The sequence below is a fragment of the Streptomyces sp. NPDC048197 genome (assembly GCF_043202395.1).
GTDB lineage: Bacteria > Actinomycetota > Actinomycetes > Streptomycetales > Streptomycetaceae > Streptomyces > Streptomyces siderophoricus.
In genome coordinates this window covers 55499-111018 of sequence record NZ_JBIDAJ010000011.1, presented here as the reverse complement: position 1 = coordinate 111018, position 55520 = coordinate 55499, and the positions used below count along the sequence as shown (strand labels likewise).

Here is a 55520-nt window from a genome sequence, read left to right as displayed (position 1 = left end):
CTCCATGGTGGTGCCGCTGCGGGCGGGTGGCGCCCCGATGGGGCTGGTCACCTTCACGCGGGGCGCGCACCCGTCGGTGTTCGACAAGGGCGAGATCGAGCTCGCCGACGAGCTGGCCACCCGGACGGCGGTGTGCCTGGACAACGCCCGCCGCTTCACCCGGGAGCACACCGCCGCGCTGGCCCTGCAGCGCAACCTGCTGCCGCAGCACGTGCCGGAGCAGTCCGCGGTCGACGTGGCGTACCGCTATCTGCCCAGTGACGACCGGGCCGGGGTGGGCGGCGACTGGTTCGATGTGATCGGGCTGTCCGGGACCCGGGTCGGGCTGGTGGTGGGGGACGTGGTGGGCCACGGCCTGGAGGCGGCGGCGACCATGGGGCGGCTGCGGACGACGGTCCGCGCGCTGGCCCAGCTGGACCTGTCGCCCGACGAGCTGCTGAGCCGGCTGGACGACCTGGTGGGGCAGCCCGCGGAGGAGGGCGCGGGCCAGGTCGGCACCACCACCGGCCCGGACGACGTGGCCACCGGCGTGACCTGCCTCTACGCGGTCTACGACCCGGTGTCGCGGCGCTGCACCATGGCCCGGGCCGGTCATCTGCCGCCGGCCGTGGTCGACCCGTCGGGCACGATGTTCTTCCCCGAACTGCCGGCCGGTCCGCCGTTGGGCCTGGGCGGGCTGCCGTTCGAGTCGCTGGATCTCGAACTGCCGCCGGGCAGTCTGGTCGCGCTGTTCACCGATGGGCTGGTGGAGTCGCCGCACCGGGACGTCGACGAGGGGCTGGCGGTCCTGAGCCGGGTGCTGGGCGAGCACCACCGGCCGCTGGAGGAGCTGTGCGACCGGGCGATGGCCGAGCTGCTGCCGGACGGGCCGGCCGCCGACGACTCGGCGCTGCTGCTGGTGCGCACCCGGGAGCTGGACGCGCGGCAGGTGGCGGCCTGGGAGCTGCCGGCCGAGCCGGCCGCGGTGGGCGCGGCCCGGGAGCTGGCGACCGCGCAGCTGCGGGAGTGGGGCCTGGAGGAGCTGTCGTACGCGACCGAGCTGGCGGTCAGCGAGCTGGTCACCAATGCGGTGCGGCACGCCTCGGGGCCGCTGCACCTGCGGCTGCTGCGCGATCTGACGCTGCTGACCGAGGTGTCCGACACCGGGCACACCTCGCCGCACCTGCGCCACGCGGCCAGTGAGGACGAGGGCGGGCGGGGGCTGTTCATCGTCGCGCAGCTGGTGCAGCGCTGGGGCACCCGGTACACGCCGTACGGCAAGACCATCTGGACCGAGCAGGCCTTCCCGGCGCGGTATCCCGGGGCGCCGCGGCCGGTGGCCTGAGCGGGTGCGGGGGCCGCGGCCCGGCGTCGTCGTGCGGGTGTTCGGTACCCGCCCCATCATGGAACCAAGCGAGGTCCCGGCGACCCGGCGGGCGCGGACGAAGGAGGACCTGTGACGACCAACGGCAAGGAGCAGCCGGCCGAGCACCGGCCGGCCGAGCTGTACACCGGCAGCGAGCGGCCCTACGACCCGGAGGACCTGGTACGGGCGTCCGGGCGCGAGCCGACCCCGTCGAGCCTGGCCTGGGCCAGGCGGCTGATGGACGAGGAGGGGCCGGGCGTCATCGAGCGGTATCTGCCGTGACGGCCGCGCGCTCCGGGGGACGCTCCTGAGGGTCTTCTTCCGGATCTCCCCGACGGCCCCGCGCCGGCTGCTGCTGCGGCGCGGGATTGCGGAGGCGCAGGGATGGACATCGAGATCCTGGCGGCCGGTGCGCTCGGCGGTGTCCGGGTCGAGCGCTGGGCGCGGGCGCTGTCCGCGCCCGGCCGGCCGGCCCATCCGGTGCTGTCCCCGGACTTCGCGCGGGCGGTCGGCGGGGTCCGGCCGGCCGCCCGGGTGGCGGTGCTGGAGAGCGACGGGCGGTGCGGCTGGCTGGGCTTCGAGGAGCGCGGGCACGGCGTCGGCGAGGTCATCGGCAAGGGCTTCACGGACGTGGGCGGGCTGGTCTGCGAGCCCGGGCTGCCGCGGCCCGACTACCGTGCCGTGCTGGCCGCCTGCGGGCTGGCGGTGTGGCGGTTCGTGCAGGCCGAGCCGGCCGGTCCGCCGCTCGGCGGGGCGGGTACCGCGGTGCCGCCCGGGGTCCGGCTGCTGGGACGGGTGCCCAGTCCGCTGGCCGATCTGACCGAGGGCTACGAGGCCCACCGCACGGCCGTCCGGCGCCGTTCGCCCGCCTCGGCGAAGTCCCTGCGCAAGCACGAGAACCGGCTGGCGCGCGGTGAGGTGCCGGTGCGGTACGTCTTCGACGAGCGCGATCCGCGGCTGCTGGCGACGATGCTGCGCTGGAAGTCGGCGCAGTACCGGGCGAGCGGCTGGTCCGATCCGCTGGCCGCGGAGCGCGGTACGGAGCTGGCGCGGGTCCTGGCGGGGCTGCGCACGCCGACGTGCACGGGCGCGCTGTCCGTGCTGTACCTCGGCGACGAGCCGGCGGCGATGCAGCTCACGCTGCGTTCGGCGACCGTGCTGACCTGTTGCGTCACCGCCTTCGACCACCGGTACGCGGCGCATTCGCCGGGGACGGTGCTGCTCGGCCGGGTGATCGCGACCGCGGCGGAACGGGGGGTGACCACCGTCGACCTGGGCACCGGCGACTCGGAGTACAAGCAGGCGTTCACCACCGAGGAACGCACCCTGCCGCAGGGCCTGTTGTGGCGGCCGACGCTGGTGGCGGGCGGCGCCCTGCTGCACGACGCGGCCGAGCGCACGGCACGGGACTTCATCACCGCCCGGCCGTGGCTGCGGTCCCGGGTGCGGGGCGCGCTGCGGCGCTACGGGTCACTGCGCGGCTGAACGGGCAAGCGGCCAGGGCGGGTTGGCCGGGCGCGGGGCGGGTCATGCGGCGACGGCGGCGTCCTCGGACAGCAGGAACGCCGTGTTCACCAGCGCGACATGGGTGAACGCCTGCGGGGTGTTGCCCAGTTGGCGGCGTTGCGCGGGGTCCCATTCCTCGGAGAGCAGTCCGACGTCGTTGGCCGCCGACAGCACCCGGGTGAAGAGTTCCCGGGCGGCGTCCCGGCGGCCGGTCGCGGCCAGCGCGTCGGCGAGCCACAACGAGCAGGCCAGAAAGGCGCCTTCGGTGCCGGGCAGTCCGTCGACCGCGGTCCGTCCCACGTAGCGGCGGAGGAAGCCGGCGTCGTCGAGGCCGTCGCGCACCGCGTCGACGGTGCGCACGACCCGGGGGTCGTCGGGCGGCAGGAAGCCGGTCTTGACGATGAACAGGGTGGCCGCGTCCAGCTCCCGGCTGCCGTAGTGCTGGACGAACACCCCGCGTTCCCGGTCGTAACCGTGCGCGCAGACGTCGGCGTGCACCGCGTCGCGCATCGCCTGCCAGCGGTCGACGGGGGCCGGGAGGCCGGTCAGCCGCGCCATCCGGACCGCCCGGTCCGCGGCGACCCAGGACATGACCTTGGAGTGCACCCAGTGCCGGCGGCCGCCGCGGCCCTCCCACAGGCCCTCGTCCGGGTCCTGCCAGTGCGCCTCGATGAAGGACATCAAGGTCCGCAGCAGGCCCCAGACATGGCGTTCCATCGGGATGCCGGCCCCCAGCGCGAGGTAGAGGGTGTCGACGACCTCGCCGTAGATGTCGAGCTGGAGCTGGTCGACGGCGGCGTTGCCGAAGCGGACCGGGGCGGAGTGCTCGTAGCCGGGCAGCCACTCGGCGGCGGTCTCGGGCAGCCGCCGTTCACCGGCGACGCCGTAGACGCTCTGCAGGTCCCGCGGGTCGCCGGCGATGGCCCGTACCAGCCACTGCCGCCAGGCGGCCGCCTCCTCGCGGAAGCCGCCGCGCAGCAGGGCGGACAGCGTCATGCTGGAGTCGCGCAGCCAGCAGAAGCGGTAGTCCCAGTTGCGGACGCCGCCGAGGTGTTCGGGCAGGGAGGCGGTGGCGGCGGCGACGATCCCGCCGGTCGGCCGGTAGGCGAGGGCCTTGAGGGTGATCAGGGAGCGCAGGACGGCCTCGCGCCAGGCGCCGTCGTAGCGGCAGCCGGCCGTCCAGCGCCGCCAGGCGTCGGTGGTCTCCCGCAGCGCCCGGTCCGGGTCGATCCGGTGCGCGTTGGGCAGGTGGGAGGGCTGCCAGGTCAGGACGAACGGCACCCGCTCGCCGGCCCGTACGGTGAACTCCGAGCGGGTGCTGGTGTCATGGCCGTAGGTGTGCACGCCGGGGGCGAGCCGCAGCCAGGCGGAGTCCGGGCCGGCGACCGCGATGCGGTGGTGCTCGGTGCGCCGCACCCAGGGCGCGATCCGGCCGTAGTTGAAGCGGAGTCGCAGGTCGCCACGCATGTCGACGCTGCCGCGCAGGCCCTCGACGAGGCGGACCAGTCTCGGTGACTGGTCGCGCTGCGGCATGAAGTCGACGACCCGGACGGCGCCGTCCGGGGTCTGCCAGGTGCTCTCCAGGACCAGGGTGTCGCCGCGGTAGGCGCGGCCGTCGCACGGCCCGCCGGACACCGGGGCGATCCGCCAGTGGCCCTGCCGCTCGTCGCCGAGGAGGGCGGCGAAGCAGCTGGGCGAGTCGAAGCGGGGCAGGCACATCCAGTCGATCGAGCCGTCCCGTCCGACCAGGGCGGCGGTCTGCAGGTCGCCCAGCAGGGCGTAGTCCTCGATGCGTCCGGGCATGGCGTCCCCTCGGAGGTTTCCATTCTGCGCGCGACGGCGGCGGGGCGCGCGGTCCGCCCGTGCGGCGTACACTCCACGGCGCCCGACTGGCCCGCTTGCGGTGGATATGAGATCGTAGGAGGCTTTTTTCTGCAGCGTGGGATCCCCCTCACACGGGGAGGAGGGACGCTCCATGACGCGGCGGCGGTGGGTGCCCGAGGGCACCGACCAGGACGTTCCGAACGTCGCCCGGGTCTACGACTGCTACCTGGGCGGTTCGCACAACTTCGCGGCGGACCGGGAGCTGGCCCGGGAGGCCGTCGAGATGTGGCCGGACCTGCCGCTGATCATGCGCGCGAACCGGGCCTTCATGCGGCGGGCCGTGCAGTTCCTCGCCGGGGAGGGCATCACCCGCTTCCTGGACATCGGCTCCGGACTCCCCACGTTCGGCCCGGTCCACGAGGTGGCGCGGGTGGTGCAGCCGAAGGCACGGGTGGTGTACGTGGACATCGACCCGGTGGCCGTGCAGCACAGCAGACTGCTGGTGGCCGGTGACCCGCTGTGTGCGGTGGTCGAGGCCGACATGCGGGATCCCGCGGGGCTGCTGGGGCGGCCCGCGGTGGCGGAACTACTGCGTCCGCGCGAGCCGGTGGCGGCGCTGCTGCTGGCCGTGCTCCACTTCGTGACGGACGAGGAGGACCCGGCGCGGATCGTCCGGGAGCTGACCGCCGCGCTGCCGCCGGGCAGTGCCCTGGCGCTGTCGCACGGGTCGCGGGAGGGCCGGCCCGATCTGGTGGAGAAGCACGAGGACCTCTACGCACGGGCGTCGGCGCCGCTGACCATGCGTACGCGGGAGCAGATCGTGGCGCTGTTCGACGGATTCCGGCTGCTGGAGCCCGGGGTGGTCTACCTGCCCGAGTGGCGTCCGCAGGATCCCGCGTCGGTGGGCTCGCATCCGGAGCTGATCAGCGGCCTGGCGGGAGTGGGGCTGAAACCGTGAGTTCCCTGGCCGGGGGGCGCGTGGACGCCGCCGCGGTCCGCTTCCGCGACTCCTGGTCCCGGCTGTTGCGGCAGGGCCACGGCGCCGCGGTGAGCCCGGGGGTCCTGGGCCCGCTGGTGTACCGCACGGCCGAGCTGCTCAGCCGGGCCCACGGGGAGGAGCCGTTCGATCCGGGGCCGGCCGAGCGGGCCGGGGCGCTGCTGGTGGAGGCCCAGTTCACCGATCCCGTGGTGCTCGCCCACGCCGTCGAGCTGCTCCAGGAGTGGCCGGCGCCGGACGGCCGGGGGCCCGCGCTGACCGGGGCGTTCGCGGCGGGCTGGTCGGCCGCGCTGCGCGACCGGATGCTGCGGGAGCAGGAGGCGATCCGGCGCGCGGTGGACCTGGCGCGGCGGGACGCGGAGCGGGCGCTGTACGCGTCGGAGACCCGGTTCCGGGCGATGTTCGAGCGCGCGGCGATCGGCATCGGCTTCGCGGACCTGGACGGGACGCTCATCGCGGTGAACGGCGCGCTGCAGGAGATGTTCGCGGCCACCGCCGAGGACATGCGCGGGCTCAACGTCGAATCGCTGGTCCACCCCGACGACTCGGCCGGTGTCTGGGAGACCTACCACGCGCTGGTCAGGGGCGAGCGGGAGAACTTCCAGTGCGACAAGCCGTACTTCCGGCGGGACGGCGAGGTGCTCTGGACGCATCTGACGGTCTCACTGATCCGCGACGAACAGGGCACGCCCCGTTACCAGGTGGCGATGCTGGAGGACATCACCGACCAGCACCGGCTGCAGGAACGGCTGCGCCATCAGGCCACGCACGATCCGCTGACCGGGCTGCCGAACCGGACGGCGTTCTTCGAGCGGCTGGAGGCGCTGTTCGACGATCCGGGGCCGGGGGCGCGGTTCGGGCTGTGCTCGTTGGACCTGGACGGCTTCAAGAACATCAACGACAGCCTGGGCCATGACGCGGGCGACCAGCTGCTGGGGGCGGTCGCGGACCGGCTGCACTCCGGGGTGGCGCCGCTGGGTCACCTGGTGGCGCGGCTGGGCGGGGACGAGTTCGCGGTCCTGATGGAAGGGAGCCAGGGGCCCCAGGAGGGCATCGCGGTGGCCCAGCGGGTGCTGGGGTCGCTGGCGCCGCCCTTCCTGATCGGCGATCAGCAGCTGGTGGTCAGGGCCAGCATGGGAGTGGTGGAGCAGCCGGTCTCCGCGACGACGGCGAGCGCCGCGATGCGCAGCGTGGACCTGACGCTGTACCGGGCGAAGAAGGAGGGCCGCGGCCGCTGGACGCTGTTCGATCCGCAGCGCAACGCGGTGGCGGTGAGCCAGTACGCGATGTCGGTGCGGATTCCGATGGCGCTGGACCGCGGGGAGTTCTTCCTCGACTACCAGCCGCTGTGCGCACTGGACGACGGGGCGATGGTGGCGGTGGAGGCGTTGGTGCGCTGGCGCCATCCGGAGCTGGGGGTGCTGGGCCCGGACGAGTTCATCACCACGGCCGAGGACAGCGGGCTGATCATCCCGCTGGGCCGCTGGGTGCTGCTGCACGCCTGTGAGCAGGCGGCGCGCTGGGCGGCGCGGTTCGGTGACGCGGCGCCGCGGATGAACGTCAATCTGGCGGTGCGGCAGGCCCGTAACGCCGGGCTGATCGCGGACATCGACCGGATCCTGCGGTCGAGCGATCTTGATCCGGGCCGGCTGCAGCTGGAGATCACCGAGAGCGCGATGCTCGGCCCGCGGGACCCGGCGCTGCAGGCGCTGCACGAGCTGGTCGGCATGGGGGTCTCGCTGACCGTGGACGACTTCGGCACCGGCTGGTCGAACCTGGCGTACCTGCGGGACCTGCCGGTCTCCGGGCTGAAGATCGACGGGTCGTTCGTGTCCGAACTGCACGCGTCCGGAGAGGATCCGGTGGGCTGGCGGATCATCGGCGGCATGGTGTCGCTGGCGCATTCGCTGGGGCTGTCGGTGACGGCGGAGGGCGTGGAGACGGCCGCGGACGCACAGCGGTTGCGGTCGATCGGCTGTGACTGCGCACAGGGCTGGTACTACGGCCGTCCGGTGCGTCCCGGGGAGATCACCCGGCGGATCGTCGAGGCGGCGGGCGGCACCCGCGCCGACGGGGAGGGCTGAACGGCCCCACGAACCCCCGAAGATAATTTCTCCGGCATTTTGGACATATCCCCTTGACGCGGTGCCGAGGACCTGCCCATGATGGGGCCCTGGCACCCCCGTAGGCAGCGCGGGCAACGCCCCGCAAGCCCCAACGGACAGCACATTCGCCAGTTGTGGTGGTCGACGCTTCCAGCGTCCGAGAACGACCGGCGCCTCATCGCCCGGGCACAGCGACCGAGTTCCTCACCGAGGCACTCCTGCGTCGCGTCCCCGCAGCTCGTTCTCCTTCGGTTCGCGGGTGTACCGCGCCTTCTCGAACAGGCCCCGGCGGCAGCGCCGCCGGTGTACGCCCCTCATCTTCCGGTACGTCCTGCGGCTTTCCGGCCCGGGCGTCCGTTGCCGCTTCGTGAGGCACGCTCATGAGTACCACCCTGCCCTCGGGCATGATCCAGCGCACCGTCGACGGCGGGCGTCCGCTGCGCCGCTCCAGCGACCGCATCACCAGTCCGCTCCCGATGCGGCGCGACAGCGACCTCCCACCGATCTCACACACCGTCAGTTTGGTGATTCCGGCGCACAACGAGGCCCGCAACGTCCCGTGGGTGTTCAACCAGATCCCGCCCTCCGTCGACGAGGTGATCCTGGTCGACGGCGCGTCCGACGACGCGACCGTGCGGATGGCCGCGCACTGCCTGCCGTCCGTCCACGTGGTCCAGCAGACCGGCCACGGCAAGGGTGACGCACTGCGCACCGGCTTCCTGGCCGCGACCTGCGAATACATCGTCATGATGGACGCCGACGGCAGCATGTGGCCCGGCGAGATCCCGCACTTCGTGCACTTCCTCGACAACGGCTTCGACTTCGTCAAGGGCTCCCGCTTCATCGGCGGCGGCGGCTCGCTCGACCTGACCCCGGTGCGCTCGCTGGGCAACCGTGCGCTGCTCACCGTCGTCAACCGGATCTACCACGTCACCCTGACCGATCTGTGCTACGGCTTCTGCGCCTTCCGCCGCACCTTCCTCGACGACCTGCACCCGCAGGCGCCCGGGTTCGAGATCGAGGCGGAACTGATCGCCCACGCACTGCGGCTGGGACTCCGCATCGCCGAAGTGCCCAGCCTGGAACTTCCCCGCCGCAGCGGGCGCTCGCATCTGCATGCCGTCTCCGACGGCCGCCGGGTGCTGCGGACGCTGCTCGCCGAACGCCCCGGTGGCCGGCGCACAGCACCCCTGGGAGCGGGGAAGCGATGAACGGCCTCGGTCCGCGCACCGCAGCGGCCTGCCCCGGTCTCGCCGCCCGCGATTCGCTCTACACCCCCGCTCATGTCGTCGAGCTGGACCTGGCGGCGCCCGGTGAGCTGCGCTCACCCGGCGGCGCACCGGCCGCCGCCCCGGGTGGACGCGTGTTGGCGTTGGTGCGGCTGCAAGGACACCCGCTCGGCATGGTCAGCGCCCACGGTGTGCTCGGGGACACCACCGGCCTGTACCACGCGCTGGCCGAAGCCGCGCATCGCCAACTGACCACCACGGCCGCCCCGGAGGCACCCCGGACCGGTCCCGGTCGTCCGGCCCGGGGCCCGGGAGCGGCCGCACCGCCCGTGGTCACCGTCATCGTCGCCACCCACAACCGTCCCGGGATGCTGCGCCAGTGCCTGGACTCGCTGCTGCGGAGCCGGCATCCCTCGTACGAGATCGTGGTGGTCGACAACGCGCCGCGCGACGACGCCGCCGAGCGGCTGGTGCGTGACCGTTATCCGTCCCGGGTCAGGTATGTGAGGGAATCCATGGCGGGCCTGGCCCGGGCGCACAACCGCGGACTGCGGGCCGCCCGCGGCCGGATCTGCGCCTTCACCGACGACGACACCCTGGCCGACCCCGGCTGGCTGGACGCCCTGGAGCGCGCCTTCGACGACGGCGGGGCACGCGACGGCGGGGCAGCAGTCGGCTGTGTCACCGGGCTGATCGTGCCCGCCGAACTCGCGACCGCGGCACAGTCCGCGCTGGAGTTCCACGGCGGCTTCGGCAAGGGCTTCGCCCCGCGCAGCTGGTCACTGGCCGAGCCGCCCGCCGATCCGCTCTTCCCGTTCACCGCCGGGCAGTTCGGCTCCGGCGCCAACATGGCCTTCCGCACCGACGTGCTGCGGGAGCTGGGCGGCTTCGACCCGTCGACCGGCACCGGCACCCCGGCGCACGGCGGCGACGACCTGCTGGCCTTCTTCCTCGTCCTGGCCGCCGGGCACCGCATCGTCTACCGGCCGGACGCCGTCATCTGGCACCGGCACCGCCGCGAGGCGGACGCCCTGCCGGCCCAGGCGTTCGGCTACGGCGCCGGGTTCGGCGCCTTCCTGGCCGCCGCGCTGCGGCACCGCCCCGGGGCGCTGCCCGCCCTGCTGCGCCGGCTGCCGGGCGGCATCCGGCACGCCGTCGGCCGGGCCCAGGACCGCTCGGCGCCGGCCGGCGCCTGGCCGGCCCGGCTGTCCCTGCTGGAGCTGCGCGGCATGCTCTACGGACCGGTCGGCTATCTGCGCAGCGTCCGCGCCACCCACCGCGCCGCGACCGCCGGAACGGGACCGTCATGACCCCGCACACCGCTCCCCCGGGCGTCGCGGACCTGCCCGCCGCGCCCTACCTGGTCGTACTGCGCCGGCGGGTCGGCCAAGCGCTCCACTACGAGCCGCTGCTGCGCAACGGCCATGTGCTGGTGGCCAGTTCGCTGATGACGGCTGCGGTCGGCGCGTTCTACTGGGTGCTCGCCACGTCCTGGTACCGCCCGGAGACCGTCGGCCGCTCGTACGCCGTGATCTCCGCGGTGACCCTGCTCGCCGGCTTCGGGCAGCTCAACCTCTGCGACGTGCTGGTGCGGTTCGTCCCGTCGGCCGGCCGGCACACCCGGCGGCTGCTGCTGCGCAGCTACGCCGCGGCAGGACTGTGCGCCGGGCTGCTGGCCGGCGCCTTCCTCGTCCTGGTGCCGCTGGTCGCGCCCGGACTGGGCTTCCTGCGCGGCCCGTTGATCGCCCCGTTCTTCGTGGCGGGCACGATGGGCTATGCGCTGTTCATCGTGCAGGACGGGGCGCTGACCGGCGTCCGCCGGGCCCACTGGGTGCTCGGCGAGAACGCGGTGTTCGCGGTGGTCAAGGTCCTGGTGCTGACACTGGCCGCGGGCTGGGCGGTCAGCTCCGGCATCCTGCTGTCGTGGGCCGGGGCGCTGGCCGTCTCGCTCCTGGTCGCCAACTACGTGCTGCTGCGGCGGGCGGTGCCGGCCCACGAACGGGCGCACGCCGACGGGCGGATGCCGCCCCGGCTGCTCGGCTACGCCGCCACGGACTACGGCGGTGCCCTCTTCCGGCTGTCCGCCTACAACATCGTGCCGCTGATCGTGCTGGACACCCTGGGCGGCGCCCGCAACGCCTATTTCTCCCTGTCGTGGGTGATCGCGTACACCCTCTATCTGGCGACCTACAACATGGGCAGTTCGCTGCTGGTCGAGGCCGCGCACGACCCCGCCCGGATCAGCGAGCTGGGCCGCCGGGTGCTGCGGCACACCGGTCCGCCGCTGGCCGCCGCGGTCCTCGCCCTCGTCGTCATCGCCCCCTGGCTGCTGTCGGTGTTCGGCGCCGAGTACGCCGACCAGGCCACCGGCGTGCTGCGGCTGCTGGCCCTGTCCGCCCTGCCCAACCTGCTGCTCAACGTGGCCATCGACGTGGCGCGCGCCCGCCGCCGGCTGGCCTGGGCCGTCGCGCTCCAGGCGGCGCTGTGCGCCCTGGTGCTGGGCCTGACCGTCCGGCTGATCCCGCCCTTCGGCATCACCGGGGTCGGCGCCGCCTGGCTGCTGGCCGAATGCGCACTCGCCCTGCCGCTGCTGATCACGCTGCCGCGCTGGCTGCCGTCCCCCGCAAGGAGCCCGCGATGAACGCGATCGGATTCCGCCTCGTCGTCTCCGGTCTGCTCCAGGCGGTCCGCTTCGTGCTCGGCACGCTGTGCGGCAACGCGCCGGCGACCGCGCCCCCGGGCGGGGTGCGGACCGCGGAGGCGGCCCGCACCGGACCGAGCCTGACCGTCGTCATCTGCGCCTACACCCTGGCCCGCTGGGAGCAACTGCTGGACGCGGTCCACTCGGTGCAGCTCCAGCACCACCCGGCCGACGAGATCCTGCTGGTCGTCGACCACTGCCCCGAGCTGGCCCGGCGGGCCGAGCTCGCGCTGCCCGGCGTACGGGTGCTGCCCAACGCCGAGGCACAGGGGCTCTCCGGCGGCCGCAACACCGGGGTCCGGGCCGCGCACGGCGACATCGTGGCCTTCCTCGACGACGACGCGGCGGCCGACCCGGAGTGGACCGCCCGGCTGCTCGCCACCTACCACGACCCGCGGGTGCTCGGCGTCGGCGGGCTGGTCCGCCCCCTGTGGGAGACCGGCCGGCCCGCCTGGTTCCCCCACGAGTTCGACTGGGTGGTCGGCTGCTCCTATCAGGGGCTGCCCGAACACCGCGCGCCGGTACGGAACTTCATCGGCGCCAACATGTCCTTCCGGCGCGCAGAGATAGTGGCCGCCGGCGGCTTCCGCACCGACCTGGGCCGGATCGGCACCCGCCCGCTGGGCTGCGAGGAGACCGAACTGTGCCTGCGGGTCGCGGCCCGCAACCCCGACGGGAAGCTGCTGTACGAGCCGGCCGCCGCGGTCCGCCACCACGTGCCCGCCGCCCGCACCACCCGCGCGTACTTCCGGGCCCGGTGCTACGCGGAGGGGCTGTCGAAGGCGGCCGTCGCCCGGCACGCCGGTGCCGGCCCGGCGCTGGCCAGCGAACGCACCTACCTGCGCCACACCCTGCCGGCCGCGGTCGCCGACGGGCTGCGGCCGGGCGGCGAGGCACCGCCGCGCACCGTGCCGGCGCTGGCGACCGGGGTGACCGCCACGGTCCTCGGCTACGCCGTCGGCCGGCTGCGCCGCCCCATGGAACGCACCCGCGCCCAGGCCGCCCTGCGCGCCCTGGCGCTGCTCGCCCTGCCCGCCGCGCTGCTGCTGTGGCTGTTCTCCCTGCGCGGGGTGGACCTCGGCGCGATGAGCGACCTGGGCCTGGTGCAGGTCCTGCCGGTCACCTACTGGGCCGGGCTGGTGCTGATCGGCCTCGGCTTCTGCGCCGCGCTGTCCGACCGGCGCACCCGCGCCCTGCACCACGCCGGTTACGTGCTGGCGCTGATCACCTTCCTGCACGCCACCCCGCTGGTGCTCTACCCCGAACTGCGCTACTCCTGGGCCTGGAAGCACGTCGCGGTCACCGACGTCCTGCTGGACACCGGCACCCTGCCCACGGCGGCCGGCCGGCTGTCCATCTACGCCCGCTGGCCCGGCTTCTTCTGGGCCAACGACCTCTTCGTCAGCCACATCGGCCTCAAGTCGCCCGGTTCCTACGCCAGTTGGTTCCCGCTGCTGATCAACGTGGCGCTGGTGGTCCCGCTGCTGGCGCTGTACCGCTCCTTCACCCGCAGCCGGCGGCTGGTCTGGGGCGGCGCCTTCCTCTTCTTCAGCTGCTCGTGGGTGGGCCAGGACTACTTCTCGCCGCAGGCGTTCGCCTTCCTGCTGTACGTGTGCGTCATCGCGGCCGTCGTCCACCGCCTCCCGCGGCCGGGCCGACCGCGGGCGGGCCCGCCACCGCTGGGCTGGGCGGTGCTGGTGCTGCTCGCGATCGTCACCATCGTCGTGTCGCATCCGCTCACCCCGGCGATGCTGATCGGCTCGCTGCTCCTGCTGTCCCTGCCCCGCCGCAACCGCCGGGTGGCGCTGCCGGTGCTGCTGGTCGCGCTGGCGCTGACGCTGGCCTGGGACATGACCGCGGCGCGGCCGTACCTGGAGGAGAACCTCAACAACCTGATCAGCGGCCTGACCACGCCCGAGTCGAACGCCGGGTCCGGGCTGATCGGCCTGTCCGGGGCCACCAGCGGCCAGGTGATGGTCGCCTGGGCCGACCGGATCCTGTCCGCGGTGGTCTTCGTGTTCGCCGGGCTGGCGGTGCTGGTGCGGCCCTCGCTGCGGCGCACCGCCCTGCCGTGGCTCGCGGTGGCGCCGCTGCCCTGGGCCGTGGCCAACAGCTACGGCGGCGAGATGATCTTCCGGGTGTACCTGTTCGCGCTGCCCGCGACCGCGTTCGGCGCCGCGGCGCTGCTGCTGCCCCCGCTGCTGAGCCCGTCCCGCGGCCGCGGCCTGCGCCGCGCGCTGCGGCGGGTACGGGCCGCGGCGGTGCCGGTGGTACTGGTGGCGCTGTTCGGCGCGCTCTCCCTGGCGTACTTCGGCAAGGAGAACGTCAACTACTTCACCACCTCGGAGACCTCGGCCGCCAAGTGGCTCGCCACGCACGCCCCGGAGGGCTCGCTGATCATCGGCGCCTCGGACAACTTCCCGTACGCCTACCACGATTACGAGTACCACGACCGGATCTGGCTGTCCGAGGCGGCGCCCGGCGACCAGTGGCAGGTGCGCAGCGACCCCGCGGGCGAGCTGCACGTGCTGGCCGGCGCGGGACCGCCGCGCCCGGCCTACCTGATCCTCAACCGGGCCCAGGAGGCCCAGGTCACCGCCACAGGAGCGCTGCCGCCGAGCACCCTCGCCCATCTGCGGAGCGCACTGGCGCACCGCTCCGACTATCCCGTCATCCACCGCACCGCCGACGCGGTCATCTACCGCATCCTGCCGGAGCGCACTGCAGGAGGTTCCTGAGAGCACTTCCGGATCCACACGGGGGTCCCGAAAGGACACCGGTCATGAGTGCCGTGCCCGTCTTCCTCTACCACTCGGTGACCAGCGATCCGCCGCCCTGGATCGCGCCGTACACGGTCACCCCGCGGGCCTTCACCGAGCAGCTCGACCGCATCGCGGACGCCGGGCTCACCGTGGTCCCGCTGCGCCGGCTGGTCGCGGCCATCCGCGGCGGGCCCGCGCTGCCCGCCCGCTGCGCGGTGCTGACCTTCGACGACGGCTTCGCGGACTTCTACTGGTCGGTGGCACCGCTGCTCACCGAACGCGCCCTGCCCGCAACGGTGTTCATCACCACCGGTGCCGTGCATCCGCCCGGCGGCGCCCCGGAGGGCAGTCTGCTGCCGCCCGCCGCCATGCTGAGCTGGCGGCAGATCGCCACCCTGGACGCGCTCGGCATCGAGATCGGCGGCCACACCGTCACCCACCCCCAGCTGGACGCCGTGCCCGCGCAGCGCGTCTGGCACGAGGTCGTCGACTGCAAGCGGCGGCTGGAGGACGCGCTCAGCCACCCCGTCTACGCCTTCGCCTATCCGCACGGCTACTCCAGCGGTGCGGTCCGCCGCACGGTACGGGAGGCGGGCTGGACCTCGTCCTGCGCGGTCCGCAACGCCCACGCCACGGCCGACCGCGACCCGATGCGCATCCCCCGCCTGATGGTCCGGGCGGACACCCGGCCGGAGCAGTTCACCCAGTGGGTGCACGGCGGCGGCGCGCCGGTGAATCCCGCCGGGGAGTCCTTCCGTACGACGGGCTGGCGCCTGTACCGCCGTACCCGCGCCCTGCTCGGCCGGCCGGTCGGCGGGCCGTCGGAATCCGGCACGCTGCGACGGGAAACGGCATGACACACCCAGCAGGGTGACGCACCTCACATAGTCCAAAGTGGATGATTGCCTCCCCGCGGAGCGCGTTCAGCGGTTGGCTGGAGCCGACATCGTCGCCCGGCCCTCCAGGCCCCGCACGGGAAGTGTTTTCATGTCACGTCGCTTACGCGCGTTACGCGCCCTCGGCCTCGCCCTCCTCCTGGCCACCCTGTCCCTCGTCACCGCCCCGTCCGCGAGCGCGGACACCCGTACGGCCGTCGGGGGCGGCACCGGGATCATCTTCCGGCTGCAGCCGACCCCCGAGGAGCCCACCGGCTTCTACGTCTGCACGCTCACCGCGGTCGGCCGGGACGCGGCCGGCAATCTCGTGGCCCTGACCAACGCCCACTGCTTCATCGACGAGGCGGGCAACAAACTGGTCGGCGAGAAGGTCTACCGGGACCGCTCCCCCTCCGGGACGGCCTTCTCCCCCGCGCCGCTCGCCGACAGCCGCCCCGACCTGGACACCGGCGTCATCGGCACGGTGACCTACGTCAGCACCCCCAACAACCTGCTCAACTCCGGCCCCAAGGGCCTGGACTACGCGGTGATCAAGCTGGACGAGAGCCGGGTCGCGCCGACCAGCACGGTCGGCGGCGTCACCATCACCTCCCTCGGCGCCCCGCCCGCCAATGGCACCCGGATGTGCAAGGAAGGCCACCGCACCGGCCTGACCTGCGGTATCAAGCTGGGCACCCACGACATCTGGTTCACCCACCTCATCTGGACCGACGGCGGTGACTCCGGTTCCCCCGTGGTCGACGGCCACACGCTGGTCGGCAACGCCTGGGGCGCCCAGCACAGTTCGCCGATCCTGGGCATCCTCGACGAGATGAACGCCCACGGCGGCGTCGGCGCCGGTTTCCACCTCGCCACCTGAGCCCGCCCGGAGCGCACGGGCCCGCCCGGCGGGCGTCGTGGGTCCGGGCCCGTGCCGCCACCGGCTCAGTGCTGCCAGACCCGCACCCAGTCCACCGACATCCGGGCCAGGTGCACGTCCGGCGGCGGGAGCTCGGGAAACCCGACCGCGAGGGTGAAGAGCAGCTCCATCGGCACGTGCGGGATCTTCGCGGGGTCGGTCACCCGGAACCTGAGCTCACCGTCGATGTACCAGCTGAGCGCGTCACGTTCCCAGTTCAGCGCGAACACATGGTGACCGGCCGGGAAGTCCACCGGCCCGAAACTGCCCGCGGTCGCCCGTTCCCCGCCGTCCGGCCCCCGCCAGTGCACCGTCATGTCGATCCGCCGGGGCGTCTGCAGCACCTCGGCGATGTCGATCTCGGGGGGCGTGAACCGCGAGGCCGGCATCAGCCAGAAGGCCGGCAGCATCCCGCCCTGCGCGGGGATGCGCACCGAGGCCTCGAAATAGCCGTAGGTGAAGACGGCGCGCGGGCGGGCGTTCCAGGAGCTGCGGCCGGTGGAGACCATGCCGGAGGTCCAGGGGTAGTCGCGGCCGTCCGTCCCCCGGGTCGTCCGCCGCCGGGCGGTCAGGGTGAGCCGGCCGCCGCCGACCGAGACCTGCCCGGGCCGGTACCACTCCAGCTCGTCGTTGCCGCGGTTGGTGCACCCGCCCCGGTTCCAGTCGTAACACGTGGTCCACCTGGCCGGGTTGAGCCGGTCGCCGCTGAAGTCGTCGGCGAAGACCTGGTGCCAGGGCCCGGGGCCCTGCGGGCCCCGCGGCCGGGCGGACGTCCCGCCGTCATGGCCGCAGCCCGCGGCGGCGGCGAGCACCAGAAAAAGGCTTGCGGCGGCCCGCACCACTCGGGAAGATCCCATCGGCCGCCTCCCCGGCGCGCTACGGAGCACTCACGAAGATCGTCCCCCAGACCGGGACGGTCCGCTACTTTCCCGCTCCGCCGCCCGGAGGCCCCGGCCACCCCCCTCCTGACGCCTCCCGAAGGACCGGCATGACCACCGAACGCATCTCCCCGCCCCTACGCGCCGGCGAGCGGGAGACCCTGCGCGCCTTCCTCGACTTCCACCGCGCGACCCTCGCCATGAAGGCCGAGGGCCTGTCCGACGAGGACCTGCGCCGCCGCTCGATGCCGCCCTCCACGCTCACACTGCTCGGCCTGGTACGCCATATGGCCGAGGTGGAGCGCACCTGGTTCCGCCGGGTGATCAACGGCGAGGACCTCCCGCTCGTCTGGTCCGCCGAGGGCGACTACCAGGCGGCCTACGACCCGAACGGCTCCACCGGCGCCGAGGCGTTCGCCGCCTGGCAGGAGGAGGTGGCGCACGCCCGCCGCATCGAGCAGCAGGCCCCGTCCCTCGACGTCACGGGCTACCAGCCCCGCTGGGGCGAACATGTCTCGCTCCGCCTGGTCATGCTCCACCTCATCCACGAATACGCCCGCCACAACGGCCACGCGGACTTCCTCCGCGAGGGCATCGACGGCACCGTGGGCGCCTGAACCGTCCGGGCGCCCGGTGGCCGGTCAGCCCAGTTCCAGGCTCGTTACGCCGTACGTGCGGTGCTGGTCCGTCGGGGGGACCGGGCCGGTGTACATGCGGACGGTGTGGGAGCGGGGGGTCAGGCCGCGGCCGGTGGCCAGGGCGTGGGCACCGGCCCGGGGGCCGGGGATGTCGAGGAAGACCTCGTCGGTGGGGGCGAGGGTGGCCACCAGGGCGTCGAAGAGCGCCTCGGCGACCCGGTCGGTGTCGGCGAAGAGCGGGCCGATGCGGTGCCCGGTGCGGGCCGGGCGCAGCACCCCGTAGCCGGCGATCTCACCGTCGCGCAGATACGCCCGGGCGGTGTGGCCGGGGGCGGTCAGCCAGCGGGTGACGAAGCGGCGCCGGTCGGCGGGGAAGCAGCGCAGGTCGTAGCCGGCGAGCGCGTCGAGGTGGGAGCCGGTGACGGGGACGACCTCGGGCGGCGGCGGGGTGCCGTCACGGTCGGGCCGCCCGCCGTGGCGGACGGTCTCGTAGGCGGGGATGAATCCGGCGCGCCGGTAGGTGGCCTGCTGGGCCGGGACGGCATCGAGGCCGACGGTCCGGGTCCCGGCGTGCGGGACGGCGGCGCGCCAGGTCGAAAGGCCCAGGCCCTGTCCGCGGAGGTCGGGGTGGACGAGGTAGTGGCCGAGGAAGGCGTAGGACGCGGAGTAGTTGACGACGGAGACCGCGGAGACCGGCCGGTTGCCGCGGCGGCCCAGGAAGAAGCCGTCCGGGTCGGTGGGGTGGAAGCACGCGGTGTCCTCGCGGCCGGGGTTCCACTCCTCGTCGGCGGCCCACTGCACCACCTGCTGCCAGTCGTCCGGCGTGGCGGTGGTGACGGTGAGTTCATCGGTGGCGGGCATGACGGGTGATCGGGTCCCTTCCGGTGGGGGCAGCGGGAGTCGGGGCGGCAGGGGATCAGGTCCCTGGTGTCCTAGATCAGGTCCATCGCGGCGACCTCGTCCGGGCGGCCGTAGCTGACCGGGCCCTGGAAGCGCCGGCGGGCGGTGGCGAACCACCAGACGGTGGCGATGACGAGCACCACGGCCAGGGCGAGCGGCGCGTAGTTGAAGGAGTCGGGGGTGATCGGGGACGCCTGCGGCAGCATGAAGAGCACGTTGCTGATCAGGATCCAGATCACCGCGATCGCCGCGACCGGCTTGCCGTAACGGCCCAGGTGCCACGGCCCGGCCTGGAAGTCGTCCAGCCGCAGCCGCAGGAAGATCGGCACGGCGTAGGCGAGGAAGAGCCCGACGACGTTGACGCTCACCACCGCGGTGAAGGCGGTGTGCGACCACCAGCCGGGCACCACCAGCACGAGCGGGCAGGCCGCCGCGAGCCAGACCGCCTTGACGGGCGTCCGGGTGCGGGTGGAGACCGAATGCCACCAGCGGGAGCCGGGCATCGCCCCGTCCCGGGAGAACGCGAAGATCTGCCGGGTATTGCTGGTCATGTTGGCGAGCCCGCAGAACAGCATCGCGCCGATGACGATCAACAGCAGGAACTTGGCGGTGCTTTGGCCGAGCGCGTCGATGAGAATCTGCACCGGCGGCGCCTCGGCGCCCGCCGCGTGGCCGTAGTCGCGAATCGCATAGACCAGGGCGAGCATGAGGATCAGCCCGGTGATCGCGGAGTAGGTGATGGACCGCATGATGCCGCGGGGTGCGTTGACCGTCGCCTTCACGGTTTCTTCGGACATGTGGAAACTGCCGTCGAAACCGGTGAAGGTCCAGCTGGTGACGAGCAGACCCAGCATTCCGCCGTACATCGCGTTGGTGAAGCCGGTGTTGTTGACGAAGTGGGTGGCGAACGCGGGCGATTGGTGCTGGTCCGGAACAAAGGTGAGCGCCCCGACGATCACCACCATGCCGATCAGCAGCCACCAGACGGAAATCCGGTTCACCAGTGCAACGAGCCGGACGGTATACGTGTTCGCGAGCGCCTGGACGAGCAGGATGGCGGCGGTGATGAGCACGGTCTGCTGCGGCGTCGGCGTGTAGGACGGCCACTGCATCGCGAGGAACGCCTGGATGAAGGTGGCGGCCGCGAAGTTGGTGGCGGCGGTGCCGCCGACCTGGCCGACGAAGTTCAGCCAGCCGGTGTACCAGGACCAGGCGCCCTGGTGCCGCTTGGCCAGCTTGCCGGCCGAAAAGTAGAGCGCGCCGCTGGTCGGGTAGGCGGAGGCGATTTCGGCCATCGCGGCGCCGACGAACAGCACCATGACCGACACACCGATCCAGCCGAGGACGAGGATCCGCGGCCCGCCCGCGTTCATGCCGAATCCGAAGGACGAGAAGATCCCGGAGATGATGTTGATGATGGTGAACGAGATGGCGAAATTGTCGAACGCGCGGAATCTCCGGGTGAGTTTCCGCGGATAGCCCATGGCGTGCAGTGTGGCGTCATCGTCGAGAGTGGCCGGGTCGGCCGGGCGGGGGGATTTCGAGCGGGTTATTGAGGTGCGCTCGGACACAACCGCAACCTTTCTGGGGGGAATTTCCTGCGTCAGGTGTCGTGCGGTACCGGAAGACCGCAGGAACGTCTGGCTTTCGACAATTGCTCCGCCGGATCGCCGAATGCACTCCAGGGCATACGGGAGGCGTACGGCCCCATCGCCGTGAGGACCTCGCGCGCCTCGAATTCGTGTTTCGCCATGTACAACGCATGTGCCAGGTAGGCCAGATCGAGTACCGGAGTGAAGCGGTAGCCGGGCACCTCCGGCAGCCAATTGCGGTGGATGCTCAGCGCCGCGCTGATCCACTGGGGCTGTTCCCAGGTGTGGTCGGCGAGCGGCGCCGCGGGGTTGTAGTCCTCGACCAGGGCCACCAGGGGCAGCAGCCGGAGCGCCGAGGTGGCCGGCGCCCGCTGGCTGAGGAACGCGGCCACGTCCCAGCTCGCGCTGGACGAACCGCCGTAGCGGGGGAAGAAGAAGGACAGGAAGCGGTGGTGCGCCTCGCGGTGCCAGGGGTCGAGCCGGAGGATGTGGGCGAAGAGGTACCAGGGGCCGGCCGGCGCGGTCAGCAAACCTTGTGGCGCGGGGTCCAGGGGGCGGTCGAGGCGGGTCAGCGCCAGCTGGGCGACCCAGGGGGTGGGGTCCTCGGGCAGCAGTTTCGCGGCCCGGTCGCACGCCGTCCGGGCGATCCGCGCCAGCGCGCCCTGCCGCCGGTCGCCGGCGCCGGCGTCGGCCATCCGCAGCGCCCGCAGCATGGCCACCCGGGCCCAGAGCAGGGCGGCCTCCGGGCCGGGCTCCTCGGCCAGCCAGCGTTCGGCGAGGTCCGAGTCGGCGGCGACGGAGGCCAGGACGAGCGAGCGGTGGGCGCGGACCTCGAAATCGTCGCGGGTTTCCTTCAGGACGTCGTGGGCGCTCAGGTACCGCCCGGCGGTGACGTCCATGCATGCCCGGGCCAGCGCCCGGTCGTCGGCCGCCGGACTCCACACGTACTGCCCCTCGAAAGAGCCGGCCGCCATGGTCCCCTCCCGGTCACGAAGGCGTCATCCGCCACACCGCATTCCAGCCGCGCCGAATTCAGCTGGCCCTGCCACCGGTCGAGCAGCAGCGGGCCACACCCTACTCATCATCAACTCGCCAGGAAAACAGTCGCCTGGAATATCTGGTTCCGCACCCTTTTGCTCTGACCCCGGAGAAAGAGATTGAAGAGGAAACCACTTTCCGGCCAACTTACCGAAGACCGCTTCACTTTGACCGCCCTGCGGCCGCAGCGCATTTAATTGGCATATTCAGGCGTTCACCCACCCTCCACAAGTGGAGGCCGTCGACGCCCTACCCCTCCGTATCGCGCCCGACTCCCCTGTTCGACGCCCCGCGACGACCACCGATCCGCCGGGCCGGACCCACCCGCGCGCCGACGCCCCCCGCCTCTCGGCCAGTTCGCCCGCGATTTCCGGCCATGCCGGACCGGAACCCGCTCCGGGCCGAGAAGTCGGCGCGAGCACGGCACGGAGACCGCTCCGGGTGTCTTCGCGGCGTGCTTCCAGGCGCAAACGACTCCCACACTGATGACGACCCCTCAGATTGCGGCAATTTTTCGCACCTTCGTTGAACGAAACGACGTCCCGGGCCGGTCACAACCCACGCTTTCGCCAAGGGAGTTGGCGCACCCCAAGCATGGATTCGACCCAAGAGCAACCGAAATTAGCGGAAGCTACTTTCCGGAAGCGCGCGATCACATGTAGCGTTCGTTCCGACCGGAGGCCGTGGTCACGCACCACGCCATGGCCGAGTACGGGCATGGGCGCGAACGTTCTCGTGGCACGGACGGAGCGATTGCCCCCGTTGGGCGCAGCCGCCTCCCACGTGCCTGTTCGCCACCACGCCCCACCACCGGATCAACGTCGCGATGGCTGCACAGCACCTCAGCACCCTTCGAACGTCGAGCACCGCCATGTCTGTCCGTACACGCCTGCTTTGCAAGAGGAATGGGCCCAGATCATGTTTATGAACTCCTCGACGACCCCGCTTGCGTTGCGACCGGAAGCCGATTTCGGCCGCCCGGTGACGGCCGGGCCCGGCGAAGGGCCACCCCTGGCGGTCGACCGGCTCCCGGACGGCACCTGGCAACTGACCCTGCACTCCCTGGAGCCCGTCTCGGTGCACCGGCTGCCCTCGGACGAGGTTCACATCATCCTGGCCCCGCCGGGTGAGAACCCGCCCCGTCCCGAGGAGCCGGCGGCCGCGCCGGCCCCCCGCCCGGAGCCGATCCAGATCGACAACGCGGCCCGCACGGTCTTCATCAAGGGCCGCCAACTCGGCCTGCCCAAGCTCGAGTTCGATCTGCTCGCGCACCTCGTCCGGCATCCCCAGCGGGCCTTCACCCGGGAACAGCTGATGGCCGCGGTCTGGCCGAGCTGTCAGTCGAGCACCCGTACCGTCGACGTGCACATCGCCCGGTTGCGCCGCCGCCTCGGGCCGGGCCTGCGCGATTCGATCCGCACGGTCTTCGGCATCGGATACAAGTACCAGCCCGCTCCCACTCCCTGACGACGGCCGGCACCCCTGCGCCGTACCTCAACCACCGGCGGGAACAGCGGGGTTGAGATGCGCCGGGGTGCCGTCCGCCGGCTCCTTGCGGACGAACGCCCGGCGCAGGGCGTGGTACGGCTGGTCCGGGTCGAAGAAGATCCGGTGCATACGGGCGAGTTCGTGCTCCCGGTAGGCGGCGAGCGGCCGCTCGGCCTCGTCCCGTTCCCGGGCGTCCTTCTTGGCGGCGATCCGCGACTGGACCGCCGACGAGGCCGCCAGCCGCCGCGCCAGTTCGGTGGTCCGGGCCGTGAAGTCCTGCGCGGCGCAGTCGACGGTCCGGTCCACCAGACCGAGCCGCTGCCCGGTCGCGGCGGTGAGCGGCAGGGCGCGTGTGGTGAGCCGTTCGGCCGCCTCGCGCCCGGCCCGGCGGGGCAGGGTGTAGGTCCAGTACTCCGAGCCGTAGAGCCCCATCAGCCGGTAGTGCGGGTTGAGCACCGCGGCCGAGCGGCACCACACCTCGTCGGCGGCGAGCGCCAGCATCACCCCGCCGGCCGCGGCATTGCCGCCGACCGCGGCGACCACCAGCCGGTCGGTGGTGGTCAGCACGGCCTCCACGAGGTCGTCCATGGCGTGGATGTTGGCCCAGGACTCCTCGGCGGGGTCGGCCGCGGCCTCGATCACGCCCAGGTGGATGCCGTTGGAGAAGAAGTCCCGGCGGCCGCCGAGGACCAGCACGGACGTGGGCCGGGTGCAGGCGTGGCGGTAGGCCGCGAGCAGCCGCCGGCAGTGGTCGGTGCTCATCGCCCCGCCGGGGAAGGAGAAGGTGAGGAAACCGGCCGGGCCCTCCTCGCGGTAGCGGATGTCGCTCCAGGTACGGGGGGCGTCGCCCCGGTCGAGCGGGGCCGGGACCTCGGGGAGCGGTGGCAGGCGGTCGCCGAGGGCGAGGGTGGCGGGAAGCTTGACGGTGCCGGGCTCCCCCGGCCGGCGCGGCGCCCGGAGTTCGGGGATCCACACCGCGCCGTCGGCCGTCGCCCGGCAGATCGCGCCGGCCCGGGTGGCGAGAAGTTCACCCGGCCGCCCGCGCAGGGTGTCCTCGGGATGGCCGCCGTGCAACATCCAGGTGGAGCCGAGGAGTTCGTCCCGTACGCCGGGCCGGGAGTCGGCGGCGCGGAGCTTGCGTACCACGGTGGCGGTGGGGTCGGCGCGCCAGTCGATCCGGCGCAGATCCTGGCGGAACGGCGGCCGGGGGCGGCCGGTGCGTGCACTCGCGGGCAGGGTGGCCTGGGGCTGCGGGCGGTGGGTGCCGGAGGCGACGCGCTCCACGGCGGTGAGCACCGCCTCGACGGCCGCGTCGGCGATCTCGTTGCGGTACAGGTCGCTCTTGCCCACCTCGGGGACCGGGCAGCTCGCCGAGGCCCAGATGTCGCCGGCGTCCATCTCGTCGTTGGCCTGCAGGACGGTCACGCCCCAGGTGTCCGCACCCAGGTGCACCGCCCAGTCCAGGGAGGACGGGCCGCGGTCGCCGACCGGGCCGGGGTGCACGATCAGACAGGTGTGGGCCGACCACACCTCCCGGGGGACGGCCGTGGTGAGCATGGGCGCCACGATCAGGTCGGGGGCGTGGCGGCGTACGACATCGGGCAGCGGGGTCCGCGGAGTCACCAGTTCCACGCCCACCCGGTGGCCGCGGTCGCCGAGTTCGGCATGGACGCGCTGGGTCAGGCTGTTGAAGGCGCCGGCGATGAGCAGAATGTGCACAGCTTCACTCCCCTGGTGCGGCAACCGGTGTGCGGTGGGCCGGGGTGGCCGGTGGTGAGCGTTCCCCGGGCACGGCCGCGGACCGCGCGCCCGCCCGGCAGGTCCCCCGATCGGCGACGGCCGGATGGCGCAATGCGCCGGGCCTGGCCCCCTCCCCGTCCGCGCGGGCCGGGCCTGCCTGAGCGACCGGGACCGACCGAACGACCGGGATCGGCCGAACGACCGGAACTGACTGCCCGTCAGGTAGTTCCGGGCCGGCGGTCAGCTCGGCGGTATCCCGCCAAAGTTGGCGCGCCGCGGCCGCTTCGCACCGCCCCTCCATTGCCTTTCATTGACATTTGCTTGGCCAGCCTTTTACTTTCTGTGTGCGGCATCGGCGCAGGTCAGCGCCGTTGCCGGACCGTCTTCCGCACTCTCACGGAGGTTCCCATGGAGCAGCTCATCAAGAAGATGGCCCAGGACGACGTGTGGCGCAGCTGGCTCGCCGCCAACTCCGCCTCGCAGGCGGCGAAGGAGGGCTGCATCAGCGCCGCACCCAAGGCCGGCTGCATCAGTGCCGCCCCGAAGGCCGGCTGTATCTCCTGACCCGTCCCGGCACTCCCCGGCGCCCGGGAGCGGGCCACGGCAGCGGCACTTCCCCCGCCGCCGGCCCGCTCCCGGGCGCCGCACCCGTCCCGCCGGGGACACTCACCGTTCTTCGCCGTTTCTTCGCCGTTTCTTCGCCGTCTTTCTCCGTTCTTCTCCGAGCCATGACGAGGGTTCCATGGATGGTCAGCCGACCGCCGAGGTCATCGAGCAGATCCGCGACATCCCGCTCTACCGCGCATCGCTGGCGAAGGGCTATTTCCCGGTCCTCGACAAACCGGACCTCGCCCGCGGCTTCCCCGAGAACTGGATGACCCCCCGGCTGGCCGCGGCCCTGGAGGCCGGGGAGGCGGAATACGTGCTCTCCACGGGCACCAACCACGCCCGGATGCAGCTGATCCGGCCCCCGTACTTCCTGCTGCACTCCTACTACCGGCTGTGGAGCGAGCATCCGGACATCGCCGGGACCTGGGAGTCGGGCTGCCGGCGGGTCTCGCTCACCACCGTGCTGGCGACCGAGCACGTGGCCCGGGTCGGCGCGGCCCGGCGCGGCGTCCCGCCGGCGCAGGTGCCCTCCTTCGAGGAGCGGTGGCTGGACGACCGCACCTGCTACCTCAACCTGCGGCTCGACCCCGCGCGGTGGGAGCGCGACGAGGTGGTGCGGATGCTCCGGGAGATCGAGGCGGCCCGGCAGTCGCATCCGCAGGGCCAGTACCACCTCGACTGTTCCGGGTACCACCTGGCGCATCTGCTGCGGAAGGTCGGGGAGTGGGGGCTGTGGGACGACTTCCCGCCGCCCGCCAGCATCGTGCACGCCTACGAGTACACCCCGGTCAACGTCCGGCGCTTCCTGGCACAGCACTTCGACTGCCCGGTCATCGACCTCTTCGGCAGCACCGAGCTGGGCTACCTCTACTTCAGCGACCGGCGCGGCAGATACCGGCCGTACCTGGACGGGATGACCGTGGAACTCCATCCGGTCGCCCCGGGAAGCACGATCCACGAACTCGTCGTCTCCAGCGTGCGCAATCCCTTCATGCCGCTGATCCGCTACCGCTCGGGCGACTGCGTGCGCACCCTGGACGGCACGCCGGACCCGGACCGGATCGCCCAATTCTGCGGCCGCCGGAAGGAGTTGCTGCCGACGCGGAACGGGCCGGTCGCCCAGGGCGACCTCGACCGGTGCCTCGGTGAGCTGGCCCCGGACGTGTTCCTGCACCAACTGCAGCTGACCGGCCCCGGCGAGGCCCTGCTGGCGTACACCACCTTCCACGGCACACCCCTCGGGGCCGACGGGTCCGCCGCGCTGGCGGACGCCGTCGGCGAGCTCACCGGGCGGCGCTGCCGGCCGGTGCACCACGCCCACCTCCCCATCGGGAAATCCGGCAAGTACGCCTGGCTCGTCGACGCCGACTGAGGCGCACCCCCTCCCACCCGCCCGTCCGCACCGCACAGGAGACCCATGACCAGCCGCCCGCCGATATCCGCCGACGCCCTCCGGGAGCTGCTCGGGGAAGCACTGCACACGGAGGTCACCGACCATTTCGCCGCCCGCGGCGAGGCCCCGCGGGAGTTCGTGGCGCGGCAGGTCACCGAAGCCCTGCGCTACCTCTTCCTCGTCTCGCGGTACCGCGACCGGCTCGGCGGCCTCTTCCTCCCGGTCGAGCAGGACATCGACGAGATCTGGCACTACCTCATCCTGCAGACCCGGGAATACCGCGCCCTGTGCGAACAGCGGCTGCCCGGGCGGTACTTCATCGAGCACCGCAGCATCGCCTACGAGGACTATCAGCAGGAGCCGGGCCGCGAGCAGGTCCTCGAGGAGGCGCTGCGCTGGATCCCGTTGTACTGCGCGGAGTTCGGGCCGTTCGACGAGGGGGCGCTGCCGCACTGGACGATCGTGCGCTTCCTCCACGAGCAGCTGGGGATGACGCTCGCGGACATCTCGGCGCTGAAGCCGCCGGCACCGGTATAGGGGACCGCGGATCATGCGCGAAAGGCCGGAACAACGGCGCATCCTGGCCGTCCTGGTGGTGGCCCAGGTCCTCAGCGGGGCCGGGCTCGCCGCGGGCATCACCGTCGGGGCGCTCCTCGCCGAGGAGATGTTCGGCTCGACCGGGCTGGCGGGTGTGCCCAGTGCACTGTTCACCGCGGGAGCCGCGGGCGGCGCGGCCGGGATCGGCCGGCTGTGCCGCCGCTGGGGCCGGCGCCCCGGCCTCGCCCTCGGCTACGGCACCGGGGCGCTGGGCAGCCTCGGGGTGGTCGTGGCGGCCGCCGTCGGGAACCCCGTGCTGCTGTGCGGGTCCCTGCTGGTCTACGGGGCCGGTACCGCGACCAATCTGATGGCGCGTTACGCGGGCGCCGATCTGGCCTCCCCCGCGCGGCGCGGGCGGGCGGTGAGCACGGTGCTGTTCGCCACCACGCTCGGCGCGGTGGCCGGGCCCAACCTGGTGACCTGGACCGGTGACCTCGCGCGGTCCTGGGGCATCCCCCGGCTGGCCGGGCCGTTCATGCTGGCCTGCGTGGCGTTCGCCGCGGCGGCGCTGGTGCTGGCCGTGCTGCTGCGGCCCGACCCGCTCCGGCTGGCCGCGCGCCTGGCCGCCGCGCCGGAACGGGCGGATGCCGCACCGTCCGCTCCGGCGAGCGGCCGCCCGGGGAGCGATGCCCAACGGCGCGGCCTGGTGGCCGGCACCGCGGTCATGGTCCTCACCCAGCTGGTGATGATCGCGGTGATGACGATGACGCCGGTCCACATGCTGGCGCACGGGTCGGACCCTCAGTCCGCCGGGCTGGTCATCGCGCTGCACGTGGCGGCCATGTTCCTGCCCTCGCCGCTCACCGGGCTGCTCGTCGACCGGTACGGCCGGCGGTGGATCGCCGCCGCGTCCGGTCCGCTGCTGCTGGCGGCCGGTGTGCTCGCCGCGACGGCACCGCCGCACGCGGTGCCGCTGCTCGCCACGGCCCTGGTGCTGCTCGGCCTGGGCTGGAACGCCGGGCTGGTCAGCGGCACGGCCCTGGTCACCGACGCCCTGCCGCCCGAGCGGCGGGCCGCGGTCCAGGGCCTGGTCGACGTCGGTATCGCGGGCGCCGGTGCGGCCGGCGGACTGTCGTCGGGGCTGGTCGTGGCGGCGGGCGGGTACCCGGCCCTGGCGCTGGCCGGCGGGATTCTGGCGCTGGCCGTCGTGCCCGCCGTGGGCTGGTCGGCCCGGGTGCCGCGCACCGTCCGCGCGGCACCGGCGGCCGCCGGTACGGAAGCGGAGCGGTCGTGAACTCCCGTACGCGCGGCGGATGGTGCGCGGGTGCACCGGGGGAAATCTCGAAACATGGCGTCATTTCTCGTTTTCATTCCGGAAACCTGGATGCTGCACTGTGAGGGAAGGCTGTAGGCGTATGGACCTGCGACGGGGGGCGAGGATGCGGAAGGACCGCGGCACACCCGGCATACCGGTGCGCGGCCTGCTCCGGGTCCCGCTGCTCGCCGTCGCCGTGGTACTGGCGTTCCTGCTGGGTGCGGCGGCCGCCGGTGCCGGTGCGACCGCCACGTTCGCCGCCCCCGCCGCCAAGCCCGCGGGCGCCCCGCCCGCCGTCAAGCCCGGTTCCGACTCCGACGAGGAGAAGACCAAACGGGACGCCGAGCGCGGCGCCCCCCGGGGGACCACCCGTAGCTCCGTCGGCGTGCCGCGGCACGCCGGCCGTCCGCTGCCGCCGTCCGGCCCCGACGGCCCGGCGCTGCGGTCCGCCGGCGGGTCCGGCGGCCCGGCCGCGGGCACCTCCACCCGGGCCGCCTCAAGACCGGCCCCGTTCCCCGTCCTGCACTGCGTCTTCCGCTGCTGAGCGCGGCCGTGGTGGCTTGCTCCACCAGCCGCATCCCGTACGTTCCCGCCACCACCCCACAGTGGCACCACTCATCAGCAGGAGACCTCCTCGTGGAGACCTTCATCCAGCATGCCCGGGGCCTGACGGCCCGTATCGCCGAGCGGCGGGAGGAGCAGGAGACCTACGGCCGGCTGGCGGCCGGCCAGTCCCCCCTCGCCCTCTTCATCACCTGCTCCGACTCCCGGGTCGTACCGTCCCTGATCACCGGGGCCCGCCCGGGCGAACTCTTCGAACTGCGCACCGCCGGCAATGCCGTGCCCGTCTACCGCGAGGACATGGCGGCCTGCGCGGAGGCCGCCACCATCGAGTACGCGATGCGGGTCCTGCGCGTCGCCGACATCGTGGTCTGCGGTCATTCGCACTGCGGCGCGGTCGGCGCCAAGGCCCGCGGCGAGGACCTGACCGGCGCGCCGGCCGTACGCGACTGGCTGGCCCAGGCACTCTCCGACGAACTGCCCGAGGACCCCGAGCCGACGGTGGCCGCCGCCGTGCAGCAGCACGTGCGCCAGCAGCTCGACCGGCTGCGCGAGTACCCCTGCGTACAGGAGCGGCTGGCGGTCGGCGAGGTGAAGCTGCACGGCTGGTTCTACGAAGTGCACACCGGCCTGGTCGTGTCCCACCACCCGGCCTCCGACCTGTTCCTTCCGCTGTGAGCGCGGGGGTGACGACGATGAAACGACTGCTCTCCTCCCGCTCGGGGACCTTCCGGGCCGACTTCGCCGCCTCCCTGGTGGTCTTCCTGGTGGCCGTCCCGCTGTGCGTCGGGGTGGCCGTCGCCTCCGGCGTACCGGCCGAACTCGGCCTGGTCACCGGTGTCGTCGGCGGTCTGCTCACCGGGCTCCTCCCCGGCAGCAGCCTGCAGGTCAGCGGCCCGGCCGCGGGCCTGACGGTGCTGGTCTTCGAGGCCGTCAAGGAGTACGGCCTCGGGGCGCTGGGCGCCCTGGTGCTGGCGGCCGGCGTGCTCCAACTGACCATGGGCGCCCTGAAGTTGGGGCGCTGGTTCCGGGCGATCTCGGTCGCCGTCGTGCAGGGCATGCTGGCGGGCATCGGCCTGGTGCTGATCGCCGGTCAGCTCTACGCCCTCACGGACGCCAAGGCGCCGGGCAGCGGACTGGCCAACATCGGCGGGGTACCGGCACTGGTCGCCGCCACGGTCGGCTCGGGCACCGCGCTGTCCGCGCTCGCGGTCGGCGCCGGGACCGTCGCCGTGCTGGTCCTGTGGCCGCGCTGGCGGCGCGGTGCCCGGGTGCTCCCGGCGCCGCTGGTCGCGGTGGCGCTCGCCACCACCGCGGTCTGGGCGCTCGACCTGCCGGTCGCCCGGGTCCGGGTCAGCGGGCTGCTGGACGCGATCCAGCCACCGGGCATGTCGGACCTGGGCCGGCTCACCGACGTCGGTGTGCTGGGCACGGTCCTCGCCTTCGCGCTGATCGCCTCGGCCGAATCGCTGTTCAGCGCGGCGGCGGTGGACCGGCTGCACGACGGGCCGAAGACCGACTACGACAAGGAGCTGATGGCCCAGGGCGCCGGCAACACGGTGTGCGGCCTGCTCGGCGCGCTGCCGATGACCGCGGTCATCGTGCGCAGCGCGGCCAATGTGCAGGCCGGCGCGCGGACCAAGGCGTCGCGGGTGCTGCACGGGGTGTGGCTGCTGGTGTTCGCGGCGGCGTTCCCGGCCGCGCTGGGCATCGTCCCGGTGGCGGCCCTGGCGGGCGTACTGATCCACGCGGGCTGGAAGCTGCTGCCGTGGAAGTCGTGGCGGCCGCTGTGGCGCGAGCACCGCGGGGAGGCCGTGGTGCTGCTGGTCACCGCACTGGCCATCGTCACGGTCAACATGTTCGAGGGGGTGCTGATCGGTCTGCTGCTGGCGATCGCGAAGACGGCCTGGGAGACCTCGCACGTCCACCTGGACATCCACACCCCGGACGACGCCGAGCAGCCGGTGCTGGTACGGGCCGTCGGGAACGCCACGTTCCTGCGGCTGCCCAAGATCCTGGACGAGCTCGACGCGCTGCCCGACCACCGGGACGTCGAGCTGGACCTCGGCGGACTGCGCCATCTCGACCACGCCTGTGAGGCGGCGCTGACCAACTGGGCAGAGCAGCACCGCCGGAGCCTGCGGGCGGTGGAGCTGGTGTCCTGACGTCCTGCCGTACTGCCGTCCTTGTGGCCCGGCTTCGCGCACCGCACGGTGGGCGAGGCCGGGCCCCGGTCGTCAGGTCCCGCGGTGGGCGAGGCCGGGCCCCGGTCGTCAGGTCCCGCGGTGGTCCGGGCGGCGGGACACGACGGGGCGGCCGGGATGATTGCGTCCGCCGCGGTTGTTGAGCGAAGGTCAGGGCGGCCGCGGGCCGAGGTGCGCCGCGGCCGGTGCGATGACCGCCGTACAGGGAGAGAGGACGGGCGGATGCCTCTTCAGGGTGAGTACGAACCGAGCCCGACGCCGTGGGTGCGGGAGCAGGTCGAGGAGTACGAGAGCTCCGGCGGGACGCGGGGCACGACGATCCGTGGGCTGCCGGTCGTGGTCCTGACCACCCGGGGCGCCCGGAGCGGCCGGATCCGCAAGTCCCCGGTGATGCGGGTGGAGCACGAGGGGACGTACGCCGTGGTGGCGTCCCTGGGCGGCGCGCCCAAGAACCCCCTCTGGTACCACAACGTGGTCGCCGATCCCCGGGTGGAGCTCCAGGACGGCCCGGTCCGCCGGGACATGACGGCCCGTGAGGTCACCGGCGAGGAGAAGGCCGTGTGGTGGGGGCGGGCGGTCGAGGCGTTCCCCGATTACGACGCGTACCAGAAGAAGACGACCCGCGAGATCCCGTTGTTCGTGCTGGAGCCGGCGGCCACGGAACACGACTGAGGCCGCGGGTTTCCGTCGTCCGCTAGAGCCTCACGAGCGAGACCTCGGTGGCCTTGATGCCGGTCCACACCGGCACCCCGTCGGCCAGGCCGAGTTCGAGGGCGGCGGCCGGGGTGATCTCGGCGACGAGGTCGGGGGCGTGCGGCGAGGTGATCAGGATCCGCAGCCGGCTGCCCGCCGAGGTAATCTCCCGTACGGTGCCGGGCCAGACGTTGCGCGGGCTGCCGGCCGGCTTGTCGAGGTGGACGGAAACCGCCTCGGGGGCGATCACGGCCAGCGCCCTGGCGCCCTCGGGGAGGCGGTCGGCGACGACGAGGTGCCCGCCGCCGGCGAGCGCGAGGCCGTCGCCGGTGGCGGTGCCGGGCCAGGCATTGCGGCCCAGCATCCGGGCGACCCAGGGCGAGCGGGGATGCCGGGTGACCTCGGCGGGCGGGGCGTCCTGGAGGGCGCGCCCGTCGTCGAGGACGAGGACCCGGTCGGCGAGCGAGACCGCCTCGACGGGGTCGTGGGTGACGATCAGGCAGACCCCGTCGAAGCCCGCGAGATGGCCGCGCAGCGCGTGCCGGACGTGGGCGCGGGTGGTCTGGTCGAGGGCCGCCAGCGGTTCGTCGAGCAGCAGCAGGCGGGGGCGGGCGGCCAGGGCCCTGGCCAGTGCGACGCGTTGGGCCTGGCCGCCGGAGAGCTGGGCGGGGCGGCGGTGGGCGAGGTGGCCGACGCCGAGCCGGTCGAGCCATTCCTGGGCGGTGCGGCGGGCCCCGGCGCGCGGGACGCCGTGCGCCCGCAGTCCGTAGGCGGTGTTGCTCAGGGCGTTCAGGTGCGGGAAGAGCGCGCCGTCCTGCGGGACCCAGGCGACGCCGCGGCGGTGCGGGGGCAGGGCGGTGACGTCGGTGTCGCCGAGGCGCAGGGTGGCGTGGGCGCGCGGGGTGAGGCCGAGCAGGGCGCGCAGCAGGGTGGTCTTGCCGGCGCCGTTGGGGCCGACGACCGCGATGGTGGTGCCGGGCCCGGCGTCCAGGGTCAGTTCGGTGAAGCCGGTGACCTCGGCGTGCAGCGGCCAGCGGTCCCTCTGCGGCGCGTCGGCGGTCTCCTGACGCTCCGTCATGACGGGGTCGCCGCTGTCGGTTCCGGACGGCTCGGGCTCGTCCGCGGCCGGCGCGGTGCGCGGTGCCCGGCCTGCGGGCAGCGCGCCGGTCCAGCGGCCGCGCAGGCAGATCAGCACGGCCATGGCGATGACGAGCAGCAGCAGGGAGACCGAGGTGGCGGCTTCCGGGGAGTCCTGGAGCAGCAGGTAGACCTGGAGCGGGAGGGTCTGGGTGGTGCCGGGCAGATTGCCGGCGAAGGTGATCGTGGCGCCGAATTCACCGAGCGCGCGGGCCCAGGTGAGCGCGGCACCGGCGGCCAGGCCGGGGGCGACCATGGGGAGGGTGACCGTGGCGAAGACCCGGGCCGGGGACGCGCCGAGGGAGGCCGCGGTCTCCTCGTAACTGGGGCGCAGGCCGGCGAGCGTGCCCTCCAGGCTGATGACGAGGAACGGCATGGCGACGAAGGTGGCGGCGACCACCGCGCCCGAGGTGTGGAACGGCAGGACGATGCCGAAGGTGTCCTCCAGCCAGGGGCCGAGCAGCCCGCGGCGGCCGAAGCCGAGCAGCAGGGCGACACCGCCGACGGTCGGCGGCAGCACCATCGGCAGCAGCACCAGCGAGCGGACCACGGCCTTGCCGGGGAAGCTGACCCGGGCCAGCAGCCAGGCCAGCGGCACCCCGAGCAGCAGCGACAGGCCCAGCGCCCAGAAGGAGACCAGCAGCGAGAGGCCGAGCGCCTCGGTGACACCGGGGCTGGTCAGATGGGTGCCGAGGTCGCTCCAGGTGGTGCGGGCGAGGATGCCGAGCAGCGGCATCAGCAGGAACGCGACGGCGACCAGCGCGGGCACGGCGAGCGCGGCGGGGGTACGGGCGCCGGGCGTGCGGCGCCGGGCGGCCGCGGGGCGGGCCGGGGGGCGGGAGCGTCTCATCGTCGGTCCTGGGGTCGGGGCGGGTCGGGCCGGCCGGTGCCGGCGGGCCGGGGCGGGCCGCCCCGGTGGCGCGCACGGGGCTGTCCGCTCCCCCGAGCCGGGCAGTCCCGTGCGCGCTTCAGCCCCGTTACGGCTTCTGGAAGCCCGCGTCCTGAAGGATCTTCTGGGCCTCGGGGGTGCTCAGCCACTTCACGAAGGCGGCCGCTGCGGCGGCGTGCTTCGAGGTCTTCAGGGTCGCGGCCGGGTAGGCGGCGACGGCGTTCTGCTGGTCGGGGATGTCGATCGCGTCGACCTTCTTCGGCGCGGTGGCGGCGTCCGTCTTGTAGACCAGGCCGGCGTCCGCCTCGCCCAGTTCGACCTTGCTGAGGACGGCGCGGACGTTGGGCTCCTGCGAGACCGGCGTGACCTTGAGCTTCTGGGCGTCCAGGACCTGCTTGCCGTAGCGGCCGACCGGCACCTCGGGGGCGGCGAGCACGACCTTCAGCTCGCTGTCGGTGAGGTCCTTGAGGGTGTGGACCTTCTTCGGGTTGCCCTCGCCGGTGACGATGACCAGGCGGTTGTGGGCGATGACGGTCGGGGTGCCGGCGTCCGCCTTCAGCCCGTCCATGGTCCTGGTGTCGGCGGTGACCAGTGCGTCGGCGGGGGCGCCCTGCTTGACCTGGGCGGCGAGCTCCTGGGAGCCGGCGAAGGAGAAGTTCACCTTCGTTCCCGGGTGGTCCTTCTCGTACGCCGCGCCGGCCTTCTTGAAGACGTCGGTGAGCGAGGACGCGGCGAGCACGGTGAGCTGCGCGCCGGCGGCCTTGCCGCCGGACTTCTCGGCGCCCTGGCCGGTCTTGGCGTCGTCCTTGCCGCAGGCGGCGAGCGGGACGAGGAGGGCGGCGGTCAGGACCGCGGCGGCGGCGCGGCGTCCGGTGCGGAACGGGGGCATGGGCGGGACTCCTTGTGACGCGGGACGAGGGGTCGTCCGAGCGGATGGAACAGCCGCGCCGGTTGGGGCCTCCCCTGCTCGAGGACGTTCGAGAGCTGGGGGAAGGGCGACGCCGCTGGGGTGAGCAGCCGGCCGGTGGGGACGGGGGCGCGGTCCCGGCTGTGGTGCGGCCGCGGTGGACGGTGGGGAGCCGGTCCGGTGGTGCGGGCGGACGTCACCGCGGGGGTTCGGGGAGCGGCCGGGTGGCCTTCAGGAGCGGTCGATGTGCACGCTGGTGGATTTCACGCGGGCGGTGGCCTGCATGCCGACCTCCAGTCCCAGTTCCTCCACCGCTTCCCGGGTCAGCAGGGAGACCAGCCGGTGCGGACCGGCCTGGATCTCGACCTGGGCGGCGACATCGCCGAGTTTCACGGCGGTGACGATGCCCGGGAAGGCGTTGCGGGCGGAGGTGTACGAGGCGTCGTCCTCACCGGTGCCGGTCTGCGCCACCTCGATGGAGAAGGCGGCCAGGTCCCGGCCGTCGATGAGGCGGCGGCCGCTGTCGTCGCGATGGGTCGCGACCCTGCCGGCGTCCGCCCACCGGCGGGCGGTGTCCGGGCTGACGCCCAGCAGCCGCGCCGCCTGGCCGATCGTGTAGGACTGCATGTGCGACAAGATAGGCAGCTCAGGCTGGCAGGTGCAATCGACAGGACGGATCTCCGTAGCAAATGCCATTCGCCTTGGAGGAAGGGACGAATTTCCTCGCGGTGCGCGGCCGGGCGGCAGCGCGCAGGGTGTGGGCATGAGTCTGAGCATCCGTAACCAGTTGCCCGGGACCGTCCGCTCCGTCTCCCCCGGCGAGGTCATGGCCCTGGTCAGGGTCCGGCTGGACGGCGGGCAGGAGATCACCGCCGCGGTCACCCGCGAGGCGGTCGGGCAGCTGGGGCTGACGGAGGGCACTCCGGTGCGTGCCCTGGTCAAGTCCACCGAGGTCGCCCTGGCCACCGGTGGGGTCGAGGGGCTGAGCATCCGCAACCGGCTGCCCGGTACGGTCACCGACGTCTCGGCCGGCGGTGCGATGGCCGGGGTGAAGGTCACCGTCGCGGGCGGCGAACTGACCGCGGCGATCACCAGGGACGCGGCCGAGGACCTGGGGCTGGCGGCCGGTTCCGAGGTGACCGCGCTGGTCAAGTCCACCGAGATCGCGCTCGCCGCGGCCTGACCGCCCCGGCGCGGACGTCACTGCGGCTGCTCGGGCGGGGCCGGGTGGTGAGCGCCGACGGAGGCGCCACGGCACTCCCCCGGCGAACGGTTCGCGGCCGGGCGGCGAGGCGGTCGCCGTGGTCCACGCGGCCCCGGACGCCGAGGGCTGCACCCCGCCCGCCGAGGTCTGGCCGGCGCTCACCACCTGCCGTCCGCAGGCGCCGCTGCACGCCGGGGGCAGTGCTTCCGTAGCGACCCCGGCGACCTCAACTCCGCCTACTTGTCCCGGCTGGACCACAAACTCGACCTGCACGCGGCCCTGCTGTGCCGTTGAGGGAGCCGCCCCGGCCGGGCCGCTGAGGGGGACGCCCCCTGCTCGGTCCCGCCCGGCCGGTCGATGTGCACATTGGTCGACTTCACCCGGGCGGTGGCGGTCACCCCGACCTCGATCCCCAGCTCCTCGACCGCCTCCCGGCTGACCACCGACACCAGCCGGTGCGGCCCGGACTGGATCTCGACCTGGGCGATCACCTCGTCCATCGTCACCTTGGTGACGATCCCCGCGAAGGAGTTCCGCACGGACGTGAGCGCCTCACCGGGCACCGGATGCAGTCCGGTGGCGCGCTCCTTGGCGAACGCGGCCAGGCCGACCCCGTCGATGACGCGGTTCCCGCCGCCGTCCCGCTCCATCCGCAGCTGACCGCCGTCGGCCCACCGCCGGACGGTCTCCGAACTCACACCCAGCAGCTGCGCTGCCTGACCGATGCTGTACGTCGGCACGGTCGCACTCCAGGGCAGCCCGGCCACCGCGCCGCCGGCGGCTGCCGGGCCATCCCTCCCGGGGCCCGCTGCCATCCGAACGGAGCAGCGGAATCCGCCGTCGGCGCGAGCGGACCACCCCTGGCGGGCCCGGGGCCCGCCGCCGTCGGGACACGGCACGGGACGGCCCAACTCGCCGTACATCACACCAGGTTGGGTCGCGGAACGCCCGCTGAGCCGACGTCAAGGTAGAGGAGTTCGTGGCGGTTGCCGAATTTCCTCCCGTTGCGTCCCAAAAATCCCGATGTGAATCTGGTATCCCATTCGTCAAAGGAGTTGATCGCATGGTTACGGATCGCACGGCGCCGGTCGAGACGGCCACCCTGGCCGCCGAGGTCGAGGGACTGCTTGAACCCGCCGAGGCCGACGGCGTCTTCCGCGACACCCGCGAGTGTGGAGGTGCGCTGCTGCTGGCCGCGCTGCTCCTGATCTCGCCGCCCACCCCCCGGCCCAAGACTGACGTCCGCTGAGGGGAAAGCGTTGGCTGAACAGACGCAAGGAGCAGTCCCGCTCAGCGCTGTGATCGCCGATGCCGCAACCGGGGTCGCCCTCGCCCTGCGGGGTGAGGGCGACCCTTATGCGTTGTCCGGCATGCTGCGGCACGAGGATGCGCTGACCCCGGCCGCGGTACGGGTGCTCGGCGCCGATGCGCTGGCGCCGTACGCCGTGGAACCCCGGACGGCACCGGCCGGCGTGGACGACGAAGCGGTGGTGCGGCAGGCTCTGATGGCCTATCCGCCGGGTGACGGCGCCTCGGAGGTGTCGCTGTGGAGTTACCGCGGTCTGGTCGAGGCCGCACACGCGTTCCTGCCCGGGGGCGGCCGTCCGTGGCCGCCCGCACCGGAGGCCGGCACCGCGTGGATCGGCGAGTCCCCCTGGCCGAAGCTGTCGCACCGGGTGTCCCAGCTGGCCGCGCTGGCCCTGCCGGGGCTGGCGTCCGGCCTCGCCGAGCAGCTCGCCGCCCGTGCGGACGACCTGTCCCGGGGCTTCGTCCGGGCGGTCCGCCGCCGGGACTGGCCTCAGGCGGCCGGTGTGGGCCGCTGGCTGGCCCGGCTGCCGGACGTGCCTCAGACCCTCGGGCTGGACAGTGGGCTGGCGTTCGTCCATCAGATGGGCGGTGCCGATCCGCGGGTCGCGCTGCACGTCGCGGCCGCCCGGCGGTTCTACGGGCGGGGCGGATGACCGGCGGGCACGGCGACCCGGGGCTGCTGGACCACATGGTCGAAGCGAGCCTCGGGTGGCTGGACGGGGCGCGCGGGTCCTTCCGCCTGCCGCCCGACGTGACGACCGATGCCGACCCCAATCTGACCCTCAAACCGCTCGGCGAGCTGGCGGAACTCAGCCAGCTGATCGGGGCGGTGCACCCGCGCGAGGAGATCCGCCGGACCGCCCGCGGGCTGTTCGCGTTCGCCTGGAACGAGACCCGGGACGGGGAACTCTTCGCCGAACTGATCCGCGGCGAGCCGTTCGCCACCTACCCGGTGGAGCTGTACGGGGTGTTCGCGCGGGCCGGGCTGCGCCACGCCGAGGCCGACGATCTGGTGCGGACCACCACGCGGCTGCGCGGCTGGCGGGTGGCGCGCGAGGACCACACCCGTACGCTCGGGGTGCTGAACGCCGAGCGGCGGATCGGGCTGCGGCCGCACGCCGACTTCGGCTCGGTGCTGGCGCTGACCGGGCTGGGCCGGCTGCCGGAGCCCTGGGCGCTGGACCGCAAGGCGGCCTACGGCATCACCCACGACGTGTTCCACCTGACCGACTGGGGGCGCGACCGGCAGCGGCTGTCCCCCGAGCTCGCCGGCTATCTGCGGCTGTGGCTGCCCTCCTGGCTGGAGAACTGGCTGGAGGAGCAGCTGTGGGACCTGGTCGGCGAGCTGCTGGCGGTGACCGCGTGCCTGCCCCGGGCCCCGTACCACCCGGTGGCCTGGCAGCGGCTGGCCGGTGCCCAGGCGGCCGACGGCAGCGTGCCGGAGAGGGGCGCGGCGCCCGGCTCCGGCGACCCGGACGAGATGTTCACCGCCTGCTACCACTCCACCCTGGTGACCGCGTTCGCCGCCACCCTGGCCCGGATCGCCGCCGACGAGGCCGAGACCGGCCCGCGCGGCGGGGACCCGGTGCTGGTGGGCGGCCGGACGCCCGGCGAAAGCGAGAGTGCCCCGTGACCGTGACGGCCGCGTCCCCCGCCCTGCTGCACGGTGTCGGCGACCGGGCCCTGACCTGGCTCGACGACCACCGCGAGCACTTCCGGCTGACCCCCGAGGACTTCCGCTCCGGCGGTGCGGTGGTCGAACGGCTCAAGCCGATCGGGGAGCTGGCGCTCAACATGCAGGTGCTGTTCCGGGAGGGCGTGGCCGGTTCCCGGCAGAAGGCCCGGGCCGGGCAGCTGCTGGACTTCGCCTGGCGCGAGCTGCTGGACGGCGGCAACGTGCTGGCCCGGCTGCAGCACGACGAGCCGCTCTCCCCCGTACCGCTGGAGGTCTATGCGACCTTCCACGAGCTGGGCCACCGGCACCCGGGGCTGGAGGCGGCGGTGCAGGTGTGCCGGCACACCGCCACCTGGAACGCGCTGGAGATGATGCCCAACCGGCGCCTCGGGGTGCTGAACGCCGAGCGCAAGCTGGGCCTCACCCCCAGCAGCGACTTCGGGACGGCGGTGGCGCGCACCTGGCTGGGGCAGCTGGCCGAGCCGTGGACGGTGCAGCTGCACATCGCCTACGACCTCACCCACACCGTCTTCCACCTCACCAACTGGGGCGAGGCGCCCGAGCGGATCCCGCCGGACATCGCGGACTACCTCACGCGGTACCTGCCGGCCTGGACGGAGGACTGGGCGGACCTCGAACACTGGGACCTGCTGGGCGAGTTGCTGGTCGTCGACGCCTGTCTGCCGCGGCCCACACTGGACGCGGAGCTGTGGGAGCGGTACGCCGCCGCGCAGTCGGACAGCGGCGCGATGCCGATCCAGGGCCGGATGCCCGAGGGCGATCCGGCGCGGGTCTTCGACCTGGTGCACCACCCCACCCTGGTCGCCGCGTTCGCCTCGGCGATGGCCACCTCCCGGGCCATGTCCGCGGTCTGATGGGCGGGCTCTGATGGGCGCGGCAGGCCCCACCCCGCCGGCCGACCGCCTCGCCGACGCGGTCACCCGGATCGACGCGCCGGACGTGGTGCTGGCGGTGACCCGGCGGGGCGTGCGGACCGTGGTCACCGGCGGCACCGCGCTGGCCCCGCCCACCCCGCGGCAGGCCCTGCGCTACGAACTCGGCTCGCTGTCCAAGACGTTCACCGTGCTGCTGCTGGCCGATCTGGCCCGGTCCGGGGTGCTGTCGCTGGACGATCCGCTGGTCGGCCATCTGCCCGACCTGCCGCTGCGGTATCCGCACTCCCGCCGGATCACCCTGTGGCACCTGGCCACCCACACCTCGGGGCTGCCGCGGATCCCCGCGGACCTGGTCGCCGGTGCGCTGCTGCATCCGTACGCCAACGGCTACGCCCGCTACGACACCGAGCGGCTGCTGCGGACCTTCGCCCGCACCCGGCCCCGCAACCGGCCGGGCACCCGCTGGCGGTACTCGAACTTCGGGCTGGCGCTGCTCGGTCCGGCGATGTCCCGCGCCGCGGGCGAGGACTATCCGGCGCTGCTCGGCGGCCGGGTGCTGGGCCCGCTGGGGCTGTCCGGGACGGCACTGGCGCCCGGCGCGACCGGCACCGACGCGGTCGGGCACCGGACGAACGGGGTGACGCCGGTGGCCAGCGCCGACATGGGCGCGTTCATGGCCGCCGGGTCGGTCCGGGCCACGCCCGGCGACCTGCTCAGGTATCTGGAGGCGCACCTGTCGCCGGAGGACACCCCGCTGGCCGGCCCGCTGCGCGACGTCCAGGTGCCGCTGCTGCGGCGCGGCTGGCGGCGCCGCAACACCCACACCCTGACGTGGTACCAGCACCCGGCGCCGCGCGGGCCGTTGCTGTTCCACGTCGGGGCGACCTTCGGGCAGCAGGCGTTCCTCGGGTTCCACCCGGCCACGCACACCGGTCTGGTCGCGCTGGCCACCCGGCGCGGCCGTACCTGCCGGATGATCACCACCGCCTACGAGACGCTGTACGCGCTGGCCGGTGAGCCGCCCGCATGACCGCGCGGCCCGGCGGTCACGGCTCGCCGGCCAGGATCCGGGGCAGGGAGGTGCCCGGGCGTTCCTCGCTGGCCTGCCGGAAGACCTCCGTGTAGGCCCGGTCGCCGATCGCCGCGCGGGCCCGCTGCTCGCACTCCTCGCGGACCGCGCGCAGTTCCGGGGTGCCGCGCTGGGGGTGCCCGACGGTGCGCCAGAGTGCCTGGCCGCTGCCGTAGACCCGGGCGGCCGCGGCGCCGGCGCCCTGGGCGGCCAGTGCGGCGGCGAGCAGGTCCAGACCGAGGGCGATGCCGAACTTGTCGCCGATGCCCTGCTTGGCGGCGAGCATCGCCCGGGCGTGGCCGGCCGATTCCCCGGGCCGGCCCTGGAACAGCGAGATCAGGGAGAGCTGGTAGTCGGTGTAGGAGCGGGTCCAGTACTCGCCGCGTGCGACGCAGCCGCGGCGCAGTGCGGTGGCCTCGGTGCGGGCCTCGGTGAGCTTGCCGATGCCGGTGAGCGCGAAGATCCGGACCAGGTGGCAGCGCAGCCGCCCGGGCGAGTCGAAGGGGGCGTCCGGCGGCGGGCCGAGGACCTGGTCGGTGACGGCGTGGGCGGACATCGGGCGGCCGGCCATCAGGTGGGTGAGGCCGATGAGGTAGCCGGCCTCCAGCACCGCCTCGGCGTCGCCGGAGGTCTGCGCGGCCCGTGCGCACTGAAGCCCGAGGGCGTCGGCCTGCGGCAGATCGCCCTGGAGGAGCACGGCGACGCCGAGCGCCCACAGGGCCCGGGTGCGGGCGCGGCTGGGCCTGTCGTCGGCGGCCAGCGCGCGGGAGAGGTAGTCGCGGGCCTCGTGCAGATGGCCGCAGCAGCTCCAGAAGAAGCCGACCGCGGCGCTGAGTTCCTGGGCCCGTTCGGGGGCGGTGACCAGCAGGTGGTCCAGTGCGGTGCACAGGTCGACGTGCGCATCGGCGATCCTGCGGTACCAGCCGACCTGCCCGGGGCCCAGCCAGGCCTGTTCCGCGCGGCGGCCGTGGCCGACGAAGTGTGCGGCGTGCCGGTCGGCGAGGGCGGGCGCCTCACCGAGCTCGCCGAGCCACATCCGGCCGTACTCGCGCAGGGTGTCGAGCATGCGGAAGCGGCCGCCCTCGCGGGAGAGCACGGACTTGGCGGCCAGTCCGGTCAGGGCGGTGTGCACCTCCGCCTCGGTGAGCGGCCCGCCGGTGCACACCGCGCCGGCCGACTCCGTGTCGAAGGTGCCGCGGAAGACCGAGAGCCGGGCCCACAACAGCCGCTCCAGGGGGGTGCACAGTTCGTGGCTCCAGCCGATGGTGCAGCGCAGGGTGCGGTGGCGGGGCGGCAGCGGCAGCCCCTCGCCGGTGTCGAGGGTGTCGAAGCGGGTGGCCAGCCGCTCCGCGATCCGCTGGACGGAGCTGGTGGCCATCTGCGCGCCGGCCAGCTCCAGGGCGAGCGGAATGCCTTCGAGCCGCCGGCAGATGCCGTCGGCGGTGGCCGCGTGGGCGGGGTCGGTGAGGACGAGGCCGGGCGCGGCGGTGCCGGCCCGGTCGGTGAGGAGGGTCAGGGCGTCGTTGTCGCCGGTACAGGGCAGCGGGCCGATCTCGGTGACGCGTTCGCCGTCGAGGCCGAGCGGCTGCCGGCTGGTGACGAGTACGGTCACGCCGGGCGCGGCGGTCAGCAGGTCGCCGAGCAGGTCGCGGCAGCCGGGTACGAGGTGTTCGCAGGAGTCCAGCACCAGCAGCAGGCGTTTGTCGGTGAGCCAGGAGCACAGTGCGGCGGCCGGGGTGCGCGCGGTGTGGTCGGCGAGACCCACGGCGTCGCAGACCGTGGCCAGCAGCCGCCCCTCGCCCTGTAACGGCCACAGGTCGGCCCAGCCGACCCCGTCGGGGAACCGCGGTGCCGCCGCCCGGGCCGCCCGGACGGCGATCCGGGTCTTGCCCACCCCACCGGGCCCGGTCAGGGTGACCAGCCGGTGTGCCGCCAACTCCTGGTCGATCCGCTCCAGTTCGCTCCGTCGTCCGACGAAGCTGGTCGACTCCTCGGGAATGCTGCTCGCCACGGGGCCAGTGTGCCCCAGCTTCGGCCCGGGTGGCGCGGGGTGGCGTGGTGGTGCGGGGGCGCCGGGTTGACGCCGGGGCGGCAGCGGGTGCGCGGGGTCAGGGCGTGACCACCGGGAACGTCGGGTCCGGGCCGGTGGCGAGGGCGAGGAGGGTGCCGAGGGGGCCGGGTTCGACGGGCGGGGCGGGTTCGGTGGGGGTGTGGGGGGTGAGGAGGTCGAGGAGCTGGGGCCTGGTGAGGGTCAGGGTGAGGTCGGGGCTGCCGTCGGCGGTGGGGGCCGGGGCACCGGGGGAAGCCCGGTGGGTGAGGGCGCCGTGGGAGAGGGTCAGCCGCCAGGTGCGGTCCTCGTCGGGGAGGTAGAGGTCGAGGGTGAGCGCGGTGGACCAGGCGCGCGGCCCGTCGATGCGCAGCGCCAGCGAGTCCAGGAGCTGGTCGACGGTGAGCGCCCGGGCGAGGTCGGGGGCGGCGGTGGCGTCCTGGGTGTCGTCCCGGGCGGCGGGGGCGCCGCGCAGTTCGCCCGCACCGGTGAGGTAGACGTTGCGCCAGACCGCGTTCTCCGCGCCGTGGCCCAGGCGTTCGTAGACCTCGGCGAGGGCGCGGCGGGCCCGCACGTTGTGCGGGTCGGCGAAGACGGCGTGGTTGAGGAGGGTCGCGGCGAACCGCAGGTCGCCGTCGGCCGCGTAACTCTTGCCGGCGTTCACGGTGGCCTCGACGCCGCCGAGGGCGTGGACGTAGCGCCGGGCCTGTTCGGCCGGCGGGTGCTCCCACAGGTGGGCGGGGTTGCCGTCGAACCAGCCCAGGTGGCGCTGGGCGACCGCCTTGACGTGGTCGCTGACCGAGCCGTAGTAGCCGTGGTGGGACCACACCCGCGCGAGGGCCGGCGGCAGCCGCAGCTGCTCGGCGATCTCGGTGCCGGTGTATCCGGCGTTGAGCAGCCGCAGGGTCTGGTCGTGCAGGTAGGCGTACAGGTCGCGCTGGCCGGCCAGGAAGGCCCGGATGCGGTCCTTGCCCCAGGTCGGCCAGTGGTGCGAGGCGAAGGCGACCTCGGTGCCGTCGCCGAAGAGGGCGAGCGCCTCGTCGAGGTGGCGGGCCCAGGCCCGGCTGTCGCGGACCGCCCCGCCGTACAGCGGCAGGACGGTGTGCAGGGTGTGGGTGGCGTTCTCGGCCAGGCAGAGCGCCCGGTGCGCGGGGAAGCCGAAGTTCATCGCGGCGGGGGCCTCGGCGTCCGGGGTGAGCTGGAAGACGAGGTGGACGCCGTCGAGGATCTCCTCCTGGCCGGTGCGGGTGATGTCCACGGTCGGCGGGATCAGGGTGCGGGTGCCGGTGGACCGGGTGGTGCCCAGCCCGCAGCCGATCTGGCCGTCCGGCCCCTTCGGCAGCGCGGTGCCGTACGTGAAGGCGGCGCGCCGGGACCGCGCGGGTCCGGCGTCGAGCTGCTCGCCGACGGCGTGGGCGAGGAAACCGGCCGGGGCGAGGACGGGTACGGGGTCGTGCCCGGCGGGGACGACGCCGCCGGCGCCGCCGAAGTGGCCGGCGTGCGAGTGGGTGTAGATCAGCCCGGTGACCGGCCGGTCACCGCGGTATTTGCGGTACAGCTCCAGGGCCGCGGCGGCGGTCTCGGTGGAGAGCAGCGGGTCGACGACGATGACGCCGTGGTCGCCCTCGACCAGCGTCATATGGGCCAGGTCCAGGCCGCGGGCCTGGTAGATGCCGTCGGTGACCTCGTAGAGACCCTGGCGGCTGACCAGCCTGCCCTGGCGCCAGAGGCTCTCGTGGGCGGTGTCGGGGCAGTTCTGGGCCAGGAATCCGTAGGCCGCGGCGTCCCAGACCGGCCGGCCGTCGTCCGTGGTGATCCGCGGCGGGTCGAGCTCGGCGATGAAGCCGCGGTCGGCGTCGGCGAAGTCTTCGTGGTCATCGACGGGTGCAGCGGTCACGGGGCGCTCCCTCTCCGGGGCGGCGGCGGGCCCAAGGCCCCTGCCCCACACGATCGATTTAACCGGCTTTGTCCGGGTGGCGCATGCCTGCCTCCGGAGCGGCCGGGGAGCGCCGGCACGGCCAACGGCGTTACGGGCAGGGCCGGGCAGGGCACAACCACGCAGGTGGGGTCGTATCCGGGCGCGGCAATCCGGCCGGCCGGGGCGGGCCCGCCGCGCTCTTCCGGGAGGGGAGGGACGCCCTCTGTCCCCGTACGACGACCGCGCCTTCGGCGAGCTCGCCGAGTCGTTCCGGCACCACGCCGTTCCGTACGCCCGCCCCCGCACCCCGCCTGCCTGCCGCCCCACCCGGTCGCGTGCCGGGCGCCGGGGCCTGGGCTGGCTGGTGCCCGCCGCCGCGGCCGGCAGCCTGGCCGCCGGGATCCTGCTGGCGCACGCCCTGCTCCTGGCGGGCGGGCTGGTCCTGGCGGGCCTCGCCGGACACCTGGCGGCGGGCGGGCGCGGCCCGTACCGATAGGGGTCCGACCGGTACCGATAGGGGTCCTGACCGGCACCGAGGGGCGGTTCTGCCCGGGCCGGAGACGGCATACGGCCGCCGGCCGGCCTGTCCGGGAAGGGCAGGCGGACCGGCGGTCACTCATTGCGGCCCCGCGGGCAGCGCCTTCAGGTGGTGGTGCGGCGCTTGGACGCCGCGGCGACGCACAAGGCGCCCAGCAGGAACGTCAGCGCACCGATGACGACGTTGTTCCAGATGACGCCCGCGTCCGGGCTGCGGCCCACGAGCCAGGGCGCGATGATCATCCACACGCCGATCGCGCACATCGCGCCGCTCAGCCCGTACATCCGCGCCGGGGTCACGGTGAAGCCGACCGCCAGCAGGGCAATCGCGATCCCGACGATCAGGTTGTGCGTCGCCAGGGCGGGCTGCGCCAGCGTGTAATGGACGATGAACGGCGAGACGGCGCAGTACAGGCCGACGAGGAACACCGGACCGTCGACAAGTACCACATCACGCCCACCGAGCACCCGCTCGTATCGGGCCTGCATCTCCGAAGCGTCGGGGTGACCTGCGAGATCTCCCCTGTGGTGTGAGACGTCGGCCATGCGACTCGCCTCCTTCGCTCGCAGCCTGGCCGTTATCGCGTGGCATCGGGCCACGGTTTAATTCTGCGCTTATGTCGCCTTTATGTGTAGATGAAGAAGCAGGTGAATTTTGAAGGGGTACGGTCACCTTTCCACCGCCCCGCGCTACAGCGCACGGCCCAGGCCCAGATTCCAGCGGCCGCCCCGCCCGCTCAGCTCCGTCACGGTCAGCGGTGCCACGTCCAGCCGCCAGAAGGCGTCCGCGGGCACCCGCAGGGCACACACCGCGGCGGCCCGCACCACGTCCGGTTCCACGACCGCCAGTACCCGTCCGGCGTCCAGCGCCATGCGGGTCAGCCAGCCCGCGACCCGGTCGCAGAGCTGCCGCAGCGACTCCCCGCCGTGCCCGGCGAAGTCCGGATCGTCCAGCCAGGCGGAGACCGCGAGCGGTTCCGTTTCGGCCAGCTCCGCCAGGGTCCGCCCCCGCCACTCCCCCATCGCACAGCCCGCCAGCTCCGGCACCGGCCCGGCCGGCAGTCCGAGCTCCTCCGCGGTGCGCCGGCAGCGCGCGGAGGGCGAGGCGAAGACCCGGTCGGCGGCCGGCAGCGCCCCCGCGGCGGCCCGGGCCCGTCGCAGCCCGGCCGCGTGCGGTGGGGAGTCGTCGTCGAAGCGCACCTCGCGCTGGGCGTCGCCCGCGGCCGGTGAGACCAGCATCACCCGAGTTGTCATGCCCTCTTCCCTCCTCTGTCGCCGGGACGCCAACTCCTCAGACGGGCAAGGAAGTTGCCCGGCGGATGCGCCCCGGCCCGCACCGGTCCGCCCCCCGTACGGTCTTGGCCAGATGGCCGGATCACGGTACGTTTCCCGGTGCTTGACGACGGCATGACGGAAGCCGGTGGGATCCCGGCGCGGTCGCGCCACTGTATGTCCGGTTTTTTATCAGCCCGCCAGGGGCCGGTACCGGATGAGCCAGACCCGCATGTCGTTCTGCACTCCCATTACCGGGGACGCGAGTTCCCCCCAACAGGAGGTCATGCCATGGCTTCGTCCATCGCACCGCCGACCACCGGCGCCACCACCACCCCCGCCCCTCTCCCGCTGAAGGCGATCGCCCCCTGGGCACTGTTCGCCGGTGTGCTGCTGCTGGTCCTGCTGTACTTCGTCGGCGCGGAGCAGGGCGCCACCTCGCTGCTGTCCGGTTCGGACGTCCATGAATGGCTGCACGACGGGCGCCACCTCCTCGGCTTCCCCTGCCACTGACGGACGGCCGCAGCCATGAACTCCCTCACCGTCAGGACCCTGATGGTCCGCGGCATGCTCGCCGGCCTGGCCGCCGGCGTACTGGCCCTCCTCGTCGCCTACGTGCTGGGCGAACCGCGGATCGACGCCGCCATCGCCTTCGAGGAGGCACACAGCCACGAACACGAGATGGAAGTGGTCAGCCGTGGACTGCAGTCCACGGCCGGGCTCGCCACCGGCGTCCTGGTCTACGGCGTGGCACTGGGCGGGATCGCCGCACTGGCCTTCTGCTTCGCCCTGGGGCGGATCGGCCGGTTCGGGGCCCGCGCCACGGCCCTGCTGCTCTCCGGGGCGGCGCTGGTGGCCGGCTACGTCGTACCGTTCCTGAAATACCCGGCCAATCCACCGTCGGTCGGCGACCCCGACACCATCGGCAAACGCACCGCCCTGTATTTCCTGATGATGCTGCTCGGCCTCCTGCTGGCCGTCGCCGCCACGATCCTCGGCCGGCGGCTGGCTTTGAAGCTGGGCAACTGGTACGCGACGGTGACCGCCGTCGCCGCGTTCGTGGTCGCCGTCGGGCTCGCCTACGCGTTCCTGCCGGCCGTCAACGAGGTGCCCGCGGACTTCTCCGCCACGCTGCTGTGGCAGTTCCGGCTGTCGGCGCTCGCCGTCCAGCTGGTGCTGTGGGCCGCGTTCGGGCTGGTCTTCGGGCAGTTGGCGGAGCGCGTCGTCACGGCCCGGCCGGCCGCCGAGCGGGCCGGGGCGGTGTCCGTCGCCTCCTGATCCGGCACCTGCACCGCACCACCGGTCCGGGGCCCGCGAGCGCTCCTCGCGGGCCCCGGACCTGCTGCGTCACACCCGGACCGCTTCTGTCGGTACGGACCTGACGGTGTGTCAGAGCTGGCCCGGGATGCCGTCGAGGTGCGGCAGGTCGTGGTCGAGACGCTCGCGCTTGGTGCGGAGATAGCGGATGTTCTCCGCCTGGGGCTCGGCCAGCAACGGGACGCGCTCGGTGACGGAGATGCCGTACCGCACCAACGCGGCGCGCTTGCGCGGGTTGTTGGACAGCAGCCGTACCGCGCGGACGCCGAGGTCGTCGAGGATCTGCGCGGCGGCGCGGTACTCCCGGGCGTCGACCGGGAGGCCGAGCGCGATGTTCGCCTCGACGGTGTCCAGCCCCTCCTCCTGGAGCTGCATCGCGCGGAGCTTCGCCAGCAGGCCGATGCCCCGGCCCTCGTGGCCCTGGAGGTAGACCAGCACGCCGCGCCCGGCCGCCGCTATCGCCCGCAGCGCCGCGGACAGCTGGTCACCGCACTCGCAGTGCCGGGACGCGAAGGCGTCCCCGGTCAGGCATTCCGAATGCACCCGGGTCAGCACCGGTTCGCCGGTGACCTCGCCGTACACCAGCGCCACATGCTCGGTTCCGCTGGGCCGGTCGAGATAGCCGACCGCCCGGAACTCCCCGTAGGCGGTGGGCAGCCGGACCGACACCGCCCGCGCCACGCCGGGCAGGGGGCGGGCCGCGTCGGGGGCGACGGCGAGGTCATGACCGGGGCGGGGGCCGCACAGGGCGTCGGGGTCCGTCATGGCGCGATGGTACCCACGGGGGTCGGAACCCGGCGGCGATCACTCAGATACATGACAAGTATGCTGCGCCACCCGCGTCCCGACCGGCTCCCGGCGGGCCGACCGACGAAAGGCGGCCGATCCCGATGACCGCTCCCCCGCAACCGCCGACGCCCACCGGGCTGTTGCCGGCCGACACCACCGAGGACGTCCGCAGAAGGCGGCCGCAGCTGGCGGTGCTGCCCATCGGCAGCTTCGAACAGCACGGCCCGTACCTGCCGTTGACCACCGACACGGTCATCGCCTGCACCGTCGCCCGGGAGCTGGCCGCCGCCCATGACGTCCTGCTGCTGCCGCCGCTGACCGTCTCCTGTTCGCAGGAGCACGCCGCCTGGCCGGGGACGGTCAGCATCTCGGCGCGGACACTGCACGCCGTCGTCACGGACCTCGCCGACTCGCTGCTCCGGTCCGGGATCGGGGCTCTGGTCCTGGTCAACGGCCACGGCGGGAACTACGTGCTGCGCAACGTGGTGCAGGAATCCGCCGGGCGCGGCATCCGGATGGCGCTGTTCCCCGGCACCGCCGACTGGGACGCGGCCCGCGACCGGGCCGGGATACGCACCTCCGCCCACAGCGACATGCACGCGGGCGAACTGGAGACCTCGATCCTGCTGCACGCCCATCCGGAACTGGTCAAGGACGGCTACGCCGGCGCGGATTGCCCGGCCGACGACCGCCGGCACCTGCTGATGCTGGGGCTGTCGGCGTACACCACGTCCGGGGTCGTCGGCCGCCCGTCGCTCGCCTCCGCCCACAAGGGCCGGGAGCTGCTGGCCGGGCTGACCGAGGCGTTCGCCGAGTACGTCGCGCTGCTGGGTGCCGGGGCGGACGCCGATGGCTGAGCCGCTGGGGACCGCGCAGGCGTGGCAGCGGCTGCGGCGGATCCGTACGGAAGGGCAGGCCCGGGCCGCCGGGCTGGTGCGGGACGGCGACGGCCGGCCGCGCTGGGAGGAGCCCGCCTCGGCGGGCGCCGCGGAGCTCGCCGAGCGCTATCTGCCGCTCTGCCTGGCCGGCCCGCGGGTGGCGTTCGGGCAGTTGGGGCAGAGCCTGGACGGCTTCGTGGCGACCCGCACCGGCGATGCCGACTACGTCACCGGGACGGCCGACCGCCGCCATCTGCACCGGCTGCGGGCGCTCGCCGACGCCGTGCTGGTCGGGGCCGGTACGGCCGTGGCGGACGATCCCCGGCTGACCGTACGGGCCTGTCCCGGCGACAACCCGGTGCGGGTGGTGCTCGATCCGCGTGGCCGGGTGCCGCGCGGGAGCGGGGTGTTCACGGACCGGGCCGCGCCGACGCTGTGGGTGGTGGGGCCGGACGCCGCGGTGCCGCCGGACGTCACGGGCGAGGGCGTCGAGGTGCTCCGGCTGGCCGATGCGGCGGCGTTCGCCCCGTCACGGCTGCTCGCGGCCCTGGCGCGCCGCGGCCTGGGCCGGGTGCTGATCGAGGGCGGCGGGGTGACCGTGTCGCGGTTCCTGCAGGCCGGTGCGCTGGACCGGCTGTACCTCACGGTCGCGCCGGTACTGATCGGGGACGGCGTGCCCGGCCTGCGGTTCCCCGGGACGACGGTGATGCGCGAGGCGCTCCGGCCGCCGCTGCGGCGCAGCCTGCTCGGGGAGGACACCCTCTTCGAGATGGAGCTGCGGACGGCCGGCGCGGAGGGCGGCGCCCCACCGGACGCACAGCACCACGGCGCCGGGCAGGCTCGCGGCGAAGGCGAGGACGCCGTAGACGACGGCGGTGGCCAGGCCCTGCGCCGCGCCCAGCCCGGCGGCGCCGAACGCCCAGGCGGCGACGCCCTCGCGGGGGCCCCAGCCGCCGACGTTCAGCGGCAGCGCCATGGCGAGCAGGGCGAGGACCACCAGCGGCACCAGCTCGGCGGTCGGTGCGGTGACGCCGGCGACCCGGGCGGCCAGGACGAACATGGCGAGGTAGCCCGCGAGGACCACCGCGGAGGACAGGGCGACACCGAAGCGGACGCCGGGGGCGGCGAGGCCCTGGCGCGCCTCGGTCAGGAAGGTGCCGAGGGCGCGCCGGACGCGTGAGGTGCCGGGGCGGCGCCGCAGCCACCCGGCGAGGACCAGCGCCGCGGCGCCCATCGCGGCGGTGGTCACGGCGGCGCCCGGTGAGGCCAGGGCGCGGACGGCCGGCGCCAGGACCGGTGACGGCCGGGCGAGCAGCACCACGGCCCCGGCGAGCACCAGCACCAGCTGGCCGGCGGTGCGTTCCAGGACCACCGCCCGCACCCCGCGGCCCAGGTCGCCGGCGGCCCGGCCGTGGCCCACCGCGCGGTGGACGTCGCCCAGGACGCCGCCGGGCAGCGCCGCGTTGAGGAACAGCGCCCGGTAGTAGTCGGCGACCGCGCGGCCCAGCGGCAGCCGAAGGCCCAGGCCGCGGGCCACCAGACACCAGCGCCAGGCACTGCCGACCGTGGTCAGCAGGCCGAGGGCGAGGGCCGCGAGCAGCGCTCCGGCGTCGATCCGGCGCAGCCCGTCCAGGAAGGCCCCGGAACCCAGGTGCCACACCAGGCCCGCCAGGATGCCCGCGCCCGCGAGCAGCCGCAGCAGCGCCCAGCCGCGGCGGTTCATCCCCCGTCCCCGGGCGGCGGACCGGGCAGCGCCAGCAGGTCGGTGTGGTGCACGGTCACGCCCAGTTCGCCCGCCGCGCACTCCTCCAGCCGGCGCTCCAGATAGGCCGTCGCCCGCGGTGCCGGCGCGGGCCGCTGGGCGTGTGCGGCGCCGACCCAGCCGCGCAGCCATTCGGCGGTCAGCGCGGACTCCGCGCAGCCGAGCCGCCAGGGGCTGGACCGCAACCGGACCGTCCAGCCGTGCCGTTCGAACGCCGTGACCGCCGCCGCGACCGCGTCCGGACCGAGCAGGCCGCGGTCCCCGTCGGTACGGCGCTGGTGGTCGTTGAAGGCGGCGGCCAGCTCCGCGTCGAGCGGATCGGGCGGGGTGAGCTCGACCCGGCCGGAGACCGAGAGCGCCAGCAGGACCGGGCAGCCGGCACCGGCACAGGCCGCGGCGAGCGCCTCGATCTCGTCGAGGGTGAGCAGATCGAGCAGGGCGGAGGCGGTGACCAGGGAGGTCCCGGCGAGGTCGGCGGCGGTGAGGGCGGTCAGGTCGCCGCGCTCGGTGGTGGCCGTGACGGGCGTGCCGTCGGCGGCCGTTGCGGGCATCCGGGCGCCGGCCTCGGCGAGCAGCACCGGGTCGTGGTCGTGCAGGATCCAGCGCTGCGGGCCGGGCAGCCGGACGGCGAGCCAGCGCGCCATGGAGCCGGTGCCGCAGCCCAGGTCGCGGACGGTCAGGCCGGGCGGGCCGGGCCGTCCGGCCAGCGCTCGGCGCAGCGGGCGGAGGAGCTCGGGGGCCCGGGCCGCGGCGTCGGCGCGTTCGCGCAAATCAAGCCAGCGCGGGGCGAATCGGGGGCTGCCGACGGCGGTCAACGGCTGCTCCGGGGGTCGTGCCGAAGCCGTTCCAGCGCTTCGGCCAGGCTGTGCGACGTCATCTCCCACCCCTCCAGCATGGCACGCCGCCCGCGCGCGGCTTCCCGCAGCCGGTGCCGCAGCGCCCGGTCCCCCAGCCAGTCGCGCAGTGCACCGGAGAGCGCCGCGGGGTCCCCGGTGGGGACGAGGAGGCCGGGCGGGGTGCCGTCGGGGGCCCGTCCCAGGGCTTCCGGTACGCCGTCGACGGCCGTGGCCAGGACGGGAATTGCGCGCGCCAGCGCCTCGGTGATCACCATGCCGTAGGTCTCGGCGTACGAGGCGAGCACCAGCAGGTCGGCGGCGGCGTAGTGCGCTTCCAGTTCGGCACCGGTCTGTGGCCCGGCGAAACGGATCCGGTCGCCGAGGCCCAACCCGTCCACGTGGCCCCGCAGTTGGGCGGCGTAACCGGGATCGCCGCCGGGACCGCCGACGAAGGTGCAGTGCCAGGGCGGACCGGTGACGGTGGCCAGGGCGTCGAGCAGCCGGCGGTGTCCCTTGCGCGGGGTGAGCGCGGCGACGCAGAGCAGCGCGGTGCCGGGGTCGGTGCCGGGGGCGAGCGGTGCGGGGTCGGTGCCGGGCCGGGCGATGTGCACGCGGGCGGGCGGCAGGTGGTGGTGTGCGGTGATCCGGCCGGCGGCCCAGGCGCTGGTGGCCACGACGGCGCCGGCGGCGTGCAGGGCCCGGCGTTCCCGGGCGTCCAGGTCGGCGGCCTCGCCGGGGTCGAGCCCGGTCTCGTCGGCCAGCGGCAGATGGACCAGGACGGCGAGCCGCAGCCGGGCGGCCTCGGGCCGCAGGACCTCGGGGACGCCGCAGCCGACCAGCCCGTCGAGGAGGACCACGGCGCCGTCGGGCAGTTCCGCCAGCAGCCGGGCCAGTTCCGCGCGGTCGGCGGCGGCCGGCCGCGGCCAGGCGCCGGGCAGGGCGTGCGGGCGCACGCGCCACCCCGCCGCCAAAAGGCCCTGGCACACCCGGCGGTCGTAGGTGTTGCCGCCGCTGGGCGCCGCCGGGTCGTCGACGCCGCCGGGCAGGACGACGTGCACCGTCCGCTCCCCCGCCCGGGCGGCGCCGCCGCGGGTCACAGCGCGCGCTCGTAGGTGGCCCAGGCGATGTGCGATTCGTGCAAGGTGACCGATATGCCGGTCAGTTCGCGGGCGCCCTCGCCGAGGTTTCCGGCCTGCACCCGGTCGGCGAGCCGGTCGGCGATGACCTTGGCCAGCGCCTCCGTCGAGGTGTTGGTGCCGGCGAAGGCCGGCTCGTCGTCGAGATTGCGGTAGTTCAGCTCGCCGACCACACCGGCGAGTTCCTGGGTGGCCAGGCCGATGTCCACGACGATGTTGTCGGCGTCGAGTTCTGGCCGGCGGAAGGTGGCGTCCACGATGAACGTCGCGCCGTGGAGCCGCTGCGCGGGGCCGAACACGGCACCGCGGAAGCTGTGCGCGACCATCAGGTGATCGCGGACGGTGATGCTGAACAAGGCCGTTCCTCCGGTGTGATGTCGGTCTCAGTGACGGTGTGGTGGGGGGCGGATCCGGGGCCGGGGCGCGGCGCCTACCGGCCGTCCGGCGGTGCGTACCGGATGCGGTGGCAGAGCGCCGGGAGGTCGCCGGAGGCGAGCCGGGGCAGCACCTGCGGCAGCTCCTCGAAGGCGGACTCCCCGGTGATCAGCGCGTCGAAGGCGGGATCGGCGAGGAGTTCGAGGGCGAGCGCCATCCGGTCCGCGTAGCTGCGGCGGTCCCGCCGGGCCGGGGAGACGGTGCCGACCTGGCTGCTGCGCACGACCAGCCGGCGGGAGTGGAACGCCTCGCCCAGCGGCAGGCTGACCCGCCGGTCGCCGTACCAGCTCAGCTCCAGGACGGTGCCTTCCGGCGCGAGCAGTTCGAGGGCGCGGGCCAGTCCTTCCTCGGTGGCGCTGGCGTGCACGACGAGGTCGCAGTCGCCAAGGGCGTCGGCGGGCAGCGCGAAGTCCACATCGAGCGCCCGGGCGGTGGCCGCGCGGCCGGGATCGGCGTCGACCAACTGCACCCGCACCGCCGGGTAACGGGCGAGGAGGGCGGCCACACTGCATCCGACCATGCCGCCGCCGATCACCGCGATCCGGTCGCCGATCAGCGGCCCGGCGTCCCAGAGGGCGTTGACCGCGGTCTCGACGGTGCCGGCGAGGACGGCGCGGGCGGCGGGCACGGTGTCCGGTACGGGCGTGACGGCGCGGGCCGGGACGACGTAGTGCGTCTGGTGCGGGTACAGGCAGAAGACCGTGCGGCCGCGCAGCGCGGGCGGTCCCTCCTCGACGACGCCGACGTTGAGGTAGCCGTATTTGACCGGTGCGGGGAAGTCGCCCTCCTGGTAGGGCGCGCGCATCGACGTGTGCTGGCTCTCGGGCACCTGGCCCCGGAAGACCAGGGTCTCGGTGCCGCGGCTCACACCGGACCAGAGGGTACGCACCAGCACTTCGTCGGGCCCGGGCCCGGACAGCTCCGCCGGCCGGATCTCACCCTGTCCTGGGGCGTTTGTCCAAAAGGCACAAGCGGCGCGCGGCAAAGAGATCCTCCTGGACGCTACGGCGAGGAGTCCTCGATGCTGGGGATCAAGGACGCCGTCACCCTACGCGGCGCCCCCCGACTCCGCCACAGGTCAAGGGAGGCACGGTGGCCGTACAAGAGCACTTCGACACAAGAGCCTTGGGGCCGGACACCACGGCGGGCATGGGCGTGCAGCTGCTGGTGCTGGAGGCGCTGTGCCGGGTGGTGGGGCTGGGCACCGCGGGATGGCTGACGGGTTCGGCGTTCGCGGTGGTGACCTGGGCGGTGCTCACGCGGGCGCTGCGCCGGTCGTGGACCGGCCCGTTCGGGCCGGCGAACCGCGTCACGCTGGCCCGGGCGATCCTGGTGGGCGGGGTGACCGCGCTGGTCGCGGACTCCTTCGACCGGCGGGCCCCGGTCGCGGTGCTGACCGCGCTGGCGACGGTGGCGCTGATCCTGGATGCCGTGGACGGGCAGGTGGCCCGGCGCACCGGCACGGCGACGCGGCTGGGGGCGCGCTTCGACATGGAGGTCGACGCGTTCCTGATCCTGGTGCTGTGCGTGTACGTCGCGATGCCGCTGGGCGGCTGGGTGCTGGCGATCGGTCTGATGCGGTACGCGTTCGTCGCGGCGTCCTGGGTCTGGCCGTGGTTGCGCGGTGCGCTGCCGCCCAGCATGGCCCGGAAGACGGTG

At 73.8% G+C, this 55520-nt stretch carries 51 protein-coding genes, 2 pseudogenes and 1 riboswitch (2 of these 54 running past the window's edge); of the genes and pseudogenes, 33 read left to right on the top strand and 20 right to left on the bottom strand.

Annotated elements, in window-relative coordinates; genetic code table 11:
• The 3 genes from ACGF4C_RS17345 to ACGF4C_RS17335 form a co-directional block, all read left to right on the top strand.
• On the top strand, positions 1–1324 hold the 3' portion of the coding sequence (locus tag ACGF4C_RS17345; protein ID WP_393567095.1) for a SpoIIE family protein phosphatase. It extends 1103 nt beyond the left edge of the window; 1324 of the gene's 2427 nt are visible here — the last part of the coding sequence; its start codon lies off the left edge, out of view; the stop codon is at positions 1322–1324.
• Between the two features lie 111 nt (positions 1325–1435).
• Positions 1436–1627, top strand: coding sequence for a hypothetical protein (locus ACGF4C_RS17340; protein WP_030411097.1), 192 nt, complete (start codon positions 1436–1438; stop codon positions 1625–1627).
• Positions 1628–1729: 102 nt separating this feature from the next.
• Positions 1730–2830 (top strand): GNAT family N-acetyltransferase, encoded by a 1101-nt coding sequence (locus tag ACGF4C_RS17335; RefSeq protein WP_393567093.1) that lies wholly within the window; start codon positions 1730–1732, stop codon positions 2828–2830.
• A 42-nt stretch (positions 2831–2872) separates the two neighbouring features.
• Here ACGF4C_RS17335 and ACGF4C_RS17330 read toward each other — a convergent pair whose 3' ends face one another.
• Positions 2873–4654: a glycoside hydrolase family 15 protein gene (locus ACGF4C_RS17330; RefSeq protein ID WP_393567092.1), complete on the bottom strand. Its 1782-nt coding sequence runs from the start codon at positions 4652–4654 to the stop codon at positions 2873–2875.
• Positions 4655–4826: 172 nt separating this feature from the next.
• Between ACGF4C_RS17330 and ACGF4C_RS17325 the strand changes: the two genes are divergently transcribed.
• The 8 genes from ACGF4C_RS17325 (at position 4827) to ACGF4C_RS17290 (ending at position 16224) form a co-directional block, all read left to right on the top strand.
• A complete protein-coding gene (locus tag ACGF4C_RS17325; RefSeq protein ID WP_393567091.1) occupies positions 4827–5633 on the top strand; it encodes an SAM-dependent methyltransferase in 807 nt (268 codons plus the stop codon).
• Positions 5630–7756 carry a putative bifunctional diguanylate cyclase/phosphodiesterase gene (locus ACGF4C_RS17320; RefSeq protein ID WP_393567089.1) on the top strand — a complete coding sequence of 709 codons (2127 nt, stop codon included), beginning with the start codon at positions 5630–5632 and terminating at the stop codon, positions 7754–7756. The genes ACGF4C_RS17325 and ACGF4C_RS17320 overlap by 4 nt, the downstream gene beginning before the upstream one ends.
• 401 nt (positions 7757–8157) lie before the next feature.
• Positions 8158–8988, top strand: coding sequence for a glycosyltransferase family 2 protein (locus ACGF4C_RS17315; RefSeq protein WP_393567088.1), 831 nt, complete (start codon positions 8158–8160; stop codon positions 8986–8988).
• Positions 8985–10316, top strand: a complete 1332-nt coding sequence (locus tag ACGF4C_RS17310; protein ID WP_393567087.1) for a glycosyltransferase family 2 protein — start codon at positions 8985–8987, stop codon at positions 10314–10316. Before ACGF4C_RS17315 ends, ACGF4C_RS17310 begins: the two co-directional genes overlap by 4 nt.
• A complete protein-coding gene (locus ACGF4C_RS17305) occupies positions 10313–11647 on the top strand; it encodes a lipopolysaccharide biosynthesis protein (protein WP_393567086.1) in 1335 nt (444 codons plus the stop codon). The genes ACGF4C_RS17310 and ACGF4C_RS17305 overlap by 4 nt, the downstream gene beginning before the upstream one ends.
• Positions 11644–14445 (top strand): glycosyltransferase family 2 protein, encoded by a 2802-nt coding sequence (locus ACGF4C_RS17300; RefSeq protein WP_393567085.1) that lies wholly within the window; start codon positions 11644–11646, stop codon positions 14443–14445. The genes ACGF4C_RS17305 and ACGF4C_RS17300 overlap by 4 nt, the downstream gene beginning before the upstream one ends.
• A 44-nt stretch (positions 14446–14489) precedes the next feature.
• On the top strand, positions 14490–15326 hold the full coding sequence (locus ACGF4C_RS17295) for a polysaccharide deacetylase family protein (protein ID WP_393567084.1): 837 nt from the start codon (positions 14490–14492) through the stop codon (positions 15324–15326).
• A gap of 130 nt (positions 15327–15456) precedes the next feature.
• Positions 15457–16224 (top strand): trypsin-like peptidase domain-containing protein, encoded by a 768-nt coding sequence (locus ACGF4C_RS17290; protein WP_393567083.1) that lies wholly within the window; start codon positions 15457–15459, stop codon positions 16222–16224.
• Positions 16225–16289: 65 nt separating this feature from the next.
• Here ACGF4C_RS17290 and ACGF4C_RS17285 read toward each other — a convergent pair whose 3' ends face one another.
• Positions 16290–17120: a family 16 glycosylhydrolase gene (locus ACGF4C_RS17285; protein WP_393567081.1), complete on the bottom strand. Its 831-nt coding sequence runs from the start codon at positions 17118–17120 to the stop codon at positions 16290–16292.
• 131 nt (positions 17121–17251) lie between these two features.
• On the opposite strand from ACGF4C_RS17285, the gene ACGF4C_RS17280 reads away from it, so the two are divergent.
• Complete coding sequence (locus ACGF4C_RS17280) at positions 17252–17758, top strand: DinB family protein (protein WP_393567079.1); 507 nt, start codon at positions 17252–17254, stop codon at positions 17756–17758.
• A gap of 24 nt (positions 17759–17782) precedes the next feature.
• Here the strand turns inward: ACGF4C_RS17280 and ACGF4C_RS17275 are convergent, their stop codons facing one another.
• The 3 genes from ACGF4C_RS17275 to ACGF4C_RS17265 all read right to left on the bottom strand — a co-directional run bounded on the left by ACGF4C_RS17275 (position 17783) and on the right by ACGF4C_RS17265 (position 21245).
• A complete protein-coding gene (locus ACGF4C_RS17275) occupies positions 17783–18640 on the bottom strand; it encodes a GNAT family N-acetyltransferase (RefSeq protein WP_393567077.1) in 858 nt (285 codons plus the stop codon).
• A gap of 71 nt (positions 18641–18711) precedes the next feature.
• Complete coding sequence (locus ACGF4C_RS17270) at positions 18712–20163, bottom strand: amino acid permease (RefSeq protein ID WP_393567245.1); 1452 nt, start codon at positions 20161–20163, stop codon at positions 18712–18714.
• 119 nt (positions 20164–20282) lie between these two features.
• Complete coding sequence (locus ACGF4C_RS17265) at positions 20283–21245, bottom strand: hypothetical protein (RefSeq protein ID WP_393567075.1); 963 nt, start codon at positions 21243–21245, stop codon at positions 20283–20285.
• Between the two features lie 988 nt (positions 21246–22233).
• Here ACGF4C_RS17265 and ACGF4C_RS17260 point away from each other — a divergent pair.
• On the top strand, positions 22234–22776 hold the full coding sequence (locus tag ACGF4C_RS17260) for a winged helix-turn-helix domain-containing protein (protein WP_393567074.1): 543 nt from the start codon (positions 22234–22236) through the stop codon (positions 22774–22776).
• Positions 22777–22803: 27 nt separating this feature from the next.
• On the opposite strand, the gene ACGF4C_RS17255 is transcribed toward ACGF4C_RS17260, so the two are convergent.
• The gene (locus tag ACGF4C_RS17255) at positions 22804–24516 is read right to left on the bottom strand and encodes a hydrogenase maturation protein (RefSeq protein ID WP_393567072.1); all 1713 of its coding nucleotides are present in this window, start codon (positions 24514–24516) and stop codon (positions 22804–22806) included.
• Between the two features lie 429 nt (positions 24517–24945).
• On the opposite strand from ACGF4C_RS17255, the gene ACGF4C_RS17250 reads away from it, so the two are divergent.
• The 8 genes from ACGF4C_RS17250 (at position 24946) to ACGF4C_RS17215 (ending at position 31828) form a co-directional block, all read left to right on the top strand.
• A complete protein-coding gene (locus tag ACGF4C_RS17250) occupies positions 24946–25101 on the top strand; it encodes a hypothetical protein (RefSeq protein ID WP_199816252.1) in 156 nt (51 codons plus the stop codon).
• A gap of 178 nt (positions 25102–25279) precedes the next feature.
• Positions 25280–26518 (top strand): hypothetical protein, encoded by a 1239-nt coding sequence (locus tag ACGF4C_RS17245; RefSeq protein WP_393567070.1) that lies wholly within the window; start codon positions 25280–25282, stop codon positions 26516–26518.
• Positions 26519–26563: 45 nt separating this feature from the next.
• The gene (locus ACGF4C_RS17240; protein ID WP_393567068.1) at positions 26564–27076 is read left to right on the top strand and encodes a hypothetical protein; all 513 of its coding nucleotides are present in this window, start codon (positions 26564–26566) and stop codon (positions 27074–27076) included.
• Between the two features lie 13 nt (positions 27077–27089).
• Entirely contained in the window at positions 27090–28370 is a 1281-nt protein-coding gene (locus tag ACGF4C_RS17235) for an MFS transporter (protein WP_393567066.1), read from the top strand.
• Positions 28371–28515: 145 nt separating this feature from the next.
• Positions 28516–28935, top strand: a complete 420-nt coding sequence (locus tag ACGF4C_RS17230) for a hypothetical protein (protein ID WP_393567065.1) — start codon at positions 28516–28518, stop codon at positions 28933–28935.
• Between the two features lie 92 nt (positions 28936–29027).
• Positions 29028–29630, top strand: a complete 603-nt coding sequence (locus ACGF4C_RS17225) for a carbonic anhydrase (RefSeq protein WP_393567063.1) — start codon at positions 29028–29030, stop codon at positions 29628–29630.
• A 17-nt stretch (positions 29631–29647) separates the two neighbouring features.
• Positions 29648–31117 (top strand): SulP family inorganic anion transporter, encoded by a 1470-nt coding sequence (locus tag ACGF4C_RS17220; protein ID WP_393567061.1) that lies wholly within the window; start codon positions 29648–29650, stop codon positions 31115–31117.
• A 261-nt stretch (positions 31118–31378) separates the two neighbouring features.
• On the top strand, positions 31379–31828 hold the full coding sequence (locus ACGF4C_RS17215; RefSeq protein ID WP_393567059.1) for a nitroreductase family deazaflavin-dependent oxidoreductase: 450 nt from the start codon (positions 31379–31381) through the stop codon (positions 31826–31828).
• A gap of 22 nt (positions 31829–31850) precedes the next feature.
• Here the strand turns inward: ACGF4C_RS17215 and ACGF4C_RS17210 are convergent, their stop codons facing one another.
• From ACGF4C_RS17210 to ACGF4C_RS17200, 3 genes are all read right to left on the bottom strand, one after another.
• A complete protein-coding gene (locus ACGF4C_RS17210) occupies positions 31851–33836 on the bottom strand; it encodes an ABC transporter permease (protein WP_393567058.1) in 1986 nt (661 codons plus the stop codon).
• 127 nt (positions 33837–33963) lie between these two features.
• Positions 33964–34764, bottom strand: coding sequence for a molybdate ABC transporter substrate-binding protein (gene modA, locus ACGF4C_RS17205; RefSeq protein ID WP_393567057.1), 801 nt, complete (start codon positions 34762–34764; stop codon positions 33964–33966).
• A 249-nt stretch (positions 34765–35013) separates the two neighbouring features.
• A complete protein-coding gene (locus tag ACGF4C_RS17200) occupies positions 35014–35409 on the bottom strand; it encodes a molybdopterin-binding protein (protein WP_030411123.1) in 396 nt (131 codons plus the stop codon).
• A 136-nt stretch (positions 35410–35545) separates the two neighbouring features.
• On the opposite strand from ACGF4C_RS17200, the gene ACGF4C_RS17195 reads away from it, so the two are divergent.
• Positions 35546–35965: a molybdopterin-binding protein gene (locus ACGF4C_RS17195; RefSeq protein ID WP_393567054.1), complete on the top strand. Its 420-nt coding sequence runs from the start codon at positions 35546–35548 to the stop codon at positions 35963–35965.
• 368 nt (positions 35966–36333) lie between these two features.
• Here the strand turns inward: ACGF4C_RS17195 and ACGF4C_RS17190 are convergent.
• Positions 36334–36726, bottom strand: a pseudogene (locus ACGF4C_RS17190) (molybdopterin-binding protein); the annotation flags it as partial.
• 323 nt (positions 36727–37049) lie between these two features.
• On the opposite strand from ACGF4C_RS17190, the gene ACGF4C_RS17185 reads away from it, so the two are divergent.
• The 5 genes from ACGF4C_RS17185 to ACGF4C_RS17165 are packed head-to-tail and all read left to right on the top strand — an operon-like array spanning position 37050 to position 40895.
• Entirely contained in the window at positions 37050–37235 is a 186-nt protein-coding gene (locus tag ACGF4C_RS17185; RefSeq protein WP_030411128.1) for a hypothetical protein, read from the top strand.
• Between the two features lie 10 nt (positions 37236–37245).
• The gene (locus tag ACGF4C_RS17180; protein ID WP_393567053.1) at positions 37246–37947 is read left to right on the top strand and encodes a hypothetical protein; all 702 of its coding nucleotides are present in this window, start codon (positions 37246–37248) and stop codon (positions 37945–37947) included.
• Positions 37944–38927: a DUF6895 family protein gene (locus tag ACGF4C_RS17175; RefSeq protein WP_393567051.1), complete on the top strand. Its 984-nt coding sequence runs from the start codon at positions 37944–37946 to the stop codon at positions 38925–38927. Before ACGF4C_RS17180 ends, ACGF4C_RS17175 begins: the two co-directional genes overlap by 4 nt.
• Positions 38924–39844 (top strand): DUF6895 family protein, encoded by a 921-nt coding sequence (locus ACGF4C_RS17170; protein ID WP_393567050.1) that lies wholly within the window; start codon positions 38924–38926, stop codon positions 39842–39844. The genes ACGF4C_RS17175 and ACGF4C_RS17170 overlap by 4 nt, the downstream gene beginning before the upstream one ends.
• Before the next feature lie 13 nt (positions 39845–39857).
• Complete coding sequence (locus ACGF4C_RS17165) at positions 39858–40895, top strand: serine hydrolase domain-containing protein (RefSeq protein WP_393567048.1); 1038 nt, start codon at positions 39858–39860, stop codon at positions 40893–40895.
• 16 nt (positions 40896–40911) lie between these two features.
• Here the strand turns inward: ACGF4C_RS17165 and ACGF4C_RS17160 are convergent, their stop codons facing one another.
• Entirely contained in the window at positions 40912–42945 is a 2034-nt protein-coding gene (locus tag ACGF4C_RS17160; RefSeq protein WP_393567046.1) for an ATP-binding protein, read from the bottom strand.
• Positions 42946–43042: 97 nt separating this feature from the next.
• Positions 43043–44878, bottom strand: a complete 1836-nt coding sequence (locus tag ACGF4C_RS17155) for an alkyl/aryl-sulfatase (RefSeq protein ID WP_393567045.1) — start codon at positions 44876–44878, stop codon at positions 43043–43045.
• 385 nt (positions 44879–45263) lie between these two features.
• On the opposite strand from ACGF4C_RS17155, the gene ACGF4C_RS17150 reads away from it, so the two are divergent.
• Positions 45264–45395, top strand: coding sequence for a hypothetical protein (locus ACGF4C_RS17150; protein ID WP_393567043.1), 132 nt, complete (start codon positions 45264–45266; stop codon positions 45393–45395).
• Between the two features lie 146 nt (positions 45396–45541).
• Here ACGF4C_RS17150 and ACGF4C_RS17145 read toward each other — a convergent pair whose 3' ends face one another.
• Positions 45542–45982, bottom strand: coding sequence for an SPW repeat protein (locus tag ACGF4C_RS17145; RefSeq protein ID WP_393567041.1), 441 nt, complete (start codon positions 45980–45982; stop codon positions 45542–45544).
• 144 nt (positions 45983–46126) lie between these two features.
• Positions 46127–46690, bottom strand: a complete 564-nt coding sequence (locus ACGF4C_RS17140) for a histidine phosphatase family protein (RefSeq protein ID WP_393567040.1) — start codon at positions 46688–46690, stop codon at positions 46127–46129.
• Between the two features lie 113 nt (positions 46691–46803).
• A riboswitch (cobalamin riboswitch) is annotated at positions 46804–46959 on the top strand.
• 40 nt (positions 46960–46999) lie between these two features.
• Between ACGF4C_RS17140 and ACGF4C_RS17135 the strand changes: the two genes are divergently transcribed.
• Both ACGF4C_RS17135 and ACGF4C_RS17130 read left to right on the top strand, forming a co-directional pair.
• A complete protein-coding gene (locus ACGF4C_RS17135) occupies positions 47000–47221 on the top strand; it encodes a CbtB-domain containing protein (protein WP_393567038.1) in 222 nt (73 codons plus the stop codon).
• Between the two features lie 15 nt (positions 47222–47236).
• On the top strand, positions 47237–47986 hold the full coding sequence (locus tag ACGF4C_RS17130; protein WP_393567036.1) for a CbtA family protein: 750 nt from the start codon (positions 47237–47239) through the stop codon (positions 47984–47986).
• Between the two features lie 111 nt (positions 47987–48097).
• Here ACGF4C_RS17130 and ribA read toward each other — a convergent pair whose 3' ends face one another.
• A complete protein-coding gene (ribA, locus tag ACGF4C_RS17125) occupies positions 48098–48790 on the bottom strand; it encodes a GTP cyclohydrolase II (RefSeq protein WP_393567034.1) in 693 nt (230 codons plus the stop codon).
• A gap of 125 nt (positions 48791–48915) precedes the next feature.
• Between ribA and ACGF4C_RS17120 the strand changes: the two genes are divergently transcribed.
• Positions 48916–49671, top strand: a complete 756-nt coding sequence (locus tag ACGF4C_RS17120) for a creatininase family protein (protein ID WP_393567032.1) — start codon at positions 48916–48918, stop codon at positions 49669–49671.
• A pseudogene (locus ACGF4C_RS17115) lies at positions 49664–50308 on the top strand (RibD family protein); the annotation flags it as partial. The gene ACGF4C_RS17120 and the pseudogene ACGF4C_RS17115, both read left to right, overlap by 8 nt.
• On the opposite strand, the gene ACGF4C_RS17110 reads toward ACGF4C_RS17115, so the two are convergent.
• The 5 genes from ACGF4C_RS17110 to ACGF4C_RS17090 all read right to left on the bottom strand — a co-directional run bounded on the left by ACGF4C_RS17110 (position 50222) and on the right by ACGF4C_RS17090 (position 54846).
• Complete coding sequence (locus tag ACGF4C_RS17110; RefSeq protein ID WP_393567031.1) at positions 50222–51415, bottom strand: lysylphosphatidylglycerol synthase transmembrane domain-containing protein; 1194 nt, start codon at positions 51413–51415, stop codon at positions 50222–50224. The pseudogene ACGF4C_RS17115 and the gene ACGF4C_RS17110 sit on opposite strands and share 87 nt — an antisense overlap.
• Positions 51412–52269, bottom strand: a complete 858-nt coding sequence (locus tag ACGF4C_RS17105; RefSeq protein WP_393567029.1) for a methyltransferase domain-containing protein — start codon at positions 52267–52269, stop codon at positions 51412–51414. Before ACGF4C_RS17105 ends, ACGF4C_RS17110 begins: the two co-directional genes overlap by 4 nt.
• Entirely contained in the window at positions 52266–53387 is a 1122-nt protein-coding gene (locus ACGF4C_RS17100; RefSeq protein WP_393567027.1) for a glycosyltransferase family 4 protein, read from the bottom strand. Before ACGF4C_RS17100 ends, ACGF4C_RS17105 begins: the two co-directional genes overlap by 4 nt.
• Complete coding sequence (locus ACGF4C_RS17095) at positions 53384–53782, bottom strand: 6-carboxytetrahydropterin synthase (RefSeq protein WP_030411145.1); 399 nt, start codon at positions 53780–53782, stop codon at positions 53384–53386. The genes ACGF4C_RS17100 and ACGF4C_RS17095 overlap by 4 nt, the downstream gene beginning before the upstream one ends.
• 74 nt (positions 53783–53856) lie before the next feature.
• The gene (locus ACGF4C_RS17090) at positions 53857–54846 is read right to left on the bottom strand and encodes a zinc-binding alcohol dehydrogenase (RefSeq protein ID WP_393567025.1); all 990 of its coding nucleotides are present in this window, start codon (positions 54844–54846) and stop codon (positions 53857–53859) included.
• Between the two features lie 107 nt (positions 54847–54953).
• On the opposite strand from ACGF4C_RS17090, the gene ACGF4C_RS17085 reads away from it, so the two are divergent.
• Positions 54954–55520, top strand: partial view of a CDP-alcohol phosphatidyltransferase family protein gene (locus tag ACGF4C_RS17085; protein WP_393567023.1) — the 5' portion only. Its footprint extends 228 nt past the window's final position; the window shows 567 of its 795 coding nt (coding positions 1–567); the start codon lies at positions 54954–54956; its stop codon lies beyond the right edge, outside the window.

Excerpts from the sequence above, each read along its gene's own strand:
- ACGF4C_RS17215 (WP_393567059.1), top strand. The coding sequence starts at position 31,379 with ATGCCTCTTCAGGGTGAGTACGAACCGAGCCCGACGCCGTGGGTGCGG.
- ACGF4C_RS17250 (WP_199816252.1), top strand. The coding sequence starts at position 24,946 with ATGGAGCAGCTCATCAAGAAGATGGCCCAGGACGACGTGTGGCGCAGC.
- ACGF4C_RS17230 (WP_393567065.1), top strand. The coding sequence starts at position 28,516 with ATGCGGAAGGACCGCGGCACACCCGGCATACCGGTGCGCGGCCTGCTC.
- ACGF4C_RS17275 (WP_393567077.1), bottom strand. The coding sequence starts at position 18,640 with ATGCCCGCCACCGATGAACTCACCGTCACCACCGCCACGCCGGACGAC.
- ACGF4C_RS17305 (WP_393567086.1), top strand. The coding sequence starts at position 10,313 with ATGACCCCGCACACCGCTCCCCCGGGCGTCGCGGACCTGCCCGCCGCG.
- ACGF4C_RS17120 (WP_393567032.1), top strand. The coding sequence starts at position 48,916 with ATGACCGCTCCCCCGCAACCGCCGACGCCCACCGGGCTGTTGCCGGCC.
- ACGF4C_RS17185 (WP_030411128.1), top strand. The coding sequence starts at position 37,050 with ATGGTTACGGATCGCACGGCGCCGGTCGAGACGGCCACCCTGGCCGCC.
- ACGF4C_RS17315 (WP_393567088.1), top strand. The coding sequence starts at position 8,158 with ATGAGTACCACCCTGCCCTCGGGCATGATCCAGCGCACCGTCGACGGC.
- modA (WP_393567057.1), bottom strand. The coding sequence starts at position 34,764 with ATGCCCCCGTTCCGCACCGGACGCCGCGCCGCCGCCGCGGTCCTGACC.
- ACGF4C_RS17210 (WP_393567058.1), bottom strand. The coding sequence starts at position 33,836 with ATGAGACGCTCCCGCCCCCCGGCCCGCCCCGCGGCCGCCCGGCGCCGC.
- ACGF4C_RS17110 (WP_393567031.1), bottom strand. The coding sequence starts at position 51,415 with ATGAACCGCCGCGGCTGGGCGCTGCTGCGGCTGCTCGCGGGCGCGGGC.
- ACGF4C_RS17200 (WP_030411123.1), bottom strand. The coding sequence starts at position 35,409 with ATGCAGTCCTACACGATCGGCCAGGCGGCGCGGCTGCTGGGCGTCAGC.
- ACGF4C_RS17140 (WP_393567040.1), bottom strand. The coding sequence starts at position 46,690 with ATGACAACTCGGGTGATGCTGGTCTCACCGGCCGCGGGCGACGCCCAG.
- ACGF4C_RS17280 (WP_393567079.1), top strand. The coding sequence starts at position 17,252 with ATGACCACCGAACGCATCTCCCCGCCCCTACGCGCCGGCGAGCGGGAG.
- ACGF4C_RS17175 (WP_393567051.1), top strand. The coding sequence starts at position 37,944 with ATGACCGGCGGGCACGGCGACCCGGGGCTGCTGGACCACATGGTCGAA.
- ACGF4C_RS17300 (WP_393567085.1), top strand. The coding sequence starts at position 11,644 with ATGAACGCGATCGGATTCCGCCTCGTCGTCTCCGGTCTGCTCCAGGCG.
- ACGF4C_RS17135 (WP_393567038.1), top strand. The coding sequence starts at position 47,000 with ATGGCTTCGTCCATCGCACCGCCGACCACCGGCGCCACCACCACCCCC.
- ACGF4C_RS17285 (WP_393567081.1), bottom strand. The coding sequence starts at position 17,120 with ATGGGATCTTCCCGAGTGGTGCGGGCCGCCGCAAGCCTTTTTCTGGTG.
- ACGF4C_RS17235 (WP_393567066.1), top strand. The coding sequence starts at position 27,090 with ATGCGCGAAAGGCCGGAACAACGGCGCATCCTGGCCGTCCTGGTGGTG.
- ACGF4C_RS17310 (WP_393567087.1), top strand. The coding sequence starts at position 8,985 with ATGAACGGCCTCGGTCCGCGCACCGCAGCGGCCTGCCCCGGTCTCGCC.
- ACGF4C_RS17165 (WP_393567048.1), top strand. The coding sequence starts at position 39,858 with ATGGGCGCGGCAGGCCCCACCCCGCCGGCCGACCGCCTCGCCGACGCG.
- ACGF4C_RS17260 (WP_393567074.1), top strand. The coding sequence starts at position 22,234 with ATGAACTCCTCGACGACCCCGCTTGCGTTGCGACCGGAAGCCGATTTC.
- ACGF4C_RS17295 (WP_393567084.1), top strand. The coding sequence starts at position 14,490 with ATGAGTGCCGTGCCCGTCTTCCTCTACCACTCGGTGACCAGCGATCCG.
- ACGF4C_RS17245 (WP_393567070.1), top strand. The coding sequence starts at position 25,280 with ATGGATGGTCAGCCGACCGCCGAGGTCATCGAGCAGATCCGCGACATC.
- ACGF4C_RS17195 (WP_393567054.1), top strand. The coding sequence starts at position 35,546 with ATGAGTCTGAGCATCCGTAACCAGTTGCCCGGGACCGTCCGCTCCGTC.
- ribA (WP_393567034.1), bottom strand. The coding sequence starts at position 48,790 with ATGACGGACCCCGACGCCCTGTGCGGCCCCCGCCCCGGTCATGACCTC.
- ACGF4C_RS17240 (WP_393567068.1), top strand. The coding sequence starts at position 26,564 with ATGACCAGCCGCCCGCCGATATCCGCCGACGCCCTCCGGGAGCTGCTC.
- ACGF4C_RS17265 (WP_393567075.1), bottom strand. The coding sequence starts at position 21,245 with ATGGCGGCCGGCTCTTTCGAGGGGCAGTACGTGTGGAGTCCGGCGGCC.
- ACGF4C_RS17270 (WP_393567245.1), bottom strand. The coding sequence starts at position 20,163 with ATGGGCTATCCGCGGAAACTCACCCGGAGATTCCGCGCGTTCGACAAT.
- ACGF4C_RS17325 (WP_393567091.1), top strand. The coding sequence starts at position 4,827 with ATGACGCGGCGGCGGTGGGTGCCCGAGGGCACCGACCAGGACGTTCCG.
- ACGF4C_RS17330 (WP_393567092.1), bottom strand. The coding sequence starts at position 4,654 with ATGCCCGGACGCATCGAGGACTACGCCCTGCTGGGCGACCTGCAGACC.
- ACGF4C_RS17290 (WP_393567083.1), top strand. The coding sequence starts at position 15,457 with ATGTCACGTCGCTTACGCGCGTTACGCGCCCTCGGCCTCGCCCTCCTC.
- ACGF4C_RS17145 (WP_393567041.1), bottom strand. The coding sequence starts at position 45,982 with ATGGCCGACGTCTCACACCACAGGGGAGATCTCGCAGGTCACCCCGAC.
- ACGF4C_RS17220 (WP_393567061.1), top strand. The coding sequence starts at position 29,648 with ATGAAACGACTGCTCTCCTCCCGCTCGGGGACCTTCCGGGCCGACTTC.
- ACGF4C_RS17335 (WP_393567093.1), top strand. The coding sequence starts at position 1,730 with ATGGACATCGAGATCCTGGCGGCCGGTGCGCTCGGCGGTGTCCGGGTC.
- ACGF4C_RS17130 (WP_393567036.1), top strand. The coding sequence starts at position 47,237 with ATGAACTCCCTCACCGTCAGGACCCTGATGGTCCGCGGCATGCTCGCC.